Raw genomic sequence first — 57671 nt, forward strand, 5'->3', positions numbered from 1 at the left:
CTAACTAAAACTTGATCTCAATCATCATGCGCTCTATTTTTTCAATATGCATTTGCGAAAAATTCAAATTCTGGATTAACTATCAGTGCTAAAGGGAAATAACTTCACACTTGAAAGGATTTTTACTATGGCTATCCCAGCGTACCTCTGGCTAAAAGATGATGGTGGAACAAGCATCAAAGGTTCGGTAGATGTAAGAGATAGAGAGGGTAGCATTGAAGTAACTGGTTTTTCTCATAACTTAAGACTGCCCACTGATTCAATGACAGGCAAGCCAACAGGCACAAGAAAACATGCACCCATTATCGTTCAAAAGGAGTTCGATTCATCTTCGCCCTATCTGTATAAGGCCGTAGCTACCGGGCAAACATTAAAGTCAGCCGAGTTTAAATGGTATAATATCAACCACGCAGGTGAGGAGGAAGAATATTTCAACATACTGCTTGAAAATGTCAAAATTGTCGGGATCTCGCCCATAATGCATGACACAAAAGACCCCGAAAAAGAAAAACACAATCATCTCGAATGCGTTGAGTTTGCTTACGAAAAAATAACCTGGAAGCATTGTGATGGTAACATCATTTTTTCAGATAGCTGGAATGTGAAATCATAAATCATGAGATATCCTTCCTTAGCTGCGTCTCCAACACCACCTTATGATGTTATGTCATTTACTCCAGCTGGAGTTTCGTTAATAAATAATATGATGATTGCACGTTTTCACAGAGGACCCTCAGCCCTGACATATGTCTGGTTTTATAACCAGGTAAAAGGACATGGACCATGGGATTACAAATTTCAGCATGGGAATCAATATGAGCATTTTGGTAACTTTCATTACGGTGCTGTGGGTCATGCCGCTGGAATAAAGGAAATTGTTCTTCTTCGCGCAGCCGGTTGGGCGCAAAGTCGGGCCGGAACCAGCAGAGAGGAATTTAATGTCTGGTATGGCGCCTCTCCTTTTGGCGATGACCCTGACGATCAATACTGGATAAAAGCAGGGATAGACTATGCAAAACGCGCAGGTTTTTAAAAAGCGTACGCTATTACTGGTTCTGATAATGATGATTCTCGCGTTGGCAGGCTGGCGGCTGTCACAGTTGTCACCGCTTGAACAGTCGATCATCAGGAAAGTTAACGTTAGTAGCCGCGTTAGCCTTTACATCACCCAAGCCAGTGCGGGGGCCACAACTGACTTCTCATTTCGTTATTATCTCTACGACGCATCCAGAAGCGATGAGTCTTTCAAAGAAAGTCTGGCCAACAACCTACAACCTTTCCTGATCACCTCTGATGGTAACGCCTTTAAACGTGTTCAGGACAAGGCGGTCTATTTGACGGTTAAAGGCGAAATTTTCGCATTTCATAGTTCACCTGGCATTCGTATCAACGATGTGATCTATGCCGTTCCGGTGTTCCTCACCGCTTCTCCCTTTTAAGACCGCCGGTTCTCTCAAGGGGGATCCTGCCCTTCATACCTGTCCCTTGAAACACACCAGTCAAAAAAAAGCCCGCCATAAAGACGGGCAACAATACTGGAAGCAATGTGAGCAATGTCGTGCTCTTCTTCGGCAGAGCCACCGTCGAAGTGCAGGTGAATAATAATCATTCTTATTATCATCTGTAAAGCAGTTATTGAGAATTTTTCTCATTACCACACCGTTTGTATGCACATTTCGTTTCGCTATGACGAAAATCAGTCTGTCAGCGGTTGCAGGTTTTGGGACTCTGCCTGCTTTACGATACACTCTGGTTAATGCCTCAAAATCGTTGAGTTCTATGTCAAAACTACTATGTTCGCTGTTGCTTGGCCTCAGCGCGTTAAGTGCCCCTGCGTGGTCTGCGCCTGCCGGTGATATACGTCAGACCGGCTTTGTCTATTGCGTCAGCGGCACGCTGAACACCTTTAATCCACAGATGGCCAGCAGCGGGCTGACTGTCGATACGCTGGCAGCACAGTTGTATGACCGCTTACTGGATGTCGATCCCTACACCTATCGTCTTAAGCCCGATCTCGCGTCGAGCTGGGAAGTACGCGATAACGGCGCGACGTATCGCTTTCATCTGCGCAGCGGCGTCCAGTTTCAGCAGACCAATCAGTTTCGCCCGACCCGGCCGCTGAACGCCGACGATGTGGTATTCAGCTTCGCAAGGATGTTTGACCGTCATCACCCCTGGCATAACGTCAACGGCGGTAACTACCCCTACTTTGATAGTCTGCAATTTGCCGATTCCGTACAGAGCGTGAAGAAGATCGACAACAGAACGGTTGAGTTCAGGCTTAACAGCCCGGATGCCTCGTTCCTGTGGCATATGGCGACCCACTATGCGCCGGTATTGTCGAAAGAGTATGCCGGCCAGCTCACCGCTAAGGGCCGTCAGGAAGAGATGGATCGTCAGCCAGTGGGCACCGGTCCCTATCAGCTCAGTGAATATCGCACCGGTCAGTACATCCGTCTGGCGCGCAATCCTCACTACTGGCGTGGGGTACCGCGTCTGCAACAGGCGGTGATCGATCTTGGCTCCGGCGGAACCGGTCGTCTCTCCAAACTGTTAACCGGTGAATGCGATGTACTTGCCTATCCCGCTGCAAGCCAGCTCAGCATACTGCGCGATGACCCGCGCCTGCGGATGACACTGCGTCCCGGTATGAACATCGCCTATCTGGCTTTTAATACCCGTAAACCGCCGCTCGACCGCCCTGAAGTGCGGCATGCGCTGGCGCTGGCCATCAACAATGAGCGGTTGATGGAGTCGATCTATTACGGCACTGCTGAAACGGCCGCTTCGATATTACCGCGCGCGTCCTGGGCTTATGACAATGATGCGCGTATTACCGGCTACGATCCGGAAAAGTCCCGCGCCGCGCTGGCCGCACTCGGCATCAGCGACCTTCATCTGAGGCTGGTTGTGCCTGCCGCCTCACAGTCGTGGAATCCCAGCCCGCTCAAAACCGCCGAACTGCTACAGGCGGATCTGGCGCAGGTTGGTGTCCGGTTGACCATTGTGCCGGTTGAGGGCCGTTTTCAGGAGGCGCAACTGATGGCGATGAATCACGATCTGACGCTGTCAGGCTGGGCTACCGACAGTAACGATCCGGACAGTTTCTTCCGCCCGCTGCTCAGCTGTGCGGCGATTCGCTCGCAGACCAATTACGCGCACTGGTGCTCTCCGGCTTTCGACGAAACGCTGCAGAATGCTCTGCTATCGCAACAACTCTCTGGCCGCATCGACAGTTATGACAAAGCGCAGCAGATTCTGGCGCAGGAGTTACCGGTGCTGCCGCTGGCCTCCTCTCTGAGACTGCAGGCATTTCGTCATGACATCAAAGGGCTGGTACTGAGTCCGTTTGGCAACGCCTCGTTTGCCGGGGTTTATCGTGAAGCTGATGAGGGTAAGTAAGTGATCATCTACATTTTGCGCCGCCTGCTGCTGCTGCTCATTACCCTGTTCCTGCTGTCGCTGGTCAGCTTCAGTCTGAGCTACTTTACCCCTAACGCCCCGCTGGAGGGCGCTGCGCTCTCTGATGCCTGGTGGTTCTGGTTCAAAGGGATGCTGCAGTTTGATTTCGGCGTCTCCAGCACCAACGGTCAGGAAATTGGGCTGCAGCTGCGTGAGGTTTTCCCGGCCACCATGGAGCTCTGTATCCTGGCATTTCTGTTTGCGCTGCTGGTCGGTATCCCGCTGGGGATTTGCGCCGGTGTGATGCGCAATAAATGGCAGGATAAAACCATCAGTGCGCTGGCACTGGTCGGCTTCTCTGCCCCCATCTTCTGGCTGGCACTGCTGCTGACGCTGTTCTTCTCGCTGACCCTTGGCTGGCTGCCGGTATCGGGACGTCACGACCTGCTCTATCCGGTGCAGAATATCTCCGGCTTTGCGCTGATTGACGCCTGGCTGAGTCCTTCACCGTGGCGGCATGAGATGATTGTCAGCGCTCTGTACCACCTGATTCTGCCGGTGCTGGTGCTGGCGATGGCGCCAACGACAGAAGTGATCCGCCTGCTGCGCAACAGCACCAGCGATGTGATGGATAAAAACTATGTCAAAGCGGCGGCGACACGCGGTCTTTCGCGCTTTACGGTCATTCGCCGCCACGTGTTGCACAACGCGTTACCGCCCGTCATCCCGCGTCTGGGCCTGCAGTTCTCCACCATGCTGACGCTGGCGATGATAACCGAAATGGTCTTTAACTGGCCGGGTCTGGGCCGCTGGCTGATCAACGCGATTCGTCAGCAGGATTATGCTGCGATCTCAGCCGGTGTCATGGTGATTGGCGGACTGGTTATTCTGGTAAATGTGATTTCTGACGTGATTGGTGCGGCAATGAATCCGCTGAAACATAAGGAATGGTATGCCCTCCGATAATATCTACGCCGAAAAACGCCTGCCCAGCGCGTTTCGTCAGAGCTGGCATCATTTCTATGGTAATCCCATTTCGATGGTCGGCCTGTATGGATTTGGTGCACTGCTGCTGCTCTGCCTGTTTGGTGGATTGATGGCACCTTATGGTATCGACCAGCAGTTCCTGGGTTATCAGTTGCTGCCGCCGTCATGGTCGCGCTACGGCGATGTCTCGTTTTTCCTGGGTACCGACGATCTGGGCCGTGACGTACTGAGTCGCCTGCTGAGTGGTGCCGGCCCGACGGTGGGTTCCGCGATTCTCGTGACGCTATTCGCTACGCTGGGCGCGCTGGTGCTGGGCGTGCTGGCGGGCATGACACACGGTATTCGCTCGGCGGTGATGAATCACGTGCTGGACACCCTGCTCTCTCTTCCGTCGCTGTTGCTGGCGATTATCGTGGTGGCGTTTCTCGGGCCGCGTCTTGAGCATGCGCTGCTGGCGGTGTGGCTGGCACTGATGCCACGCCTGGTGCGCGAGATTTACAGTGCCGTGCATGATGAGCTGGAAAAAGAGTATGTGGTTGCCGCACGCCTGGACGGTGCCCGTGGCCGTAATATTCTGCGCTACGCTATATTGCCAAACATTTTACCGTTACTGATTACCGAAATTACCCGCGCGCTGTCGATGGCGATTCTGGATATTGCCGCACTCGGCTTTCTTGACCTTGGCGCGCAACTGCCTTCGCCGGAATGGGGTGCGATGCTGGGCGATTCGCTGGAGCTGATCTACGTTGCGCCCTGGACCGTGATGCTGCCGGGTGTGGCGCTGATGGTCAGCGTATTAATTGTTAACCTGCTCGGTGACGGCATCCGTCGCGCCGTCGAAGCGGGAGTGGAATAAATGCCGTTACTTGATATCCGTAATCTGACCATTGAATTTATGACCGCTGACGGGCCGGTCAAAGCGGTTGACCGCGTCAATCTGACGCTGGGCGAAGGTGAAATACGGGGGCTGGTTGGTGAATCCGGCTCCGGTAAAAGCCTGGTCGCCAAAGCTATCTGCGGCGTAACCAACGATAACTGGCGCGTGACCGCCGATCGCATGGTATTTGATGATGTGGACCTGTTGCGCCTGTCTCCGCGCGAGCGCCGCCGCATTATCGGGCATAACGTCTCGATGATCTTTCAGGAGCCGCAATCCTGTCTTGATCCCTCCGAAAGTATCGGTCGCCAGCTGATGCAGGTGATCCCGCGCTGGACCTATAAAGGGCCGTGGCTGAAACGCTTCTGGTTCTGGCGTAAAACCCGTGCTATCGAACTGCTGCATCGCGTCGGTATTAAGGATCATAAAGACATCATGCGCAGCTTCCCCTATGAGCTGACCGAAGGCGAGTGCCAGAAAGTGATGATCGCCATTGCGCTGGCGAATCAGCCGCGCCTGCTGATTGCCGATGAACCGACCAATGCTATGGAGCCCACGACGCAGGCGCAAATATTCCGCCTGCTGAGCCGTCTGAACCAGAATAACAACACCACTATTTTGTTGATCAGCCACGACCTGCGCACCATGAGTCAGTGGGCGGACCGCATTAATGTGATGTACTGCGGTCAGACGGTGGAAACCGCTCAGAGCGAAGATTTAATGACTACGCCGCACCATCCTTATACGCAGGCGCTGATTAGGGCGATGCCCGACTTTGGCCGCGCGCTGCCGCACAAAAGCCGTCTCAATACGCTGTCAGGTGCCATCCCGTCGCTGGAGAGCCTGCCGATTGGTTGCCGTCTTGGCCCACGCTGCCCTTACGCGCAGCGCAAATGTGTTGAAACGCCGCGCCTCACCGGCAGTAAGACACATCTCTTCGCCTGTCATTTCCCGCTGAATATGGAGGGCCAGTAGCATGGAGACCCTGCTGGAAGTGCGCAACCTGAGTAAAACCTTTCGCTATCGCACCGGCCTGTTCCGGCGTCAGCACGTTGAAGCGGTGAAGTCGGTCAGTTTTACCCTGCGCGAAAAACAGACGCTGGCGATTATCGGTGAAAACGGTTCTGGCAAGTCCACACTGGCGAAGATGCTCAGCGGCATGATCGCGCCAACCGAAGGTGAGATTCTGATTGACGATCATCCGCTGACTTTTGGCGATTATGGCTATCGCAGTCAGCGCATCCGCATGATTTTTCAGGATCCCTCAACCTCACTCAATCCGCGTCAGCGCATCAGTCAGATTCTGGAATTTCCGCTGCGACTCAATACCGAACTGGATGCAGAAGCGCGCGAGAAACGCATTATCGCCACCCTGCGCCAGGTGGGATTGCTGCGTGATCATGCCGGATATTATCCGCACATGCTGGCTCCCGGGCAGAAACAGCGTCTGGGTCTGGCGCGCGCGTTGATCCTGCAACCTAAAGTGATTGTGGCCGATGAAGCGCTGGCCTCACTGGATATGACCATGCGTTCCCAGCTGGTGAATCTGATGCTGGAACTGCAGGAGAAACACGGAATCGCCTACATTTACGTCACTCAGCATCTGGGCATGATGAAGCATATCAGCGATAAGGTGCTGGTGATGCATCAGGGCGAAGTGGTCGAGCGCGGCGGCACGGCTGATGTACTCGCTTCCCCGCTGCACGATCTGACCCGACGCCTGATCAGTAGCCATTTTGGCGAAGCCCTGAGTGCCGAAGCCTGGCGGCGCGAGCGCTGATTTTTGCTGCATATCGCGGAAATTGCGGGCCGATTTACCTGATTTATGAGAGACGTGCTAGAATCCGCACGTCGATTAACGTCGGTCGCTTACTTTTTAACCACGCGGCCGCCAACTACAATGACCATAAGGATTACAGCTATGGGTTTTCTTTCCGGTAAGCGCATTCTGATTACTGGCGTTGCCAGTAAACTTTCCATCGCCTACGGTATTGCACAGGCGATGCACAAACAGGGCGCAGAACTGGCTTTCACCTACCAGAACGACAAGTTAAAAGGTCGTGTGGAAGAGTTTGCTAAAGATTTGGGTTCAGACATCGTGCTGCCATGTGACGTCGCAGAAGATGAGAGCATCAAATCGCTGTTCACTGAACTGGCAAAAACCTGGCCGAAATTTGACGGTTTCGTTCACTCTATCGGCTTCGCGCCTGGCGACCAGCTGGATGGCGACTATGTGAACGCCGTTACCCGCGAAGGCTTTAAAATCGCGCATGACATCAGTGCTTACAGCTTCGTTGCGATGGCGAAAGAGTGCCGCGAGATGCTGAATCCAGGCTCCGGTCTGCTGACCCTCTCTTACCTGGGTGCTGAGCGCGCAATCCCGAACTACAACGTAATGGGTCTGGCGAAAGCGTCGCTGGAAGCTAACGTGCGTTACATGGCAAACGCGATGGGGCCTGAAGGCGTGCGTGTTAACGCCGTTTCTGCCGGTCCAATCCGCACCCTGGCCGCATCAGGCATCAAAGATTTCCGTAAGATGCTGGCACATTGCGAAGCGGTGACCCCAATTCGCCGTACCGTTACCATCGAAGATGTCGGCAACTCAGCAGCATTCCTCTGCTCTGATCTGGCTGGCGGCATTACCGGTGAAGTGGTACACGTTGATGGCGGCTTCAGCATCGCCGCAATGAACGAACTGGAACTGAAATAAGTTCTGTAAGGGCGAGCCTGGCTCGCCCTTCTCATGACGCCGGTTTTGCCCTTCCCGCCTGATTTCGCTGCCGTTATACCGTAACGCTATTAATTATCACCGATCATTCTTTTGTCCCGGACTGCCCATCAGCGACGATAAGCCTGCCCTTCGGTTTATGCACATTTTCAGATTGTGCCGCCTGCATGCCGAACCTGAATTTGCAAAAGGATTGATCATGGAACAACGCCGCTACCCGGGCCATAACCACTGGTTTTACGAGAGCCAGACCAGTCCACGTAACGCTCAGGCCGCACCGCTGGTGCCAGAGGCCGCCCATATCGACGATCGTTTCCTGCTGGGCTGCTATACCGATAACGCCGTGGTGCAGTCATTGCTGCGCACGAATCAGCCGGCCCTGCTGGCAGCACGCGATCTGGCACAGTTGCTTTTTCCCGATCGCGTTGTCACCTCGCTGACGCACACCTTAACCCTCTACGACCGCCTCAGCACCGCGCTGACCGTGGCGCAGGTCGCGGGTGTGCAGCGGTTGTGTAACCACTATTCTGCCCGCCTGAATCCGCTGCCCGGCCCTGACTCTTCACGCGAGAGTAATAACCGCCTGACCCAGATTACGCAGTATGCGCGCCTGCTGGCGATGCAGCCTGAGCTGATTAACGCCAGTGCGATCACCGCTCTGGATGCCGTAGGCCTGACCGAACCCGATATTGTGACCCTGAATCAGGTGATCGGATTTGTCAGTTACCAGGCACGCGTCGTCGCCGGATTACAGGCGCTGCAGGCCCAGCCGGTACGCTGGCTACCGGGCAGCACAGCACCACCCGACGCCGAGGCCACCGGTTTTGACCAGCCTGCCCACTGGCAGCCCGTGCTGAAGCCGCTGGAGCTGCGGTATGCCAGCGCCGAGCAGCTCGCTGCCGTTACCCGCTGTCAGTCTTTGCCCGGCATGCAGGATGCGGTATGGTTGCTGGCTCACGATCCGTCAGCGCTTTATGGCTGGGCGCAGCTGCGTCAGCATCTCTCGCAGGAAAACACCCTGGCAGAGGCGACCGCCGCCCGTATTCTGGGCAGTCGCTGGGCGTTCCGGCTGCTGGCCGGGAGTGACGTTTTAATCGACGGTGTGGACGAGGTATCTCAAGGTGAAGAGCAGCAGATTATTGCGCTGGCAGCGCAGCTGACCCGCTCACCTGAGCGATTCAGCGCGGCTCACCTGCAACCGCTGATGGAGGCGGGCTGGGAGCCTGAGGCACTGTTCGCGCTGATTCAGCTTGTCGCGATAGGAAACTGGAACAGTCGCCTGTTTTACGCACTGGGCGAAGCGCATTAGCCGCGCTAAATCGGCAACAGACCACGCGCTTCGTCAAAAAAGTGCTGAGCCAGCGGTGTGGCCCGGCCAGGTTCGGCAATGACCAGCGCCGCCTGGCGCGCCATCGGCGGCAGCGTAATGGCGCGCTGCTGCAATCCCTGTAATGAAGCGGGAAGCAGGTGACCGACCGGCGAAACCAGCAGCCCCAGACCAACCTGCGCGCACTGCATCAGCTGCATGATAGAGGCGCTCTCCACGATAACCCGCGGCACCAGCGTCGCTTCGCGGAAAGCCATATCAAGGTAACGACGGAAATAGCGCGTCGGCTCCGCCAGACAGAGCGGCTGCTGTGCCAGTTCGTCCAGCGTAAGCGGAGTTTTTCCTACCAGCGCCGGGAAATGGTCGGGATGGAATATGGCTTCAACACCCCGATCGGCCAGCATCTCGGTCTGGAAATGAAGCTCCCGCAAGGTCGCCATCTCAAAAAAACCGATGCCGACATCCACGGTGTGGCTGTTTAAGGCTTCCAGCAGCTGGTCAGCACTGAGCACCGCAATGCGATAGTCGAGCTGGGGATAGCGCGCCTGCACGGCTTTCAGCAGAAGCGGCAATGCTACGCTGCACTGCGGCACCACGCCAACCCGCAGCGTACCGTTCACCCCATGTTTCAGCGATTCCACTTCCAGCTTCAGCCCCTGATAGACCGAAACAATTTCCCGCGCCCACGCCAGCACCCGATCGCCCTCGGGCGTAAATCCGGCAAAGTTGTTGCTGCGATTAATCAGCGGCAGGCCCAGCTCGCGCTCGAGATTTTTCAGACGCATGGAGAGTGTTGGTTGTGTAACAAAACTGGCTTCCGCGGCCCGTCCGAAATGACGTTCCCGCTCCAGGTTACACAGGTAAATAAGTTGTTTAATGTCGATGTTCTTTTACCATCAGTAACTTACAGATTAATATTTCAGAAGGGCATACTTTTATGCACTAAACGATGGATTAAAATTTAATTACCCACTTGCTGCCATTATTACGTTTATCTTATGCCTAATGCAGCCATGCTTCAAACTGGCAGAGTCCCGCACCGGCAGCCATTGAGTCAATGATCAGTTTGCGTCTGATTGGTTAAACCATACAGGCGAACAGCCATCCTGGAATCCTTCTCAACTCAGGTCTGACCGAGCTTTCTGGTAAACAAGGCTTTAGAAGCGTTCCGGCTCACTATCAGATCAGGACATGGACACGGTTACGACCTTTATTTTTTGCTTCGTAAAGTGCTTTATCGGCCTGTTGCCTGAGTCGTTGAGCCTCATCTGGATGTCCGTCTGAAATCAGGCTACTGTATCCGGCGCTGAGGGTCACGACATGTTCCGGAAGGCCAGAGCTTTCATGAGGTATCCTGGCAGCAAGGACGGCGTTAACTGCGCGTTCTGCCACCTTTTTCGCGTCGTTTTTTCCTGTAAAAGGCAAAATAATGGCAAATTCTTCTCCGCCATAGCGTGCGACCACGGCATCCTGCCGCTGTGTCATTTCTTTCAGAATGGTACTTACACGCTGCAGGCAGCTATCGCCCGCCACATGCCCGTAGGTATCGTTGTAGCGCTTGAAAAAGTCGATATCAATCATGATGAGTGACACAGGTTCGCCTGATTTCTGAGAGCGCTTCAGGATCTGGTCAAGCATGGCGTCAAACTGGCGGCGATTTGCCAGTCCGGTGAGCCCGTCAATCAGAGCCAGAGACTGCAGCGTATGATTGATTGTGGTCAGTTCATCCCGGATTTGTGTTAGTTCCAGCTGATTCTTTACGTTCTTTTTCACCTGCCTGAGAACAACCATCCCCATACCTGAAATCATGACCAGCAGGATCAGATTCAGCAGGACGTCGATAATATTGGCTGCGAACCAGTCTTCATGGATCTTATCGAGGTCATATCCTGCAGTGACAATAAGCGGATACTGCTCAAGACGGGCGTAACCATACACCCGCTCTACCCCATCCAGTGCTGAGCGCCACGTTGCACTGCCGCTAGAGGATGTTTTCAGGACAGTTGTGAACAATGGACTTGAGGACAGACTCTTGTTTATGGCTGTATCCGGAAAAGGCCGGATATATAGCACGGATGTATCAGCCAGAATCAGCCCCAGAACATCGCGTTCACCCAGCGTATAGTAACTGTAGAACTGCCGGAAATAGTCTACTTTGACCGTCGCCAGCGCCACCCCGGCAAAGTTTCCTGTTGCATCGTTAAGACGCAGTGATACCGGAATAACAAGGTCACCGGTTGATCGGCTACGGATAACACGGCCAATCCGTACCCGGCTATCGTCATGGGTGCGGTGCCAGACAAAATAGTCACGATCGGCGTTGCTTCCTTTAGCCGGAGCATAGTTGCCCGAGGTGGCCAGCCATCTGCCCTGAGCATCATAGATAAACAGGCCGTGAAGCTGACGCAGTTTTCCCTGCTGCTCCTTGAGCTGATAGGCGAAGACGGGCGTTGACGCATACTCCAGTCCGTTCAGGCTGAGCTGCCTGACGGCATCAGCCAGCGTAATATCCACCTGAAGAAAGGCATCTTCTGCCTGTTTAGCCAGCGAAACAGAGAGGTTGCGGGCATCATCTTCACGTACTTTCTGATTGTGCTGCCATGAACCCCATAGCGTAAATATATTGATGACCACGACAGCAAACACCGTAATCATAAGGAAAAGGGTCATGGTCCGGCCAAGCGAATTATGCAAACCGGATGATTTGAAACTTTCGGGTGTTTTCTTCAAAGCTATTTTTCCAGTCCATGCTGATACTGAAAAATAATTTATGAATCAAATAATCGCAAGCAAGCCGGTATCGCTTACCTCCTTTTATCTTCGTTACTGAACGCACCGGGTATAGCCTTGCCAGCCAGGTCATAAGGGCGTTTAAGGATCAATGCCGGGGCTGGCAGGCCTTAGCAGGCAGAGCGGGTTATGGCGCTCCTGTGCTCACGCGTGGAGTCAGTCCGGCCCACTATAAAAACTTCTTCAGAGAGACGTCAGCATGAAGAAAGATGCCCCTCAGTCGATATTTCCAGCCAGTACTGAAAAAGGCGTCCGGTCAGCAACACGGTGTTTACCGGACGGCTTCATTACGTATTAGCCGGTTAATCCGGTTACATCGCCATATGCTCGGCAGACTTCAGATGCTGTTCTACTACAGGGGTATGTTCGTCTGCCAGTGTCTTCACATCCGGATCTTTTATATTCACGGCATCACTCTTCAACGTCGAAAGCACCATTTTATGGTCCATTACGCCTGCGTTTTCCATATACATTTTGTCAAATGCGCTACCGCTCTGCTTTTCCAGCTTATCGGCTATGGCCTTGTGTTTAGCATCCGGTTCAGCAGGCAGTGTCACGCCTTTTTGCCGGGCAACCGCCTTAACTTTAGTCAGGGCGCTACTGTGATCATCGACCATTTTCTGAGCAAACGTTTTAACGTCCGCGCTTTGCGTTTTGCTCAGCGCGATTCTGGCTGCGGCAACTTCATTAATATTTGCCTGCGCCATATCTTTCAGCGCTTTTTCATCGCCCGCGCTCAGCTTGCCTTTGGCAACGGTCTGCTCTGCATTCCCGCCCTGCGGGGCGCTCGTTTCAGTCTGAGCCTGTACGCTGACAGCGCTGAACAGAGTGACGACTGCTGAAATAGCCAGCAACTTGAGGGAGTGATTCTTTTTCATTGTATTCTCCTGAATATCACGAAGAGACCGATGGCAAATAACGCTTTTCAGTACCGACGTGAAATAACACATGTAATGGCCCATAAAGTGGACCACCGATTTTAAGAAAGCTGTCAGAATGTTGTTCTGCCACGGTATGGCTGCAAATTACCCAGGCAGACAACAAAAAAGCAGGCAGAAGGTTTCGGACAGATCACCTTTAAATTAAACCTGACACCATTCTTTATTTTAAACACGATCCTCCTGCGCCTTACCTCTTCGACTGACCGAGCCGCCTTTACGCCCGGCCTCAACCGCCCTCTCAGGGTTATTTTTGAAATTTCCACTGCTGGCCTTGCCTCCTTTACTTCCCGCTTCCGCTGCACGCTGTGGATTTTCTGCAAAATTACCTGCTCCGCCCCGATGATTCGTCATATTATTTTCCTCATATATCATTTTTAAATAGGGTTTACTCATTAAGCGTGGTTGTCTTTGCAGATAATCACAAACATAAACAGATAATTGCAGCAGAACAAAAACAATAAAAAAGCCTTCCGTTCCGCTTATAAAAGAATTTTTATCTATCATAAGCAACAGCTTCGGAATAAAGATTGTACAAAAAATAAATTATTGTACAGATTAATTTAAGTTTTTTTTGAGATAATTCTTATAAGCCACGCTTTCCTCATCGGCATTTTAATCAGTCATTATCAATTTATGGGCTGGCATAAGGGTGTACCGCCTGCCGTGCCTGTTATATTGATGACTTTCACCGCAGCAACGGTTTTTAAAAATCCCGACTGAACCTGCAAAAGAAAGTGTGCGATCTGTCGCTTACTTTAAAGAGTGCCTGATTCTGTGGAATGATGAACCTGCTTCAGACGGGCTGAGCTCTCTGAAACTTCAGCACCGGACCTGTTTCCGGTTTCACTGGTACAGCAGCAACTCAGTTACACATTGTCCAGAGAGCTGGTTTTATATTGCGCGGTTTTTATACAACTTAAGCGCAGAATGAATGTGTTTACAGTCAATTTGGGCCAGACCAACTCAAAGGAGAATGCAAACCAGCCTGCAGACTCTGAACGTAAACCCTCTGTAACTCTACAGCGCCATGAAAAAAACTGATGGTTCAGGATTCTGCAGAAAGTGTGGGCTTGCATAAAAACCAGAGCGGGATAATTAGGGCAAAGACAAACAATAAAATAGTGGCATGACCGAGCGGGTCATTAACTCAATGATTTATTGATTTTTATATGAGCGTTCAAAGATAAGAAGGAACGCTGACGGGCAGGCGATGTTTTCTCAGTTCACTTTCCAGGTTAATCATTATGTCATGCCGATGTTAATTATCCATCAGCACATTTAAGGGTGTTGGTGTTACTGCCCTGATGACAGCGCCAACCAGAAAATATTGCTTATTATTCAGCTATAGCTCAGATTATTTAACCACAGGGTCCCTCTGTGTTCGCGTATAAGCCGCAGAGATAATTGTCTGCTTAACCAAGTATGCCCTTTGATTTTACTGGCCTGGTAAAAATGGCATTCAGCGCCAGACAGAGTAACCCGGCCCCCACCGGCAATAAAAAATCATAGTTGAGCAATCTGTAAAGTCCTATACCGGCAATCCCTCCAGCCAGAAACGAGAGCAATGTCAGGCAATGCAGCCTCAACCGGCTCAGCCAGGTCGGCGCATCTTTTGGTGAAGCTTTGCGCCGCAGCACCTCAAACAGCATCGCCAGCTCGATTCCGATATCGGTCGCCGTACCGGAGACATGAGTGGTGCGAACGCGGGCATTGGAGATCCGCGTTACCACCGCATTCTGCAGCCCCATCAAAAAACTCAGACTCAGGATCAACACGACACCGGGCGACAGCGGCGGAAAGTGTTTCTCGATTACGCCCAGCGTAATCAGTGCGATGCCCTCAATCAGGATAACGAAGGCATAGATAGTACGGATATTTCTGCGGTGCCCGGCATTAATCATCAGCGTTGAAAACATTGAGCCCGCAATAAACAGCAGGACGACAGACAGAAAAAACAGGCCTGGCCCCAGATTCGCTTTTGCCAGATGATCGGACAGCAGCGAGATATTTCCGGTCATGTTAGCTGAAAAGAAACCGACAATCTCAAAGGCGGCGGTATTCAGCGCGCCTGCGGCAGCGGCAAGCGTGCAGGCCAGTCGGGTATCGGCGCTGATGCTGCGGGCACTTTCTGTGCTGATTAGCATGAAAACCCCGTATTCAGTGGAAAACCGTATAATCCGCTCATTCTGCCGCCGTCACAAGGCGCTGAATCAAACATGCTCTTCTCTGCCTGACGCTATTCATCACAGCATTCCGCGCTGCATAGACGCCGCGCGGAAGAAACCGATTAGCTGTTTGCCAGACGGAAGGTGGAAACCGACTGCGTCAGGTACTGCACCTGCTCCTCCAGCGAGGCTGACGCCGCCGCAGATTCCTGAACCAGCGCCGAGTTCTGCTGGGTGACGCTGTCCATCTCGGTGACCGCCTGTTCAATCTGACCGATGCCGCGACTCTGTTCATCAGACGCGGTAGAGATGTGCTCCATCAGCAGATTCACGCGGCTGACCGAAGAGATAATCGCGCTCATCGCTTCGCCCGTCCGGCTGACCTGATCGGAACCAGCGTGGATGATGGAGACAGATTCTGCAATCAGCCCCTCAATCTCTTTGGCTGCGGTAGCACTGCGCTGGGCCAGATTACGCACTTCCCCTGCGACTACCGCAAAGCCACGACCCTGCTCACCTGCACGGGCGGCTTCGACGGCCGCATTCAGCGCCAGAATGTTAGTCTGGAAAGCGATACTGTCGATAACGGTCGTGATCTCTTCAATCTTCTTCGAGCTGGCGTTAATCAGCGCCATCGATGTCACCACTTCCTGCGAGACTTTTTCGCCGCTTTCCGCATTTTTCACCGCTTCACTGGTCAGACGGCAGGCTTCAAAGACGTTTTCAGTGTTCTGTTTCACCGTTGCGCCCAGCTGCTCCATGCTGGCTGCGGTTTCCGTCAGCGCGGCGGCCTGCTGTTCGGTGCGCGAGGCGAGATCGATGTTACCCGCCGCAATTTCCTGCGAGGCGGTGGAGACTGAGCGGGTTGAATCTCGTACCTGCAGAATAATGGCGGTCAGCGCGCTGCGCATCTGCTCCAGCGAACCCATCAGCATCTGAATCTCACTGCGTGAACCCGGTTTCACTGGCACGGTGGCATCCAGAACGCCTGCCGCAATCAGCTTACAGTGTTCCTGCGCATCATTGATTGGCGAAAGCACATAGCGCTTCATGAAGATGTAAATGGCGATGATGATGCCGAAAAACAGCACGCCAAAGAGACCCAGCAGGGTAATACCCGAAGTGAAGTGACTCTGTGCGTCGTTGTTGAGCTTTTTGGCGTAGGTTTCGTGCTGGGCCAGTACACGGTCCAGAATAATTTCATACTGGCGGTCAAGACGAACCACGGTCGGGATCTGATTTTTAAAACGCACCTGATCGTGCGCCTCTGCTGCCTCAATTAACGGCTGCAACCCCTGCTGACGATAAGCCTGATAAGCCTGGCTATAGGCATCTGCCTCCGCCTCTTCGCCCGGCAGACGCGGCGCGTTCATGTAGGCCTGAAAGGCGGCATCCGCTTTTCCGGCCACGGTCCGCACGCTGTCCAGCGTGGCGGGATTGCTGGCGTCACTGCCCTCAATCTCCTTCATGTACTCCATCAGACGAACACGCAGCGTACGGCTGTGATTGATCGGGTCAATGACCGAAAGCACCACGCGGATCTCTTTGTTGACCGCGTTCAAAGATTGATTGCTCTGAATCAGCAGCCAGGTACTGATTGCCACGCTGGTAAGAAACAACGCCAGCAGGAAGGTGAAGATAATCAGGGAGGACTTTTTTAACGACATCGCGAAGTTCCGAAAATAAGGAGGATAAGTCGCTATATCGGCATAAAGATGCGGCCCATTAGGGCTGTGCTTTTTTTAGTTACAATAAGCGGAACGGCAGCGTTCAGTATATGTGCAGGGAAATGTGCTAACCGCCCGCGAGCGCCGGACGGTTAGCCTGGTCATCAAGCCTGAAGAGAGAGTCGTTACGCAACACCCAGCGCCATTTTCACTTCGTTAGCGATCTTCTCGACCTGAGGACCGTAAATTACCTGAATGTCATGGGCGCTGACGCGATTCACCCCGTTAGCACCAGTGCTCATAAGCGTCTGATCGACCACCTGATTCATCTCTTTGACCCTTACCCGCAAACGGGTAAAGCAGCAATCGACATCTTCAATATTGGCCTGCCCGCCCAGCCCGCTGATAATCACCTGCGTCCGCTCATCCGCCGTGACCTGTTGGGGTTTCTCCTCTTCAGACTCACGGCCCGGCGTCTCGACATGCATTCGCGTGATCACCAGACGGAATGCGTAGTAGTAGATCGGTGCGTAGATGACGCCCAGCGCCAGCGTCCACCACCAGTGGGTTTTCGCGCCGCCCAGCATGCCGAACACCACCAGATCGATAACACCACCCTGCACATTGCCGATCATCAGATGCAGCATCGACATCAGCATAAACGACAGGCCGGTCAGGAAAGCATGCAGCAGATAGAGCACCGGCGAGACAAAGATAAAGCAGAACTCCAGCGGCTCGGTAATCCCGGTGGTAAATGAGGTCAGTGCGCCCGCCATCACCAGCGCTTTAACACGCTGTTTATGTTCGGGCCGTGCGGTGTGGTAGATTGCCAGCGCCGCAGCGGGAAGACCAAACATCATCACCGGAATCTTGCCCTGTGCCAGAAACTGCGTGGCGGTGCGCAGCGTCTCATCGGGTATTGATCCCGGATGGGTCAGCGACGCATTGAAGATGTTCAGCGCACCGACCACCGTCTGACCATCAACTACCGCCAACCCGCCAATCGGTGTAAAGCGCACGGTTTCGTTAAGGATATGGTGCAGGCCGGTGGGGATCAGGATGCGCTCAAAGGCCCCCAGAAGAAATGCGCCGTACTGGCCGCTTTTTCCAATCATCTGGCCAATCCAGGCGATACCCTGCCCGATGGTGGGCCAGACCAGCGCCAGCAATACCCCAATCAGCGGCAGACAGACCACGGTCACGATCGGCACAAAACGCCGTCCGCCAAAAAAACTGATCGCGGTTGGCAGCTGCTGGGTATAGAAGCGATTATGCAGCGCCACCGTGATCAGACCGGCAATCACCCCGCCCAGCACGCTCATGTTGTAGGTAAAGACGCCCAGCATGTTGATATATTCCGCTGAGGTCATCATGGCCGTGGTCTGATCCAGACCCGCCTGCTGCAGCGCGGCCGGTGTAGTAGTGGCCGCCGTAATCCCTTTCGCCGCCAGCGTAGCGCTGATGCCGACATTCATCACGATGTAGCCAATCACCGCGGCAAAGGCGGCAGTGGGTTTTTCCGCTTTCGCCAGCCCGATGGCACTCGCCACAGCAAAGAAGACCGGCAGGTTGGCAAACAGCGCCCCGGCGACCTTGCGGATAAATCCAATGATTAACTGCGGCACCTGCATCTGCGCAAAGGCCTCGCCGGTCACCGCCGGGTTCTGCATCGCTGCCGCCAGCCCGAGGAAAATACCGGCGGCAGCGATGACCGAGATTGGCATCATCAACGCTTTGCCAAATGCATGGATCTGGCTGGTCAGCTGTTTCATGGAGTTGCGCCCTCTCTGAGTGTGAACAGCAAGTATTAGCCTGTTGTGGGGAGAACTCCCGTTATCAGCCGGTTAAAGGCGGGTAAAATCTGACCACCATCACAATTCTGGCCGATGCACGATAAACGCCAGCTATCGCACCATTAAGTCAATCAATTAGACAAGGTATGAGGATATCTGCAGACTTTGTTTCACCATCAGGCTATAACCTGATAACAAACACCAAACAATAATTCCTACTATAAAAAGCCTGCACTCAATATGAAATTTAAACGCCAAATCAAACCCTACCGCGCGGCTGCGGGCGGCTGGGGTTCACTGGAAGCCACCACGCGTTTCGTTCTTGACAGCAAAGCGGCCCTGAAAAATATGCGCAACCTGATGCGCATGAACAAAGCACGCGGTTTTGACTGTCCGGGCTGCGCCTGGGGTGATGACAATAAAAGTACCTTCAGCTTCTGCGAAAACGGGGCGAAAGCGGTGACCTGGGAAGCAACACGCCGCATGGTCGACAGCGACTTTTTCGCTAAGCACAGCGTGACAACCCTCTATACCCAGAGTGACTATTTCCTGGAATATCAGGGGCGTCTGACCCATCCACTGCGCTACAACGCGGAAACCGACCACTACGAGCCAATCAGCTGGGATGATGCCTTTGCGCTGATCGCGCAGCACATCAAGGCGATGGACCACCCGGACCAGATGGAGCTTTACACCTCGGGTCGCGCCAGCAATGAAGCCTCCTGGCTTTATCAGCTGTTTGGCCGCCTGATGGGCACCAATAACTTCCCTGACTGTTCCAATATGTGCCACGAGGCCAGCGGCACCGGGCTGAAGCGCAGCATTGGCGTCGGTAAAGGGACCATTCGCCTTGATGATTTCGACCACGCTGATGCCATTTTTGTCTTCGGGCAGAACCCTGGCACCAACCATCCGCGTATGCTGCACAGCCTGCGGCACGCTGCCGATCACGGCGCGAAAATCGTCACGTTTAATACCCTGCGCGAGCGCGGTCTGGAACGTTTTGCCGATCCGCAGAAACCGCTGGAAGTGGTGACCTCGAAAGCGGGCAACATCAGCTCCTCTTATTACCAGCCGAACCTGGGCGGTGATATGGCGGCGGTGCGCGGCATGGTGAAATCTCTGCTGGAAACCCATCGCGCGCGTCTGGCAGCCGGTGAAAGTGGCCTGTTTGATCAGACGTTTATCAATGCCAAAACCCACGGCATTGAGGCCTATCTCGACGCGGTGGATAACACCAGCTGGATGCAGATTGTGGCGCAGTCTGGCCTGACTCAGGCGCAGATCCGTGAAGCCGCGGCGATCTACCAGAGCGCTGATCGTGTGATCTGTACCTGGGCGATGGGCATTACCCAGCATAAGCATTCGGTTGATACGGTGCGCGAAATCACCAACCTGCAGCTGCTGTTTGGTCAGCTGGGTAAAAAAGGTGCAGGCCTCTGCCCGGTTCGCGGTCACAGTAATGTGCAGGGCAACCGTACCATGGGTATCGATGAGAAACCGGCTAAAGCCTTCCTGGATGCGCTGGGTAATCATTTTGGTTTCGAGCCACCGCGTGCGCCAGGCCATAACACCGTTGAAGCGCTGAACGCGATGCTGCGTGATGAAGTCAAAGTGCTGATCGCGCTGGGTGGTAACCTGGCTGCGGCTGCGCCCGATTCACCACGCACCGAAGAGGCGCTGTCACGCTGTGGTCTGACCGTGCATATCAGCACCAAACTGAACCGTAGTCATCTGGTGCCGGGTCATGAAGGGCTGATTCTGCCCACGCTGGGTCGCACCGAGCGCGATCTGCAGGCAACCGGTAATCAGTTTATTACCGTAGAAGACTCTTTCAGCATGGTCCACGCCTCTGAAGGTATCGGTATTCCGCTGGCGGAAACACAGCGTTCAGAGACTTCGATTGTTGCGGGTATCGCCCAGGCAGTGCTGGGTGATGCGAAAGTGAAATGGCGCGAGCTGGCGGGTGATTACAACCTGATCCGTGAGCACATTGCCGCGACGATTCCGGGTTTTGCCGACTTCAACGCCAAATGCGATATCCCGGGTGGGTTCTATCTGGGCAATGCAGCAGCGGAATTGCGCTTTAATACGCCAAGCCAGAAAGCGGAGTTCAACGCCTCGGCGCTGCCGACCTCGCTGTTCCCGACGCTGGATCAGGACGTGCCGTTCACGCTGCAGACGCTGCGTTCCCATGACCAGTACAACACCACTATTTACGGCCTTGATGATCGTTACCGTGGCGTGTTTGGCCAGCGTGAAGTGGTGTTCATCAACCCGGACGATATGGCAGACCTGGGCTTCACCGAAGGCCAGAATGTTGATATCGAGACGCTGTGGAATGATGGCATCACCCGTCGCGTCAGCGGCTTCAAACTGGTTCCCTACAATATTCCGCGCGGTAACCTGGCGGCATATTACCCGGAAACCAACCCGCTGGTGCCGCTGAACAGCTTTGGCGATGACAGCGGCACACCGACCTCTAAATCGGTGCCGGTAAAGCTGGAACTCTCTGAGTCACTGGCCGATCAGCGCATCGCCTGATAGCGCCTTCGCCACTCCCTGAAAAGCCGGTTCGTCCGGCTTTTTGCCTTGCCGCGCGGCGTCGATTCGCGTAAAACTGTCAGCCGCAATCAGCCAACGAAACGTAAAAATTATGTTCCAGGATAACCCGCTGCTCGCGCAGCTGAAAGAGAAGCTCCATTCGCAAACGCCTCGTGCTGAAGGCGTCGTTAAAGGCACCGAAAAAGGCTTCGGCTTTCTGGAAGTCGATGCGCAAAAAAGTTACTTCATTCCGCCACCGCAGATGAAGAAAGTAATGCATGGCGATCGTATCACCGCCGTGATCCACAGCGATAAAGATCGCGAAAGCGCTGAGCCGGAAACCCTGATTGAACCGTTCCTGAGCCGCTTTGTTGGCCGGGTCCAGAAGAAAGACGATCGCCTGTCGATTGTGCCGGATCATCCCCTGCTGAAAGATGCAATCCAGTGTCGCCCTGCACGCGATGTCAGCCATGCATTTGAAAATGGCGACTGGGCCGTGGCGGAAATGCGTCGCCATCCACTCAAGGGCGATCGCGGTTTTTATGCCGAACTTACCGATTTTATTGTCAAAGCTGATGATCACCTGGCACCGTGGTGGGTGACACTGTCGCGTCATAACCTTGAACGTGAAGCGCCTGACGTCAGCTTTGGCGAGATGCTGGATGAAAATCTGACGCGTGAAGATCTGACCGCGCTGGATTTCGTCACCATTGACAGCGCCAGTACCCAGGATATGGATGATGCGCTCTATGTGGAAGCGCAGGATGATGGCACGCTGCGTCTGACCATCGCTATCGCCGATCCGACTGCCTATGTGGCGGAAGGCAGTCAACTCGATAAGCTGGCGGCAGAGCGTGCGTTCACCAACTATCTGCCAGGCTTCAACATCCCGATGCTGCCGCGCGAACTCTCGGATGATGTCTGCTCGCTGCGTCCGAATGTGCGTCGTCCGGCGCTGGCCTGCCGCGTCACGGTGGCCGCCGATGGCACCTTAAGTGATGATGTGGCGTTTTTTGCGGCCTGGATTGAGTCCAAAGCCAAGCTGGCCTACGACGACGTCTCGGACTGGCTGGAAAACAGCGGCACCTGGCAGCCGGAGAGTGATGCGATTGCAGAACAGATTCGTCTGCTGCACCGTCTCTGCCTGGCGCGCAGCGAATGGCGTCAGACCCACGCGCTGGTGTTTAAAGATCGCCCGGACTACCGCTTCCTGCTGGGTGAAAAAGGCGAAGTGCTGGAGATCGTGGCTGAACCTCGCCGCATCGCTAACCGCATCGTTGAAGAGTCCATGATTCTGGCGAACGTCTGCGCGGCGAAAGTGCTGCGTGACCGTCTTGGTTTCGGCATTTATAACGTCCATGCCGGTTTCGATGCGACCAATGCTGAGCAGGCCGCCGCCGTGCTGGCCAATCACGGTATTACCGTGGATGCACAGGCGATCACCACGCTGGACGGTTTCCGCATGCTGCGTCGTGAGCTTGATGCCCAGCCAACCCAGTTCCTCGACAGCCGCATCCGTCGTTTCCAGACCTTCGCGGAGATCAGCACCGAGCCTGGCCCCCACTTTGGCCTGGGTCTGGAGGCATATGCTACCTGGACCTCACCGATTCGTAAGTTCGGCGACATGATCAACCATCGTCTGCTGAAGGCGATTATTCGCGGTGAGCAGATTGCCCGCCCGGATGATGCCGTAACGGTGACGATGAGTGAACGCCGCCGCCTGAACCGGATGGCGGAACGTGATGTTGGCGACTGGCTCTACGCCCGTTATCTGGCCCCGTTTGCGGGCACTGACCGTCGCTTCAGCGCTGAGATTATCGATGTGTCGCGTGGCGGTATGCGCGTTCGCCTGGTCGAGTTTGGTGCCGTCGCCTTTATCCCGGCCCCGTTCATTCATGCAGTGCGTGATGAGCTGCTCTTAAGCCAGGAAAATGGCAGCGTACAGATCAAAGGTGAACTGGTTTACCGCGTGACTGACGTGATTGATGTGACCATCGCCGAAGTCCGTATGGAAACCCGCAGCGTTGTGGCTCGTCCTGCCGTCTGAACACAGCGTGATTAAGCTTTAAATCTGGCGGGATAACTTCGGTTATCCCGCCTGTTCCTGCCTATTCTCGTTACGAAAACGTTAAATTTGTACCCCGCTTCACACTTCTCCACTGATTAACTTTCACTTACATTCCATTACATTAAGTTTAACTCGTTGTTTTCGATCGCTTTCCTCTCGGTCCCTACAAGGAGTTAGTCATGAAAAACGTCAAAACCAGCGTCATCTGGTTAGTGGTGGCGTTAATCGGCGCGGGCGCTTTCGCCATGCTGGCCCTCAGCCGCGGCGAACACGTCAACGCAGTCTGGCTGGTGATAGCCGCTGTCGCCTGTTACAGCATCGCGTATCGCTTCTACAGCCTGTTTATCGCCCGCAATATCTTCGAACTGGACGATCGCCGAATGACCCCCGCCGAGCGGCTGAGCGACGGACTCGATTATGTCCCGACCAATAAATGGGTGCTGTTTGGTCATCACTTCGCGGCTATTGCCGGTGCCGGTCCGCTGGTTGGCCCGATTCTGGCAGCGCAGATGGGCTTTCTGCCGGGGACCATCTGGATTCTGGTTGGTGTCATGCTGGCGGGCGCGGTACAGGATTTCCTGATCCTGTTTATCTCAACCCGCCGTGATGGCCGCTCGCTGGGCGAGATGGCGCGACAGGAGCTGGGGGCGTTTGCCGGTGTGGTGACAATGCTTGGCGCGCTGGGCGTGATGATCATTATCCTGTCGGCGCTGGCGCTGGTTGTCGTAAAGGCGCTGGCAAACAGTCCATGGGGCCTGTTTACCATTGCAGCCACCATTCCCATTGCGCTGTTTATGGGCGTTTACATGCGCTTTATCCGCCCCGGTAAAATCGCCGAAGTGTCACTGATTGGCTTTGTGCTGATGATGGCGGCAATTATTTATGGCGGCGACGTGGCACAGCATCCTTACTGGGGCCCCTTCTTTACCCTGAAAGGCACCTCGCTGACCTGGGTACTGGTGATTTACGGCTTTATTGCTTCGGTACTGCCGGTCTGGCTGCTGCTGGCACCCCGCGACTACCTTTCGACCTTTCTTAAAATCGGCGTGATTGTCGGGCTGGCGGTGGGCATTGTCTTTGCGATGCCTGAGATGAAAATGCCCGCGGTGACCAAATTTATCGACGGCACCGGCCCGGTCTTCTCCGGCGCGATGTTCCCGTTCCTGTTTATCACCATTGCCTGCGGCGCGATCTCCGGCTTCCATGCACTGGTCTCCAGCGGCACCACGCCGAAGCTGGTAGAGCGGGAAAGTCATATCCGCTTTATTGGCTATGGTGCAATGCTAATGGAGTCCTTTGTGGCGATCATGGCGCTGATTTGTGCCTCGGTGCTGGATCCTGGCGTCTACTTTGCCATGAACTCACCCGCTGCATTGATTGGCACCACCGTTGAAAGCGCTTCGCAGGTGATCAATGGCTGGGGCTTTGTCGTGACGCCCGAAATGCTGAGCGGTATTGCCCGTGATGTGGGAGAAGGCTCGATTCTCTCCCGCGCAGGCGGTGCGCCCACTTTCGCGGTCGGCATGGCCCACATCATTACTGAGATCTTTAACAGCCGGGCGATGATGGCGTTCTGGTATCACTTCGCCATTCTGTTCGAAGCGCTGTTCATCCTGACCGCGGTGGATGCGGGTACCCGCGCCTGCCGTTTTATGGTGCAGGATCTGGTGGGAACTGTGGTGCCTTCTCTGGCGAACAACCGATCCTGGCTGGGGAACATGGCGGGCACCACCGTCGCGGTCGCGGGCTGGGGCTTCTTTGTCTACCAGGGCGTGGTCGATCCACTGGGCGGCATTAACACCCTGTGGCCACTGTTCGGTATCGGCAACCAGATGCTGGCGTCGATGGCGCTGATTCTTGGCACCGTGGTGCTGTTCAAAATGAAAAAGCAGCGCTACGCCTGGGTGACGATTCTGCCTACCGTCTGGCTGTTTATCACTTCAATGACGGCGGGCTGGCAGAAAATTTTCCACGAAAAGCCCTCCATTGGCTTCCTGGCCCAGGCGAATAAGTTCCGCAAAGGGCTGGATGAAGGCGTGATCATTGCACCGGCAAAAAGCGTGGCGGATATGCAGACCATCGTGTTCAGCAATCAGATTAATGCGGCGCTGTGCGCTTTCTTTATGCTGGTGGCAGTCACGATGCTGGTCGCCGCGTTCTTTGTGATTCGTCGCGCGCTGAACAGTGCGGTGCCGACCACCAGCGAGACGTCTGTGACACTGCGTAACAAGGCGGTGCGTCATGTCTGATGCTATTCATCAGGGCCATCGTCCACAGGGTGAGTGGCAGATTATCCGTTGCCATCTGACCGCTTCGCCGATGCCGCAGGCATTCAGCTGGCGGAGATTGTGGCGCGGCCTGCAACAGTGCTTCCGCTTAATGGTCGGGGTCCAGGATTATCAAAAATATCTGCAGCATATGCGTCTTCATCATCCTGAGCAGCCGCCGATGAATGAGCGCGATTTCCACCGCTACTGCCTGGATGCCCGCTTTCCCAGCCAGGCGGGAAAACTGGGTAAATGTCCCTGCTGACCGCACGCTACAGCCCCGCTTTGCCGGGGCTTTTTTGTGCCATTCTTATCTGGATGGGAAAATATATTTGGTTTGCATCTTGTGCTGGCGTCAGATGATGAATACTGTTGCTAAAATAATGAGATAACGCCTGCAGAGCACTTCCCGGAGGAAGTTTCCATGACCGATGAACACGGGCAAACGTTGTTGTACACTCTTTTTGGTACAACCAGCCCTCATTGGCGTCTGACCGCGGACAGCGATGCATTGCATTTTGCCGAAGATGAGTCATCACAAACCAATATCGCCCTGCCGCTAACTCCCGGCCAGGCCGCAATGATCCGCGCGATGCCGGTCATCACCTCAAGCATTAATCTGACTATGACCCTTCAGGGCATTGACGTGCCAATGCATTTTGTCGGACGCAAAGTGAACCAGGCTTCATGGGCTGGCACCGCCTCTGCCTGGGGTGATACGTCTGCGGTTGCCCGGGATTTAACCCTGGGACTGTCATTCGCTGAACAGGTGGTTTCTGAAGCTAATTCGGTGATTGTGATCCTCGATCAGCGGGGCAATATCCAGCGTTTTAACCGCCTTAGTGAAGAATATACCGGCCTGAATGAGCACGAGGTTATTGGCCGTAACGTCTTTCAGCTTTTTATGACCAAACAGGAAGCCTCACAGTCACGACGCAACATTGCGGGCTTCTTCCGTGACGGTAACTCTTATGAGGTTGAGCGCTGGGTCAAAACCAAAAAAGGTCAGCGACTGTTTCTGTTTCGTAATAAGTTTGTTCACAGCGGCAGTGGCAAAAATGAAATTTTCCTCATCTGTTCTGGCACAGACATCACCGAGGAGCGACGCGCTCAGGAACGTCTGCGGGTGCTGGCAAACACCGATACAGTGACCGGTTTACCCAATCGCAACGCCATTCATCAACAGATTAGCCTGGCGCTGGAGCGATCCGAGGGTGATGAGACCGGCGTGGTTTATCTCGACCTCGATAATTTTAAAAAGGTGAACGACGCCTACGGTCATATGTTCGGCGATCAGTTACTGCAGGCCGTATCACTGGCCATCCTCAGCTGTCTGGGTAAAGATCAGACTCTGGGCCGTCTGGGTGGCGACGAATTTGTGGTGCTGGCTGAGCACACCAGCCAGGCGGCACTGGAAGCGATGTCTTCCCGTATTCTTGAGCGGCTGCGTCAGCCGTTCCGTATCGGGCTGATAGAAGTTTACAGCGGCTGTTCTATTGGCATCGCTTTCGCGCCGCTGCATGGCGACGATCGCGAGAGCCTGATTCGCAACGCAGACACCGCGATGTATCACGCCAAAGAGAACGGGCGCGGCAAGTTCTGCGTGTTTGCGGCTGAGATGAACCAACGGGTCTTTGAGTATCTGTGGCTGGATACTAACCTGCGCAAGGCGCTGGAACTGGATCATCTGCTGGTACACTACCAGCCAAAAATCGACAGCGATGGCCAGGTCCGCAGTGCTGAAGCCCTGGTGCGCTGGAACTCGCCAGAACGTGGTCTGGTCTCGCCTGCTGACTTTATTCCCTATGCTGAAGAGTCAGGGCTGATTGTGCCGCTGGGACGCTGGGTCATGCTCAACGTGCTGAAGCAGATTATCGCCTGGCGTGAGCAGGGCATGTTTCTGCGCGTCGCCGTCAACGTTTCTGCCCGTCAGTTGATTGATCAGAGCATCTACACTGACCTGAAACAGGCGCTGCATGAGGCTAATATCACCGACTGCCCCATCGATATTGAGCTGACCGAAAGCTGCCTGATTGAGAATGAAACGGAAGCGCTGAAGCTGATGAAGCAGTTTCAGGAACTGGGCGCACAGGTGCACCTGGATGACTTTGGCACCGGTTACTCCTCGCTTTCTCAGCTGGCACGCGTGCCAATCAATGCCATCAAACTCGACCAGAGCTTTATCCGCGATATTAACAAGCAGCCGGTTTCACAATCGCTGGTGCGTGCTATCGTCGCCGTCGCCAAGGCGCTCGATTTGCAGGTGATCGCTGAGGGTATTGAGACCCCGGATGAAGAGAAGTTTGTTCTCAAAAGTGGTGTCGATGGGCGTCAGGGTTACTATTACGCAAAACCAATGCCCGCGGAACAATTTGGGCATTGGCTGGCTAAGCATCCTGCCCGCGTTTAACGCTGGTTAAGATTAACCCGCTTTACGCAGTGATGCGCTGTGGCGGTTTTGTAACTGTACCAGGCGTTCCATGTAAGCAATGTCTTTGGGTTCGAGAGTGAAGGCATAATCAACCCAATCCTCAGTGATGTCCATCAGCTCAGCGCGTGACAGTTGCAGCACGCGCTGACGTGCTTTCAGCATCGCCCGTACGCCATTGAGTTTAGGCCGTAACGTATCGATAAAGGTGCGTGTGGCGCGGTAGCTGTCGCCAGGCTGGAAGACTTTATCCACCAGTCCGCGGGTCTCATACCACTCCGCACTATGGGACTCCCCTTCGCAGATTAACTCCTCTGCCAGCTTCATGCCGGAACGACGCGCCACCAGCGAATAGCCGCCCATGCCAGGAAACAGGTTAAAAGCGATTTCAGGGAAGCCCATCCGCGCGTTGTTCTGCGCCAGAATGAAGTGATGCGCCAGCGCCGCCTCAAATCCGCCACCCAGCGCACTGCCTTCAATCATCGCCAGCGTCACCGCGCCGGTATCGAAACCACGTGCTGCCGAATGGATACAATCCACACAGGCACGGGCATAGGCTCGTAGCGCCTCACGACGGTTATTGCGAATGCACTCGACGAAGAAGCGCAAATCGCCACCGGCGTTAAACATCTGCGGCACCAGTGAGCCGGTGACCCAGAAATCGATTGGCAGACCGGAGCGCTGAGCGGCATAGCTCAGGTTCATGATCTCCTCAATCAGTTCGTGGTTGAAGCTCGGACGGGGCTGAGCACGCAGCATCATCCACATGGTACGACGCCCTTCTTCGTAATAGGCGACTAACTGCGTGGTGTTGCCGACTTCGGTAAATAATCTGCACGTTGCTTGGTTAATAACTGTCATTGTCTCATCCTCTGTTTATATTTTGATGCGTTAAATACGCCACATCAGCGTAATGCAGAGTGAGGCCAGACCAAATGAGAGATTGATTTACAACACAAAATCCAGAGTGATCCCCGACTGGCGCGTCGGGGATTGATTAGGCGGGTTACTTAATAGCGGCACGCTGTCCGACGGCAACATGAAGACGCTTAAGACGTTTTGAATAGATGGCGGTGATGATGGGCACCAGCACAGAGGTCACAATCACGGAAGTGGCCACCAGCGCTGTGGCCGCCGGGGCAACCGCTTTAAACTGCGGCAGCATTTCGGCAATCAGCACCGGTGTTGCCACCGCCGCGCCTGCCGTACTGGATGCGGCCACGCCCGCCGTGCCATCTCCCCCACCAATCAGCCGATCGGCCAGAATAAGCGGGATACCGGTAATGATGATGACGGCTACGCCCAGCATGATGCCCAGAAGGCCGGTTTCCGCAATCACGCCCAGGTTAATGGTGTTACCCAGTGCAAAAGCGAAGAAGGGAATCAGCGTATGTACCGCTTTGCCGAAGAAGTCGCGCAACTCCGGATCAAGATTCCCTAATGCAAATCCCACCACAAACGGCAGGATCGCGCCGACAAACACGTGCGGCTCAAATGATGCGATACCGGCAGTGCCCAGTATCACCATGGTCATTAATGGCCCGGACTCCAGTGACATCAGCACAAAGGCGCCCGCTTCCTCTTTGGAACCGTACTGTTGCATGATGGAGGCATAAAGACCGCCATTGGTCATATCCATCGCGGCAACCAGCGCCAGCGTCGATAAGCCGGCAAACATCCCCACTTCTACGCCATTTTCCGGCATCACCCGCGAGGCGATTGCGGCCACTACCCATGCCACGGCAATTTTGGTGAGCACCAGCGTGCCGGATTTACGTAGTACCGTTCCGGTGGCGCTGAGCTTTATCGACGCCCCCATGCAGAAGAACCAGACGGCCAGAATGGGCACGGTGCCGGTCATCAGACCGTTGGTGAAAGAACCGAAATATTTCCCGGCCCCCGGCGAGAACGTATGGCAGAGTGCGCCGATAAACAGCGGAATGAGCATCATGCCGCCCGGAATTTTATCTATTGCCCGTTTGATGTGCATATACATGTCACCTTTGCTATGCCAGAGGGTGCCCGGAGGCGATGCAGGCAAAGTAGTGACTTGAAGTAATCAAAACAGTGATCAATCCGATAAAATGAAACGCTGTTTTATTTATATTGATAAGTTGTTTTTATAATTATGATGGGGATCGCCATACCAGTCTCAAAAGAGACTAAAAAAACGGGACGCTATTGCGTCCCGCCTGTTATTTTTGCCCGTACCAGGCATTCTCGCCATGCTTTCGCAGATAGTGCAGGTCAAGCAGCGTCTGGTTAATCGGCGGCAGGTCTGGTGTCAGCTGCTGGCTGAACAGGCCCATATAGGCCACCTCCTCCAGCACTACCGCGCTATGCACGGCCGCATGGGCGTCTTTGCCCCAGGCAAACGGGCCGTGTGAGTTGACCAGCACCCCAGGAATTGCCGAAGGTGACAATCCGCGCTGTGCAAAGGTTTCGATAATCACTTCACCCGTATTCCACTCGTACTCGTGCTGAATCTCTTCATTGCGCATTGCGCGGGTACAGGGGATCTCGCCATAGAAATCGTCAGCGTGAGTGGTTCCCCAGGCTGGGATCGGTCGTCCAGCCTGCGCCCAGATGGTCGCATGCCGCGAATGGGTATGGACAATGCCACCAACTTCCGGCCAGGCGAGATAGAGCGCGCGGTGCGTTGCCGTGTCTGATGAAGGGCGTTTATCCCCTTCCACTACCTCGCCTCTCGCCAGATCGACGACCACCATGTCGTCGCGCTTCATCACATCATAGCTTACGCCAGACGGTTTAATCACCAGCAAACCCTGTTCGCGATCAACCGCGCTGACATTGCCCCAGGTGAAGGTCACCAGGTTATATTTGGGTAAATCCAGATTCGCTTCCAGAACCTGCTGTTTAAGGTGTTCCAGCATGCCTTTTCTCCTGCTGACAATTGTCCCTGAATTTTGCGGAGTCAGACGCCAAAGGGTTATGGAGCAAATGGCTATAAACGCAGAAGGAATGGCTGTGAATCCAAAAATGTGTCGTGATTTAAGAATTTTCTATCTTCGGAATTTATCCAGAATGCTTAGAATCTTCTCAGGCAATGCGTGGACCTGTCGGGTCCGGCATTGTGCCTCACCCGCTACAAACAGTTTGTCCATGGTGTTCACATTTCGATGCCGTCACGGATGCGGCAATGATGCGACACAAGCGGGCTGAGGAAATATCGGAGCTATACTAAGAGTGTTGCCTCTGTGAGCACATCAAAGGAGAAGTGTATGACAACAACAATAAAACGAATCACTGCCGTTGTACTGGCGACCACGTTAGCTGTTGCACTGAGCGGCTGTTCTAACTGGTCTAAACGTGACCGCAACACCGCGATTGGCGCGGGCGCGGGCGCAATTGGTGGTTCAGTATTGACCAATGGTAGTGCACTCGGCACAGTCGGCGGTGCCGCTGTCGGTGGTATTATCGGTCATCAGGTCCACTAAGGACCTTATTAAAAGAATATTCGGCTACGCTAAGCATCTGCATGACAATCGGGCTACTCTGGTAGCCCGATTTTTTTTCAGCCGCCCGCCAGTTTGACCTTCATTCCTTTGGCTTCCAGCAGCGTTTTCAGCAAATCGCGTTTGTCGCCCTGAATCTCGATAACGCCCTCTTTTACCGAACCGCCACAGCCACACTTCTTTTTCAGTTCTGCCGCCAGCAGCGTCAGAGCCGCATCATCCAGGTCGACGCCGGTAATCAGGCAGACGCCTTTGCCCTTGCGTCCGCTGGTCTGACGCTGGATCCGCACAACACCATCCCCTTTTGGCCGCTCTGCTTTTGGCTCCGGCTGCATGATGCGCCCGCTGTCTGTTGAATAAACCAGTGGATTGTCATTTGCCATTATTGCGTCTCCAGACTGTCCAGGATCGCCTGCAGGGCAGCGGCGGGGTCGGCGGATTGCGTAATCGGACGCCCGATAACCATGTAATCTACCCCCGCCTGCTTCGCCTGCTGCGGTGTCATAATACGACGCTGATCGCCGGCATCGCTGCCTGCCGGACGAATTCCCGGCGTGACCAGCGCAAACTCCTTGCCCAACACCTGTTTGAAGCGAACCGCTTCATGTGCGGAACAGACCACACCATCCAGTCCGCACGACTGGGTCAGCTTCGCCAGTCGCTCTGCCTGTTCGGCAGGGGAAAGCGTAATGCCCAGCTCTCTGAGATCGTCTGCATCCATGCTGGTCAGCACGGTCACCGCAATCAACAGCGGCGCATCTTTACCGAAAGGAAGCAGCGCCTCACGCGCCGCGTTCATCATCCGCGCCCCGCCGCTGGCATGAACGTTGACCATCCAGACGCCAAGATCGGCAGCGGCAGCCACGGCATGCGCGGTGGTATTTGGAATATCGTGAAATTTAAGATCGAGGAACAGCTCAAAGCCGCGCTGCTGAAGAGTGTTAACCAGCGAGGGACCAAACAGCGTAAACATCTCTTTGCCCACTTTCAGGCGGCAACTGCGGGGATCGATCTGGTCGACGAAACGCAATGCGCTGTCGAGGTCATGATAATCCAGCGCTACCAGAATCGGCGAAGCGGTCACGTTGTGGGGTGAAGGCATGGCATTTCCTCTGCAGTAAGCACCCGCAGGCGCGATTGACAAACGGCAAGCATTCTACCTGCGGTGTCTGGCCATCACAATCGCCATTGCCCCTCTGCCTGGCAATAAGTGCACCTTTGCCAAATCCGGTTGATTGTCGTTCATATAGTATGTTGTAACTATTATGGGTGTTATTCATTTGACCATAACGGCCGCTTTACTGGCCGTCGAGACCGCGAATCGGCTTCACTGAAGACCAGGTCCGGCAGGATGGACAGTGCCAGTAAAGTGCATGCGCGGTAAAGCCACATTTCTGACAGCGATAGCGTGGCTTGGTGCGAATCTGCTCTCCCACCATGTCGCGCAGCACCATCAGACTCTCTTTGGCCCGGCCATCTTCTGCTTCACGCAGGTTTAAATCCATGAGGCGATGGAAAACACGCATCGTCGGATGGCGCTCAAGCTGACGACTGATGTAATGTTGTGCCGCTTCAGCGCCCTGCTGCTGCTCAAGGATGTCAGAAAGATAAAGTTCCGCTGCCGCGCCAGTGTTCTGTTCCACACAGCGCTGCAGAAAGTCTGCCCAGGCGTCAGGCTGATTGAGCTGCAGGAAACAGGTCTCCAGCATGCCCAGCGTTTCACTCACCAGCTCTTTATCCTGATCCAGCACGCGCTGCAGATGACCCACCGCTTTAGCGAAATCCTCTTTCTCCATCAGAATACGGCCCATCATAATAGAGATGCGTGCGCTGTTGCGATCGGCTGCCTCCCCTTTCTTCAGCAGGCTCATCGCTCGCTCCAGGTCGTCGCTGCTCATCGCCTGCAGTGCGAGTTCACAGTAAAAGTGAGCGATTTCGCCTTTCTGCTTCTCATTGCCGAGCTTAACCAGGCGCTCTGCGACTTCGATTGCCTGTTGCCAGTCACTGGTGGCCTGGTGAATCAGCAACAGCTGCTGCAGCGCGCCGATGCGAAAATCCGTTTCATCAGTAAGCTGCTTAAACATATCTTCTGCGCGGTCATATAAGCCCGCCGCCATATAGTCGCGACCCAACTGCTGAACGGCAAGCAGACGCTGCTCGTAGCTCAGGGAAGCACTTTCCATTAATGCCTGATGAATACGGATAGCGCGGTCAACTTCTCCGCGTGATCGGAAGAGGTTACCCAGCGTCAGATGTGCCTCAACCGTCCCGCTGTCCTCTTTTAGCATATCGAGGAACAGGTCAACGGCTTTGTCCTGCTGATTTGAGAGCAGGAAATTGACGCCCGCGACATATTCACGTGACAGCCGGTTGGCTTCCTGTTGCTTATCCTGATGCGCGCTGCGGCGGCCCATATACCAGCCATAGGCAGCCGCAACCGGCAGTAACAGAAACAGCAATTCATGCATTGAGGATTATTCCCGGCCAGCCGGAGAAGATGGCGTGGTCGCCAGGGCAGTGCTCTGCTCAATCTGCGTCTGCATACGCTTAATTTTCCGGTTGGCATTGGCCAGTGAAACACGGGTCCGTAACCAGAACAGCCCGCAGATGACCCAGCCAAGGACAAAACCTGCGCCAAACAGTGATGCCAGTAAGGTCGAGATGCTGAACTCACCCTGCGCCAGCAGATAGTTAAAAGTAATGACCTGATCGTTATGCGCGCCTAAGGTGACGGAAATGATAAAAATGACCAGTACCACTAAAAAAATCAGCAAATATTTCACAGTGCATCCTGTTGTGAGGTTATCAGGTAGAATTATGCCAAAACGGCGGCAAAAATGCTGCTCCCAGCAGCATCGGGCGAGTCGCTTTTGCGCAGGCCCGATTAATAATATGGGGTCTTAAGGGTGAATTACAATCAGGGCTCCCGCTGTGCCACCTCTTTTTGCTCTTCCGGTGGCAGCGTCAGCGGGCCACAGAAACGCTGTGCCAGCCATGTCGCCACGGTGACCAGCAACCAGGAGAGCACGGTAGCCATCGCCAGATCGCGTGGCCAGTGCATGCCCAGCAGCAGACGGCTTGCCATCACGCCCATCGCCCATAGAAAAATGACCACCACGGTTTTATAGTGTCGACGCGGCCAGAGCAGACCCAGTGCCAGCAGTGCCCAGCTGGCGGCAAACATGGTATGCCCTGACGGAAAAGCAAAGCCGGTTTCAAACGCCCAGTGTCGTTTCAGCCAGCCCGGAATCTGCGTCTCATCGGCAATCAATGACGTTACCATCTCACCACGCTGTTTTCGCTTCAGCTCGTAAAAAGTCTTCTCATCCAGCCCGTGATGCTGCTCCAGCCAGATCACATAGGGACGCGGCTCCTGAATCTGCTCTTTGATAAAGGATTTGGTGTATTGCCCCGCCAGAATGGTGGCGTTCATGATCAGCAGCAGCAATATGGCGGGCTTCAGGCGAAAGCGCAGGCACCAGAGCATCCAGGCACTCAGCAGCACGCTGGTGACAATACCCCACGGACTGGTGACGGTTTCCGTCATCCAGAAGAGACCTTTCAGCAGCGCATTGCTTTCACCTGGCTGCCAGCGCCAGCCAGTAAGCCAGACGGCAACCGGCATGATGAGCAGTAGCAGCATTCCAAAGGTGGTACGACGCGAAATCTTAAACATCTTCTTCCCTTATCCTGGCGTCAAATGACAACATTTGCATAACTTTAGCTTAAAAAAGAATAACATAACCGTTGCCGATTGGATAATTGTGCTTTATCACTGCAATTGGTCTCAGAGATTACCAGCCCGCTTCCGGGTTGTGGCACAATATTGCACGTTTGTCGGGCCACACTGGCCTGTGCGCTATCATGATGATAGTGCATCCTCTGAAGGTTCTGGAGAGTCACATGCAGCTTAAACGGGTGGCAGAAGCCAAACTGCCCACGCCATGGGGAGATTTCCTGATGGTTGGTTTTGAAGAATTGGCAACCGGACATGACCATGTTGCACTGGTCTTTGGCGATATTAATGACAACGAGCCGGTACTGGCGCGCGTTCACTCCGAATGCCTGACCGGCGATGCACTCTTCAGCCTGCGTTGCGACTGTGGTTTTCAGCTGGAAGCCGCGCTCAATGCCATCGCAGAAGAAGGGCGCGGCGTGCTGCTCTATCACCGTCAGGAAGGCCGTAACATTGGTCTGCTGAATAAGATCCGCGCCTATGCGTTGCAGGATAAAGGTTATGACACCGTAGAAGCGAACCATCAGCTTGGCTTTGCCGCCGATGAGCGCGACTTCACCCTGTGCGCAGATATGTTCAAACTGCTGGGCGTGAATGAAGTGCGCCTGCTGACCAACAATCCGCGCAAAGTGGAGATCCTCAGCGAAGCAGGAATCAACATCGTTGAACGTGTGCCGCTGGTCGTGGGACGTAATCCGAAGAATGCGCACTATCTGGATACAAAAGCGGAAAAGATGGGGCATCTGCTGCCGAAGTCATAGATAAGCTGAGCCTCACTGGCATCTGACCATTGAAGAAGCCTAATCTGAGAGAATCCTCAATCAATGGATTAGCTCAACGCGCAGGGTGCTCGGTCAGAAGAGGAAAGCGTCCCGCCGCCCGGAAAAAAACGCCGGGAGCGTTTTTGAACAACGCAACGCGTTGGCCCGTTTACGGGCGCATCTCATGGATGAGGTGCGTAATCGCGCAGGCCGAGCATGTCATGGACTGGCCTTAGCGTCTTTCCGATCTGACCGTGTTCCCTGTGCAGCCACGATATTAAAGCTTCTCATTAATGACTTTGTAAGCCACATAAAAAAGCCGGGTTTTCCCCGGCTTTTTTGTCAGTCCAGCATATTGCGGATAACATAGTGCAGGATGCCGTCATTGCGGTAATAGGTCAGCTCATTACCGGTATCGATGCGACAACGGGTGTCCAGCTCTTCTTTACTGCCGTCAGCACGGGTCAGCGTGACTTTCACGCTACAGCCTGGCGTGAGTGCCTGAAGATTTTCCACATCAATGCGCTCTTCACCGGTCAGCCCCAGGCTTTTACGCGTCACACCCTGCGGAAACTCCAGAGGCAGAATGCCCATCCCTATCAGGTTGGAGCGGTGAATACGCTCAAACGATTCGGCAATGACGACCCTAACTCCCTGCAAACGTGGCCCTTTAGCGGCCCAGTCGCGGCTGGAGCCGGACCCATACTCTTTACCCGCAATGACCGCCAGCGGCACGCCTTCCGCCTGGTATTTCATTGCAGCATCGTAGATAGCCAATTGTTCGCCACTCGGATAGTGTCGTGTGTAGCCGCCTTCTACGCCTGGCACCATCTCATTGCGGATACGGATATTGGCAAAGGTGCCGCGCATCATCACCTCATGGTTACCACGACGCGACCCATAGGAGTTAAAGTCGTTGCGCTCAACGCCGTGTGACAGCAGATAGCGTCCGGCGGGACTTTCCGCTTTAATGCTGCCCGCTGGCGAGATATGGTCCGTGGTGACAGAGTCGCCCAGCAGGGCGAGCACCCGCGCACCGCGAATATCCTGCACCGGCTTAGGCTCTTTCTCCATATCATCAAAGAACGGCGACAGACGGATGTATGTCGAGCCTTCATCCCAGTCGTACGTTGCCGCTTCACTGACCCTGATCGCCTGCCACTCTGGCGTGCCATCAAAGACTTCTGCGTATTCTTTGTGGAACATATCACTGGTGACCTGCTGCACGGCTGTAGCGATCTCTTCGGGCGACGGCCAGATATCTTTCAGGTAGACCGGCTGGCCCTGCTGATCCTTGCCCAGCGGCTCCGTCTGCAGGTTGATCTTCATATTACCCGCCAGCGCGTAAGCCACTACCAGCGGCGGTGAAGCCAGCCAGTTGGTTTTAATCAGCGGATGAATGCGGCCTTCAAAGTTGCGGTTGCCGGATAAAACGGCACCGACTGTGAGATCGCCTGCTTTGATCGCAGACTCAATCTCATCTTTCAGCGGGCCGGAGTTACCGATACAGGTGGTGCAGCCGTAGCCTACCAGGTTAAAGCCCAATTCGTCGAGATATGAGGTCAGCTGCGCGACGGCCAGATAATCGGAAACCACTTTAGAACCGGGTGCCAGAGAAGCTTTGACCCACGGCTGACGTTTCAGCCCACGCTCTACCGCTTTCTTCGCCAGTAAACCGGCCGCCATCAGCACACTAGGGTTAGAGGTGTTGGTACAGGAGGTAATCGCACTGATTACCACCGCGCCATCGGTCAGTGTGTGAGTCAGGCCGGTGTCGCTATCGGTATACTCAACATTTTTATGCGGTTTTTGCGCCTGGTTCACTTCCAGCTCGTTGCTGGCATCAAACGCAGCGGGCACATCGCCCAGCGACACCCTGTCCTGCGGACGTTTTGGTCCGGCCAGGCTTGACTCCACCTCGTTCATATCCAGTGCCAGGGTACTGGTGAAACGGGGCTCGTCGCCGGGATTGCGCCACAGACCCTGCGCTTTGGCATACGCTTCCACTAAGGCCACCTGATCGGCATCACGTCCGGTCAGCGTCATATAGCTCAGCGTGACGTCATCAACCGGGAAGAATCCGCAGGTCGCGCCATACTCCGGTGCCATGTTGGCAATGGTCGCACGGTCTGCCAGCGGCAGGTCGGCCAGGCCATCACCGTAAAACTCAACGAATTTGCCGACAACGCCATGCTTACGCAGCATCTGAGTGACGGTCAGAACGAGGTCGGTTGCGGTAATGCCTGCGCGCAGTTTGCCGGTAAGTTTGAAACCTACGACATCCGGGATCAGCATCGAGACAGGCTGACCCAGCATAGCTGCTTCAGCTTCGATGCCCCCTACTCCCCATCCCAGCACGCCAAGCGCGTTAATCATGGTGGTGTGTGAATCGGTACCGACCAGCGTGTCGGGCCAGGCATACTCTTCGCCATTGAGGGTTTCATGCCAGATCGCCTTGCCGAGATATTCCAGGTTCACCTGATGGCAAATGCCAGTCCCCGGCGGCACGACGCGGAATTTATCAAACGCTTTCTGACCCCAGCGAAGGAAAACGTAGCGCTCATGGTTGCGTTCCATCTCCAGCCTGACGTTCTCTTCAAAAGCGTCATCATCACCAAAGTGGTCCACGGTGACCGAGTGGTCGATAACCAGATCGACGGGCGACAGTGGATTCACTTTGGCGACATCGCCGCCCAGACGATTCACCGCTTCACGCATGGCCGCCAGGTCGACTACGGCCGGCACGCCGGTAAAATCCTGCATTAATACGCGGGCTGGCCGGTAGGCGATTTCGCGGTCGGCGTGAGCATCTTTCTGCCAGTCAACCAGCGCCTGGATGTCCTCTGTGGTGACAGAGTCGCCATCCTGCCAGCGCAGTAAGTTTTCCAGCAGAACTTTGAGAGATTTGGGCAGGCTATCGATGTTGCCGAGATGTTGAGCCGCACGGGGAAGACTGAAGATGTGATATTTGTTGGTGTCGACCTGCAGTATTTCCTGACTCAGCTCGCGTAGGGTAGACGACATAGCTCCTCCTTTTTCATTCATGGTCTTAAACCTTAGTGAGACAAAGGTTTATGTTAAAGATAGACCACAAATTCGTTAACGTTTTGATTACAACACAAATTGCTACAATCGCCGAAAACGAAAATGCCCCGTGAAAACACGAGGCATCAGAAAGAGGTGATTTAATTCAAATTACAGCGTTATCCACACCGCCGCAGACCAGAACGCAAAGGAGAAAGCATACGCGCTAAGCCAGGACATTTTAATAATATTCATTTGGTTCACTCCTTCGCCGGAATCGGGCGTAAAAGTTTTTGCGGTCGCCTGTCAATCGGCGACACCCTTTGGTCTTACAGGATGTGGAAAGGGGCATTTAAAAGCCCACCGGAAACACCGGTTATAAAAGAGCAGTGACGAATAGATGGTCTTACAACGTTATTTGTTTTTAGGGTCCAGAAACGACTCAATAAAAAGTCGCTGATTATCACTCAAGTCCCATGACTCGGGGATAGACACTTTTTCGTCCTTTGCAAGGGCTTCTTTTCCTTTGCAGGATACTGGCTTGTGCTGACCCGTGGTCAAAGAACGCTTATGACTGAGTGTATGTGCCCACATGGCTTTAGCCCCAGATACGCCAAATCATTAACGCTACAACCACCCAGAACAGCGCAGAGGCAGCGAATACGGTTAACCAGGCATTGCGACGGGTATTGCCAGTACGCTCAACCTTGGTGCTTTTTGCCGGGAAACCCGGTTGTACAGTCAGTCGTGTATTCATAGTTTTTGATAATCACTCTCAACAAAATGATTGATAACATCGATTAAGATTTAGGAGGAATCCTAAACGCGTTAAGGCCAAAAATCCAGTTATTTTTATTGAGTAAAACGATTAACGGTATTAATCAATAGGCTTCGGTAACGTAAGAAATCATTAACTCCTGAACGAATATTTAATTAAACAGACAACTAATAAATTTGAGTTAATTTAAAAACAGATCCACTTAAAACTAAAGGCGAATCTAAAGAACCTTATGTTTACTGGCTTCACACTTCAGCTCTTAACTGGAGTATGGGAATAATCCTGGCGAGTCGCAAAGTGACATAGTTAAAAGTGTGTTGTATTTCGCATTTAAGAAAGCCCAACCGGAAAACATGTGATCAATGTTTCATTTACAAAAAAATCATAAAAACTTTTGATTCTCATTTGGCGCTAAAGCCTGGCAACAAAAAAGGCTGCACCAGGCAGCCTTATGTTGTCGTGGAGAGCATCAACGCTATTTAAATGGCAGCTTAATGTCCTTAAACATCGCCTCAATGTCTTCGTTTGAGCGCAGCGCCACAGCGGTATCTACCACGTCGCGGGTCAGGTGTGGCGCAAAACGCTGGATAAAATCATACATATAGCTGCGCAGGAAGGTGCTGCGGCGGAAACCAATCTTGGTGGTGCTGTTGGTAAAAATATCGGCGGCCTCAATACGAATCAGGTCAGGATCGGCCACCGGATCAACTGCCATACTGGCAATTACCCCCACACCCAGGCCTAAACGGACATAGGTTTTAATGACGTCGGCATCGGTAGCAGTGAAGACGATGCGGGGTGTTAATCCTGCCCGATTAAAGGCCGTATCAAGTTCTGAGCGCCCGGTAAAGCCAAAGGTGTAGGTCACCAGCGGATGTTCAGCCAGTTCTTCGATGCTCACCTGCCCTTTTCCAGCTAGCGGATGATCAGCCGTGACGACAATCGCGCGGTTCCAGTGGTAGCACGGCAGCATGATGAGATCGTCATAAAGATGCAGCGCTTCGGTGGCAATCGCAAAGTCCGCATTGCCCTTGGAAACCGCTTCGGCGATCTGGGTTGGAGAACCCTGATGCATATGTAAAGAGACGCGCGGATAGCGCTCGATAAATCCCTTGATCACGCCAGGCAGCGCGTAACGTGCCTGGGTATGCGTGGTGGCGACATAAAGCGAGCCTTTATCCGGCCAGGTATGCTCGCCGGCCACGGATTTGATCGCATCCACTTTGGAAAGGACTTCACGCGCTATACGGATAATCTCTTCGCCTGCAGGCGTCACCTGAGTGAGATGTTTACCGCTGCGGGCAAAAATTTGCACGCCCAGCTCATCTTCCAGCATACGCACCTGTTTGCTGATGCCGGGTTGAGAGGTGTAGAGACCTTCCGCTGTCGAAGAGACATTGAGATTATGGTTCACCACTTCGACGATATAGCGCAACTGCTGTAATTTCATATCTGTTCCATCCCGGTAAGTTACAGAGTCGCATCCCCGCTTGACGTATAGTCGCAAGGGTCAAGAAATGCTATGCATCAGGAAAGGTCGGAAATGCTATAACAACTATATCAGTTTAAGTGACAGAGTAGAACGGATTGATATAAGGCTCAGAAAAAGGCCAGCGAGCGCTGGCCTGAATGTGGTGCATTGTCACTATCAGTGGACAAATCGGGTAAGCACAGTAAGAAGAAGGCCAGCAAAGGCTGGCCTTTGAATTACTTTTTCGCTTCCTGCCACTTGCCATCTATATAGAAGGCGGACCAGCCGGTTGCCTTACCCTCTTTTTCAGAGGACACATACTGCTGTTTGGTTTTGCGGCTGAAGCGTACCAGTGTTTTATTGCCTTCCGGATCGGCTACTGGCGCGTCAGCCAGATATTTGAGCTTCTCAGGCAGACGATCTTTGAAGCGCTGAAGCTCCTCCACCAGCGGTGCACGCGTTTCGCGTGATTTCGGGAAGGTGTTGGCCGCAAGGAAAACGCCCGCTGCGCCGTCACGCAACACGAAGTAAGCATCGGACTTCTCACACGCCAGCTCTGGCAGTGGAACCGGATCTTCTTTCGGCGGTGCAACTTCACCACTGCGCAGAATCTTGCGGGTGTTTTTGCACTCTTCGTTGGTACACGCCATGTACTTACCAAAGCGTCCCATTTTCAGGTGCATCTCCGAACCACACTTCTCGCACTCCACTATCGGGCCGTCATAGCCTTTGATGCGGAATTCGCCCTTCTCGATTTCGTAACCGTCACACTCCGGGTTATTACCACAAACGTGCAGTTTTCGTTCGTTGTCGATCAGATAGCTGTCCATCGCGGTGCCACACTTCTGGCAGCGTCGACGGGCACGCAGGGCGTTAGTTTCAGCATCGTCGCCTTCCAGAATATTGAGGACTTCATTTTCCGGAATCAGGTTGATGGTCTGCTTGCAGCGCTCTTTAGGCGGCAGCGCATAGCCGGAACAGCCCAGAAAAACACCGGTACTGGCGGTACGGATTCCCATCTGACGACTACAGGTCGGACACTCAATTGAGGTCAGCACCATCTGGTTCGGTTGCATGCCACCTTCTTCAGGATCTTTCTCAGCCAGTTCAAGCTGCTGAGTAAAGTCAGCGAAGAAGTGATCGAGAACCGCTTTCCATTGCGCCTCGTTATTGGCCACCTGGTCGAGGTTGCTCTCCATGCGGGCGGTGAAATCATAATTCATCAGTTCGCGGAAGTTCTCTTCCAGACGATCGGTGACGATTTCACCCATTTTTTCCGCATAGAAGCGGCGGTTTTCTACCCGCACGTAGCCACGATCCTGAATGGTCGAGGTAATGGCCGCATAAGTGGATGGACGACCAATGCCGCGCTTCTCAAGTTCACGCACCAGTGACGCTTCGCTGAAGCGCGCCGGGGGCTTGGTGAAGTGCTGACCCGGAAGAAGCTGTTGCAGATCCAGAACATCACCCACGCTGACGGCAGGCAATGTACGATCTTCATCATTCTTACGCAGCGCTGGCATGACTTTGGTCCAGCCATCGAAACGCAGAATACGGCCTTTTGCTTTGAGTTTAAATTCACCCGCCGCCGCTGTAATGGTGCTGGAGTCATATTTTGCTGGTGTCATCTGACAGGCAACAAACTGACGCCAGATCAGCTGATAGAGTTTCTGCGCATCCGCTTCCATATCCTTCAGCTTTTCCGCCACCACTTCCACATCAGATGGACGAATCGCTTCGTGCGCTTCCTGGGAGTTCTCTTTGCTGGCGTAAGTAATGGCGTTTTCAGGCAGATACTTTTTGCCAAAATTACTTTCGATATAGCCACGCGCCATGGCGACTGCATCCTGACTCAGGTTGGTCGAGTCGGTACGCATATAAGTGATGTGACCGGCTTCGTACAGGCGCTGAGCCATCATCATCGTTTTCTTCACGCCAAAGCCCAGACGCGTACTGGCAGCCTGCTGCAGTGTGGAGGTAATGTAAGGTGCGCCCGGCTTGCTGCTGGTCGGCTTATCTTCGCGGTCAATGATCTCATAGCGCGCTTTTTCCAGCAGCGCTACCGCGGCATAGGTCTCGTCGCGATTGACAGGACGGAAGACTTTATCACCTTTGTGCGTCACGTCCATCGACAGCTCATCGCCTTTTGGCGTAGTCAGTGCGGCATTAACTTCCCAGTACTCTTCGGGAACAAAGGCTTTGATTTCACGTTCACGTTCCACCACCAGGCGAACCGCAACAGATTGCACACGTCCGGCCGAGAGACCACGGGCGATTTTTTTCCACAGCAGTGGCGAGACCATATAGCCCACCACGCGGTCCATGAAACGACGCGCCTGCTGAGCATTTACCCGATCGATATTCAGTTCGCCCGGCTTTTCAAATGCCTGACGAATCGCATTTTTGGTGATTTCATTAAAGACCACGCGGCTGAAACGCGAGTCATCTCCACCGATCACTTCCCGCAGGTGCCAGGCGATGGCTTCCCCTTCGCGGTCAAGGTCGGTTGCGAGATAGATGTGGTCAGCATTGGCGGCTAACGCCTTCAGTTCAGCAACCACTTTCTCTTTGCCGGGCAGAATCTGATAATCCGCTTCCCAGCCGTGATAAGGGTCTACACCCATGCGGCTGACGAGTGCAGCTTTCTCATCTTTTTTTACTTTTTTAACTTTCTTGTCAGTTGAAGCGTCGTTGACTTTCTTATCTGTCGAAGCGTCAGCACTCTTCTTCGCGGTTGAACCACTGGTCGGCAGATCCCGGATATGACCCACGCTGGATTTAACCACGTAGTCACTACCCAGGTATTTATTGATTGTTTTAGCCTTTGCCGGGGACTCAACAATAACGAGTGCTTTACCCATATTTACCTTTACCTAATGAAAACATCCTGCTTAACGGGAGAGGATTGGATGCCCAAAAACCCAGTGGGTTCAATATTGCTGCGCCTGTTTAACATTTCAAGGCGGAGGGGTCAATCTCAGATCAGATGATGTAGCATGATGCAACTGCATGATAAAGCGTACTTTTTCCATCTGAACTCTTCGCACATCCTGGTGCAAAATCCCTGAAATCGGAATCGCCCACACTCTACCTGATAAAATCTGTTACGCAACTTAATTAGCACTCAGCCCGAACTTACGCCAGGTTTTCATCGTTTAGATCGATTTGTCATAGCGCGTGACAGGCCAGTAATATAGAAAGGATTTGGATGCTGTCAAAAAGGAGCGAATATATGCAGAGATCAACTCAGGCTATTTCCCGCCAGGCATTGCTGGAAAAGGCCAATGCCCTGATTAAAGAACATGATGATTATTTAGCAGGCATGCAGGCGGATGAGGTGATTCAGCAGGCGGATGTACTGGTCTTTCGCGGCCCCTTCTTTCTTGATGCGGATGGACTGCCGACCACGAAAACCACGGCAGTGTTTAACGTCTTCAAATACCTTGCTGTGGAGCTGTCGCCGCGCTATCACCTGGAATAGAAAACCCGGCACAGGCCGGGTTTCGCATCAGAGCAGTGGCTTTTCGCCGCGCTGCCAGAGTTTCAGCAGCAACCGCTCAGCCACCGAGCCGGCGCTCTGGGTAAAACGGTCAATCATTTTACGACGGCGGGCGTAATGCACGCCAAGTACGCTGAATTGATCCATCTGACGGATGATCAGGTCATCGCTGGTGCCGATTTCGTCAATCAGGCCGAGATCCAGCGCCTGTCGACCATACCAGTGCTCACCGGTTGCTACCCGATCGATGTCGAGCGACGGGCGCATCTGGTGAACAAACTGCTTGAACAGCAGGTGCGTTTCATCAAGATCTTCCTGAAACTTCTCGCGCCCTTCGTCGGTATTCTCACCAAACAGCGTCAGCGTGCGCTTGTACTGTCCGGCGGTATGCAACTCAACGTCAATATCGTTACGCTTCAGCAGGCGGTTGAAGTTAGGGATTTGCGCAACCACGCCGATGGAGCCAATGATCGAGAACGGTGCGGCCACAATGCGATCGGCCACGCAGGCCATCATGTAGCCCCCGCTGGCTGCCACTTTATCTACGGCTGCCGTGATGCGCAGACCCGCATCGCGCAGACGCTGCAGCTGCGATGCTGCCAGGCCATAGCCATGCACCACGCCGCCCGGGCTTTCCAGGCGCAGCAGCACTTCGTCGCCAGGCTGCCTGACCGCCAGCACAGCTGAAATTTCTTCACGCAGTGAGCTCACCTCACCGGCATCCATGCTGCCTTTAAAATCGAGTACGTAGAGCGTGGGCTTAATGCTGTCTGTCTGTCCCTGCTTTGCCGCCTGTTTTTCCGCTTTGGCTTTCAGCTTTTCACTTTTTTTATGATTTTTCAGCCAGACTTTTTGCGCCTGCGGCTTCATTTTTGCCAGCTGCAAATCCTCTTTCATCTGCTGATAGTCATCACTCAGATGGGTCAGACGAAGCTGACCATTATGTGCCCGTTTGCGTAACGCGGCATTCATGATAATCATGACAATCGCAGCGACGGCAACCACCAGTGTCACCGCTTTCGCTAAAAACAGTCCATACGTTGAAATAAAATCCATCAGGTCGCCTTCACAAAAGAATAAAAAACAATTCGCCAGTTTAGCCGTTTTACCCTGCTCCGTCGCCTGAAATGCCAGCAGCCGGCACAGAATGGGTGGTCTGGCGATTGCGCCCATTCGTAAATTCAGGCATAAAGCGGAATCATGCTGTTTTCGCTGGAGGACCCCGCTGTGTATTATCAACCAAAAAGCGACCTGCTCAATCACCGTATTATCCTGGTCACAGGTGCTTCAGATGGCATTGGCCGGGAAGCGGCGCTGACGTATGCCCGTTATGGCGCTGAAGTCATCCTGATGGGCCGTAACCCTCAGAAGCTTCAGCAGGTCAAAGAGGCAATCGATCAACTTAATAAATGTGCTGCTCATACCGTCGTGTTTGATCTGGCTGAAGCGACACCGGAACGTTGCCATCAGATAGCAGAACAGCTGTCACAGCAGTTTCCTCGCCTTGATGGCGTGCTGCACAATGCCGGTATCCTTGGTGAAATCGTTCCGCTGGCGGAACTCGACCCTCAGATCTGGCAACAGGTAATGAACATCAACCTGAACGCCACCTTCTTCCTGACCCAGGCGCTGTTGCCGCTGTTGTTAAAATCAGATGCCGGTTCACTGGTGTTTACCACCTCCAGCGTTGGCCGTACCGGTCGCGCGGGCTGGGGCGCTTACGCCGTCTCTAAATTTGCTACCGAAGGAATGATGCAGGTACTCGCCGATGAGTATAAAACGCAGGCATTGCGGGTGAACTGCATTAATCCGGGCGGGACGCGGACCAAAATGCGCGCCAGCGCCTTCCCGCAGGAAGATGCTAACAAGCTGAAAACACCTGCCGATCTGATGCCGCTCTACCTTTATCTGATGGGTGATGACAGCCGGCGCAAAACCGGTATCAGCTTTGATGCGCAGCCGGGCAGAAAACCCGGAGCCGCAGAGTAATGGCTGACGATCGTCATCAGCAGCGTCAGCAGCGGCTAAAGGAGCAGGTTGATGCGCGGATTGCGGCAGCCACCGAGGTGCGTGGCATCCTGATGGTGTTTACCGGCAATGGCAAAGGTAAAACCACCGCAGCTTTTGGCACCGCCCTGCGCGCCACCGGACACGGTAAGCGCGCAGCGGCTGTCCAGTTCATTAAAGGGGACTGGCCGAATGGTGAGCGTATCCTGCTGGAACAGCATGGTGTAGAGTTCCAGGTGATGGCAACGGGTTTCACATGGGATACGCAGAACCGCGAAACGGACACCGCCGCCTGTCTGGCCGTGTGGCAGCATGCAAAACGGATGCTGGCCGATACGCAGCTCGACCTGGTCGTGCTGGACGAAATAACCTATATGGTCAGCATGGATTATCTGCCGCTGGACGACCTGATTATCGCTCTGCAACAGCGCCCTGCGCATCAGAGCGTAATCATTACCGGACGTGGCTGTCATCGTCGCCTGACCGAAATGGCAGATACAGTGACGGAGATGCGGCCGGTGAAGCACGCTTTTGATGCCGGTATTCAGGCTCAGCAGGGAATTGACTGGTAATATAAAAAGAAAACGCAGCCCTGGGGCTGCGTTTTTAGCGATCGGGCAACGATATTAACCAGCGTTACGTTTGCTGCCCGGATTGCGGCGTGGCGCACGTGGCGTGCTGCTCACTTTACTGTGGCGTTTCACCGCACGACGGATCTGGTTTGCTTTGGTGCGCCGACGATCTTTCTCAACGACCAGTTTGGTCACCGTCTCATCATCCATCTCCACCAGGTTGCGCAGATAGTTCACCGCCGGCAGATCCAGCTCCGTCCAGCCGCCGCGCGGCAGGCCTTTCGGTAAGGTAATGTCGCCATAGCGAACGCGCATCAGACGGCTGACCTGTACACCAACCGCCTCCCATAAACGACGCACCTCACGGTTACGTCCTTCCGTCAGAGTGACGTTGTACCACTGGTTAATGCCTTCTCCGCCACCAAACTTCAGGGTTTTAAACGCAGCCGGACCATCTTCCAGCTGAACGCCCTTGCTCAGCTGACGAATTTTATCGTCGTCTACCTGACCAAACACGCGCACCGCATACTCACGTTCCACTTCACGGCTCGGATGCATCAGGCGGTTCGCCAGTTCACCGTCGGTGGTGAAGAGCATCAGACCACAGGTATTCACATCCAGACGGCCAACGGCAATCCAGCGTGAACCGCGCAGGCGAGGCAGGCGGTCAAACACCGTCGGGCGGCCTTCAGGATCGCTGCGGGTACAGAGTTCGCCTTCAGGTTTGTAGTAAGCCAGCACGCGGCAGACTTCGGTTGCTGATTCAGCAATCGATACCAGATGGCCATCAATACGGATTTTCAGGGATTTACTGCTTTCGACGCGGTCGCCCAGGGTGGCGATCTTGCCGTCAACGCTGACACGGCCGGCAGCAATCATTGATTCGATTTCACGACGCGAGCCATGACCGGCACGCGCTAAGACTTTCTGTAACTTTTCGCTCATTGAGCTTCCTCTTTGTCGCCTTCCCAGGCGTCATGACTAGGTGATAATCCCTTCTAAATCAACAGGTTAACTTAGTAAGTTTGCCCCATTATACAGGCATTTAACGCTGATGTAACGCGCTTTATGAATGGTCGAATAGTAATAAAGAAAGGTTAACCTCTGATAGTTTGAGATCTGATAATTCTTAATACTGAATAAAATAATACCCGTCCGAATGATAAGAAAATATGTTTAATAAAGCGTATGCTTCGAAAACTTTATAGCTGAAGACAATTAAATTTTCTAACCACTCTCTTTTCATCAACGCGATGTTCTGAGGGTAAAAATCTTAACGCAATCTTACACTTCCATCATTTTGATCTGCCTTTTTATCCTCCATGAATAATATTAAAGTCAGCATAAAATGCTGGTTAATTGAATTTATCCATTCCGTATGCACTGCAAAAATAAAAATATAAGATTATTCTTAATGAAAATTCGTTTAAAACCTTATTTTCCATGACATTTGATTGTCATTAGCTTTAATAAATTGTACGACATTATTAAGCTGATACACTTTATCCCAGCAGCATAATAAAAAAGCAAAGCACGCGATAAAGCGTTCTTGCGACATTTAAGCCTTGCTTAATTCATTCGTTAATAAAAATAGTGTTTTTACATTAATCCAATAAACCGGCGCATCCGGAGTTGTTGCGTTAATACGGTTCAGTGATGAACCTTGCTTGCATGTCAAAAATCTTCACCAGGGATTTCCCGACATGCCTGAATAAAGAAAACCATCATGAAAAACCTGTTTCTGTGCCCGGTGCTAGCTGCACTGGTCCTGAGCGGGTGCTCTGTGGGCCATACTGAGTACAGTCGTACAGCGATGCATCACGTAGATATGAGCGTGACGGGCATTCCGACGATCCTCGGTCTGGGTACACTGGGCACCAGCATTCCTCTGACGCCTGAATACAGCCTTACAGCTGCGCACGTGGCGAAAACCGCCGTGCAGCGTGTGAAGTCTTATCATCCTTATTGCGACCTTGCGATTATTTATCACAAGAATGATGCCAGCACGCTGACTAAGTTCCGCAGCAGCGACATCGGCGATCCGGTTAAAATGTATGGCTACAGCTTTATTTCAGCGATGCCGGTTGAATCGTCCGGGGTTAATTTAGCCCGCACGGCTATTCGGAATAAATGGAATAAAAGTCCCTGCTTAGCGATGGCCTCGAACGCGGGCGTCGTTCAGGGAATGTCTGGCGGTGGCGTTTATAATCGGGATGATACGCTGGGCGGCGTTATTGTTGGCTATTCTGACTCGATTAAGAACGGGCGTAATAACAAAGTGATCCTGAAAGATGTATCACTTTATATTCCTTACGGTCAGTTTAAGAACTGGTTAGAGTCGAATCTGGCCCAGACACCGACGCACGGTGTCTGAAGCCCGACGTAATTACAGGAACGGGCGGGTATCGCCCACGCCTTCACGCACAATTTCCGGCGAATCGGTGGTCAGATCGACCACCGTGGTCGGCTGCTGACCCAGCGTACCGCCGTCGATGATCAGATCGACCAGCTTACCAATGCTGTGCTGGATCTCTTCCGGGTCTGACTCGGTAAAATCGTTGCCTGGCAGAATCAATGAGGTCGACATCATCGGCTGATTCAGCGCTTCCAGCAGCGCCAGCGCCACCGGATTGGAGGGCACACGCAGACCAATGGTCTTACGCTTTTCATTCATCAGGCGGCGCGGCACTTCTTTGGTCGCCTTGAGAATAAAGGTGTAGTTGCCTGGCGTGTTGTTTTTCAGCAGGCGAAAAGCCGAGTTACCGACCTGCGAATAGACCGACAGCTCTGAAAGATCCCGGCACATCAGAGTGAAGTTGTGGTGCCCGTCGAGCTGACGGATACGGCAGATGCGCTCCATCGCGCCCTTCTCCTCCAGCCGACAGCCCAGTGCATAGCCGGAGTCGGTAGGATAGACAATGACGCTGCCTTTGTTCAGGTACTCGACCGCCTGGTTAATCAGCCGTGGCTGGGGATTGTCCGGATGAATGTGAAACAATTGACTCATAGAAACCTCGTGTCACCTTTCCGTGATTGTCAGGCCGGGCGCGAGAGCCGGGAAGCGTTCCCAGACCGGCTCAACCGCTGCGGGCAGCCAGAGTTTACGGCCCAGTTCAATCCACGGGCAGGGTTGATGAAAATCAGAACCTTGTGATGCGGCCAGTTCATTATCTCTGGCATATTGTGCCAGCGTTGTACGCTCATTGGGTGCTTGCTGGCACTGCGCAACTTCCATCGCGTCGCCGCCCGCCTCGCGGAAATGGGCGACCAGCCGTTTGAGCCACTTCGCCGATAACCCATATCGGCCAGGATGCGCCAGCACAGCACACCCACCAGAATGATGAATTGCATCAATGGCTTGTTTAATTGTACACCATTGTGGCGGCACGTAGCCGGTTTTGCCACGCGCCAGATAATTTTTGAATACCTGTACCATGTTGTCGGCTTTGCCCTGCTCAATCAGGAAGCGGGCAAAGTGACCACGGGTAATGATACCGCCATCAGCCAGACGCATCGCACCTGCCAGCGCATCCGGAATCCGTGCTTTCGCGAGTCGCTCACCAATCTCTTGCGCCCGCGTCCGGCGGCAGTCATGTTGTCCGGCCAGAAACGTCACCATGGCCGGATGGTGAATATCAATGTCCAGGCCGACGATGTGAATCTCATGGTTCTCCCACAGCGTGGAGATCTCTGCCCCAGCCAGCACTTTTATCGGTAAATCGTGGTCGCGTGCCGTCTGCTGCGCTTCTTCCACCCCTGCAACGCTGTCGTGATCGGTGATCGCCAGTACGCCCACGCGCATCTCAACGGCTCGCTGCACCAGCTCTGCTGGCGTCAGTAAGCCATCGGAGGCGCGCGTGTGGCTGTGTAAATCATAAACCGGGAAACGGGCGATATCGCTCAAGAGAACTCCTGCTAAAACTAAACCGGCCAGCATGATAACGATTTTCATGGTCAGTGAAAAAGTGTATTGACATTTACGCCATGAACCCGTTAACTAGTACACAAGTTCACACGTAACGGGTATTTAATCATGGCTGTTGTAATCACGCATTTAAACGGTTGGCGCGATGTTCCCGATAACGGGCGACAGGATCGTGCACACGTTGCGTAACCGCTGTGCTAATACCTGAGCCCGCCACCGAGCGGGCTTTTTTTTGAGCGAAATTCAGAGAAATCATCATGCCAAATGCGAAACCTACAGTGAAGTTGATTACCGGCACCGCGCCTTACCGCGAAGATCCGGCCGCAGTGTTTCACCAGCTGTGCGGCGCACGTCCGGCAACCCTGCTGCTCGAATCTGCGGATATTGACAGCAAGCGCAATTTAAAAAGTCTGCTGATTGTCGACAGTGCGCTGCGTATCAGCGCCATGGGTAACACGGTTACCGTTCAGGCGCTGTCAGAAAATGGCCGTGCCGTGCTGCCGCTGCTGGATGAGGCCCTGCCTGCTTCCGTCAGCAATCAGGTCCGTCCCGATGGACGTGAGCTGACTTTTCCGCAGAGCACCGATCCGCATCAGGATGAAGATTCACGTCTCAAAGCACTCTCGGTGTTTGATGCACTGCGACTGATTCCCCAACTGGTTAATGCCTCTGCCGACGAGCGTGAAGCCGTGCTGCTGGGTGGCCTGTTTGCCTATGACCTGGTGGCTGGTTTTGAAACCCTGCCGGAACTGGATAATCAGCAACGCTGTCCTGACTACTGTTTTTACCTGGCAGAGACATTACTGGTGATCGATCATCAGACCCGCAGCGCGCGTCTGCAGGCCAGCCTGTTCTGCCCGTCTACCAGCGAGTTCCAGCGTCTGCAGCGCCGTATTGAGCAACTGCACGGTCAGATGCTGCAGCCAGCACCTGCACTGCCGGTACAAAAGGTTGAACAGATGACGCTGACCACCAGCCAGAGCGATGAAGAGTATTGTGACGTGGTTCGCACCATGCAACAGGCGATTCGCATCGGTGAAATTTTTCAGGTCGTACCCTCACGCCGCTTCTCGCTGCCGTGCCCGTCACCGCTGGCCGCCTATGACACGCTGAAAAACAGCAATCCCAGCCCCTATATGTTCTTTATGCAGGATCAGGACTTCTCGCTGTTTGGCGCGTCGCCAGAGAGTTCACTGAAGTATGACGCCACCTCGCGTCAGATTGAGATCTACCCGATTGCCGGTACCCGCCCGCGCGGCCGCCATGCTGATGGTTCCCTGGACCGCGACCTTGACAGCCGCATTGAGCTTGAGATGCGCACCGACCATAAAGAGCTGGCTGAACATCTGATGCTGGTCGATCTGGCGCGTAACGATCTGGCGCGCATCTGCGTGCCAGGCAGCCGTTATGTGGCTGACCTGACCAAAGTTGATCGCTATTCGTTCGTGATGCATCTGGTTTCCCGCGTCGTCGGCACGCTGCGCGCCGATCTCGACGTGCTGCATGCCTATCGCGCCTGTATGAACATGGGCACGCTGAGCGGTGCGCCAAAAGTTCGCGCTATGCAGCTGATTGCCGGTGCTGAACGCACCCGTCGCGGCAGCTACGGTGGCGCGGTGGGCTACTTCACCGCGCAGGGTGATCTCGACACCTGCATCGTTATTCGTTCGGCCTATGTCGAAGATGGCGTCGCTACCGTTCAGGCGGGCGCTGGTGTGGTGCTGGATTCCAATCCGCAGGCTGAAGCGGATGAAAGCCGTAATAAAGCCCGTGCCGTTCTGCGCGCTATCGCGACTGCCCATCACTGCAAGGAGATCTTCTGATGGCCGATATTCTGCTGCTCGATAACATCGACTCTTTTACCTACAACCTCGTTGATCAGCTGCGGGCCTTTGGTCACAACGTGGTGATCTACCGCAATAACCTGCCCGCTGAACTGTTAATTGCTCAGCTGGAACGTATGGAAGATCCGGTGCTGATGCTGTCACCGGGTCCCGGCGCACCAAAAGATGCCGGTTGTATGCCGGAGCTGCTGCGGGTGCTGCGCGGACGTCTGCCGATTATCGGCATCTGCCTGGGTCATCAGGCCATTGTGGAAGCCTATGGTGGCCATGTGGGTCAGGCGGGCGAGATCCTGCACGGCAAAGCCTCTTCTATCGTCCATGACGGCGAGGCGATGTTTGCCGGCCTGAGTAATCCCCTGCCGGTGGCGCGCTATCACTCGCTGGTGGGCAGCAACACGCCGGATGAGCTGACGGTTAACGCCAGCTTTAACGGGATGGTGATGGCGGTTCGTCATGAAACCGATCGCGTCTGCGGGTTTCAGTTCCATCCGGAATCGATTTTGACTTCTCAGGGCGCGCGCCTGCTTGAGCAGACGCTGGCCTGGGCGCTGGCGAAGTAACAGGGAGAATAACGATGCAACAGACACTGGAAAAACTTTACCAGGCGCAGACGCTGAATCAGGCTGAGAGTCATCAGCTGTTCAGCGCCATCATTACCGGACAGCTGGAGCCCACGCAGCTCGCCGCTGCACTTGTCGCTATGAAAGTGCGCGGTGAAACCCCGGAAGAGATCGCCGGGGCCGCGACGGCGCTGCTGGAAGATGCGAAACCCTTTCCCCGCCCGGATTACGCTTTTGCCGACATCGTTGGCACCGGCGGCGATGGCAGTAACAGCATTAATATCTCGACGGCCAGCGCCTTCGTTGCTGCCACCTGTGGTCTGAAAGTGGCGAAGCACGGCAACCGCAGCGTCTCCAGTAAATCGGGCTCGTCTGACCTGCTGGCCGCTTTTGGTATCAATCTTGATATGCCCACTGACCGGGCGCGTCAGGCGCTGGACGATCTTAACGTCTGCTTCCTGTTTGCGCCGCAGTATCACACTGGCTTTCGCCATGCGATGCCAGTGCGCCAGCAGCTGAAGACCCGCACGCTGTTCAACGTGTTAGGCCCATTAATTAATCCGGCGCGCCCGCCACTGGCAGTGATTGGCGTCTACAGCCCGGAACTGGTGCTGCCGATTGCGCAGACCCTGAAAGTGCTGGGTTATCAGCGTGCAGCGGTGGTTCACGGTGGCGGTATGGATGAAGTCGCACTGCACGACGTGACGCACGTGGCTGAGCTGCGTGAAGGCGAAATCACCCGCTATCAGCTCTCGCCCGAAGACTTTGGTTTTGGCTTCCATCCCAAAGAGGCGCTGGCGGGCGGCACGCCGGAAGAAAATCGTGACATTCTGACGGCTTTACTCCAGGGTAATGGCCAGCAGGCCCATGAGGAAGCGGTCGCCGTTAACGTGGCGATGCTGCTTAAGGTATTCGGTCAGGAAGATCTGCGTGAAAACGCTCAGCAGGCGCTTAACGCCATTCGCAGCGGGCAGGCTTATGAACGCGTCGTCGCACTGGCAGCAAGAGGATAATCATGAAAGGCACCGTGTTAGAAAAAATTGTTCAGGACAAAGCGATTTGGGTTGAAGCTCGTCAGCAGCAGCAGCCTCTCTCCACCTTTCAGAACAGCATTGAACCTGCCAGCCGTCATTTCTACGACGCGCTGCAGGGCGCAAGAACCGCGTTTATCCTGGAGTGTAAAAAGGCGTCCCCCTCAAAAGGCGTAATTCGTGAAGATTTCGATCCAGCCGCCATTGCCGGGATCTACCGCCACTATGCTTCTGCGGTGTCTGTGCTGACCGATGAGAAATATTTTCAGGGCGACTTCGCCTTTTTGCCCATTGTCAGCGCCGCCATCACTCAGCCAGTGCTGTGCAAAGATTTTATCATCGACCCCTATCAGATCTACCTGGCACGTTACTACCAGGCGGATGCCATTTTGCTAATGCTGTCGGTGCTGGATGATGAGCAGTATCGTCAGCTGGCCGCCGTGGCGCATAGCCTGAAGATGGGCATTCTGACTGAAGTGAGTAATGAAGAGGAACTGGAGCGAGCTATCGCGCTTCAGGCAAAGGTGGTGGGGATTAACAATCGCGATCTGCGCGATCTCTCTATCGATCTCAACCGCACCCGTCAGCTGGCACCACGCCTGTCACACGGCGTCACCGTGATCAGCGAATCGGGCATAAACAGCTACGCTGATATTCGTGAGCTGAGCCACTTTGCCAACGGCTTCCTGATTGGCTCTGCCCTGATGGAAGAAGCTGACCTGACCAGTGCGGTGCGTCGGGTTACGCTGGGCAGCAATAAAGTGTGTGGCCTGACCCGTGCCGAAGACGCCCGTGCCGCGTATGAAGCCGGTGCAATCTATGGCGGTCTGATCTTCGCGGAAGGGTCACCACGTCAGATTGATACCGCCACCGCACAACATGTGGTCGCCGCCGCACCGCTGCGTTACGTCGGGGTGTTCCGCAACAACTCCGTCAGTGACGTTGTCACGCAGGCCAGCGCGCTCTCCTTATCAGCAGTGCAGCTTCATGGCAATGAAACGCCGGAATTTGTGGCAGAACTGCGCGCCGCCCTGCCTGCCACCGTGCAGATCTGGAAGGCATTGCGCATCGATGGCCAACTCCCGGCACGCGACTGGCCACACGTTGACCGTTATGTGTTTGATAATGGTGATGGCGGAACCGGAGAGCGTTTCGACTGGTCGCTGTTGCAGGGTCAGACCCTCGACAATGTGCTGCTGGCCGGTGGCCTCGGTGCGGACAACTGTGTTGAAGCCGCGCAGCTCGGCTGTGCCGGACTTGACTTCAACTCTGGCGTGGAAAGCGCGCCCGGTATCAAAGATGCCCGTAAAATTGCCGCCGTGTTCCAGACACTGCGCGCGTACTGATTTGCCTGGCCTGCCCGACGGCGGGCCTGAGAAAGGAAGAGAAAAGATGACGTTACTGAATCCCTACTTTGGCGAATTTGGCGGAATGTATGTTCCGCAGATCCTGATGCCTGCCCTGCGCCAGCTCGAAGAGGCGTTTGTCGATGCGCAGAAAGATCCTGCCTTCCAGGAAGAGTTTACCGAACTGCTGAAGAACTATGCGGGGCGTCCGACCGCGCTGACGCTGTGCAAAAACCTGACCAAAGGCACAAAAACGCGCCTCTACCTTAAGCGTGAAGATCTGCTGCACGGCGGTGCGCACAAAACTAACCAGGTGCTGGGTCAGGCACTGCTGGCTAAGCGCATGGGTAAAAATGAAATTATCGCCGAGACCGGTGCCGGTCAGCATGGTGTGGCCTCTGCGCTGGCCTGTGCGCTGCTGGGCATGAAATGCCGTATCTATATGGGTGCGAAAGATGTGGAGCGTCAGTCGCCTAACGTCTTCCGTATGCGACTGATGGGTGCAGAAGTGATTCCGGTTCACAGCGGCTCCGCCACGCTGAAAGATGCCTGTAACGAAGCGCTGCGTGACTGGTCCGGCAGCTATGAAACCTCACACTACATGCTCGGCACCGCGGCGGGCCCGCACCCCTTCCCGACGATCGTGCGTGAGTTCCAGCGCATGATTGGTGAAGAGACCAAAAAGCAGATTCTGGAAAGAGAAGGCCGTCTGCCCGATGCGATCCTCGCCTGCGTAGGCGGCGGTTCAAATGCCATCGGGATGTTTGCTGACTTTATCGATGAGACCAGCGTGAAGCTGATTGGCGTTGAGCCTGCAGGTCACGGCATTGAAACCGGCGAGCATGGCGCACCGCTCAAACATGGTCGCGTCGGCATCTACTTCGGTATGAAATCGCCGATGATGCAGACCCACGATGGCCAGATTGAGGAATCTTACTCCATCTCTGCCGGCCTCGACTTCCCATCGGTCGGTCCGCAGCATGCGCATCTGAACAGCATTGGTCGCGCAGAATATGTCTCCATTACCGATAACGAAGCGATGGATGCCTTTAAACAGCTCTGCCGGGCGGAAGGGATTATTCCGGCCCTCGAGTCCTCTCACGCGCTGGCGCACGCCCTGAAGATGATTCACGCTGAGCCGGAAAAAGAGCAGTTGATCGTAGTCAACCTCTCTGGCCGCGGCGACAAAGATATTTTCACCGTTCATGACATTCTGACAGCGCAGGGAGAAATCTGATGGAACGTTACAATCAACTGTTTACCCGGCTGTCAGCGAATAACGAAGGTGCTTTCGTTCCTTTCGTTACGCTGGGCGATCCCTCTCCGGAGCTTTCACTGCGCGTGATTGACGCGCTGGTGGACGGTGGCGCGGATGCACTGGAGCTGGGAATTCCCTTCTCCGATCCCCTGGCGGATGGCCCGACCATCCAGAACGCGACGCTGCGCGCCTTTGCGGCGGGTACCAACACCAGCCAGTGTTTTGAAATGCTGGCGACTATCCGCCGTAAATACCCGGATTTGCCGATTGGCTTACTGATGTACGCGAACCTGGTCTTCACTAACGGCGTGGATGAGTTCTATGCCCGTTGCGCAGAAGCCGGTGTGGATTCGGTGCTGGTCGCGGATGTGCCGGTTGAAGAGTCTGCGCCCTTCCGTC

Annotated in this window: 50 protein-coding genes, 1 pseudogene and 1 other annotated feature (1 of these 52 running past the window's edge); of the genes and pseudogenes, 26 read left to right on the top strand and 25 right to left on the bottom strand. The window is 54.1% G+C overall.

Annotated elements, in window-relative coordinates; translation table 11 throughout:
• Positions 1-127 precede the first annotated feature (127 nt).
• From F3I20_RS05605 to F3I20_RS05615, 3 genes are read left to right on the top strand one after another with little or no spacing between them, the layout of a single operon-like run.
• Entirely contained in the window at positions 128-613 is a 486-nt protein-coding gene (locus F3I20_RS05605; RefSeq protein ID WP_150037095.1) for an Hcp family type VI secretion system effector, read from the top strand.
• 3 nt (positions 614-616) lie between these two features.
• Positions 617-1033: a polymorphic toxin type 44 domain-containing protein gene (locus F3I20_RS05610; protein ID WP_150037094.1), complete on the top strand. Its 417-nt coding sequence runs from the start codon at positions 617-619 to the stop codon at positions 1031-1033.
• Positions 1011-1439 carry a hypothetical protein gene (locus tag F3I20_RS05615; protein ID WP_150037093.1) on the top strand — a complete coding sequence of 143 codons (429 nt, stop codon included), beginning with the start codon at positions 1011-1013 and terminating at the stop codon, positions 1437-1439. The genes F3I20_RS05610 and F3I20_RS05615 overlap by 23 nt, the downstream gene beginning before the upstream one ends.
• A gap of 14 nt (positions 1440-1453) precedes the next feature.
• Here the strand turns inward: F3I20_RS05615 and F3I20_RS23865 are convergent, their stop codons facing one another.
• A complete protein-coding gene (locus F3I20_RS23865) occupies positions 1454-1609 on the bottom strand; it encodes a hypothetical protein (protein ID WP_190286152.1) in 156 nt (51 codons plus the stop codon).
• Positions 1610-1779: 170 nt separating this feature from the next.
• On the opposite strand from F3I20_RS23865, the gene sapA reads away from it, so the two are divergent.
• The 7 genes from sapA (at position 1780) to F3I20_RS05650 (ending at position 9303) form a co-directional block, all read left to right on the top strand.
• Complete coding sequence (sapA, locus tag F3I20_RS05620) at positions 1780-3402, top strand: ABC transporter substrate-binding protein SapA (RefSeq protein ID WP_150037092.1); 1623 nt, start codon at positions 1780-1782, stop codon at positions 3400-3402.
• Entirely contained in the window at positions 3403-4368 is a 966-nt protein-coding gene (gene sapB / locus F3I20_RS05625; RefSeq protein ID WP_150010269.1) for a putrescine export ABC transporter permease SapB, read from the top strand.
• Positions 4355-5245 carry a putrescine export ABC transporter permease SapC gene (sapC, locus tag F3I20_RS05630; RefSeq protein ID WP_150010271.1) on the top strand — a complete coding sequence of 297 codons (891 nt, stop codon included), beginning with the start codon at positions 4355-4357 and terminating at the stop codon, positions 5243-5245. The genes sapB and sapC overlap by 14 nt, the downstream gene beginning before the upstream one ends.
• Positions 5246-6241, top strand: a complete 996-nt coding sequence (gene sapD / locus F3I20_RS05635) for a putrescine export ABC transporter ATP-binding protein SapD (protein WP_150010273.1) — start codon at positions 5246-5248, stop codon at positions 6239-6241.
• Position 6242: 1 nt separating this feature from the next.
• Positions 6243-7046, top strand: a complete 804-nt coding sequence (sapF, locus tag F3I20_RS05640; RefSeq protein WP_013357993.1) for a putrescine export ABC transporter ATP-binding protein SapF — start codon at positions 6243-6245, stop codon at positions 7044-7046.
• Between the two features lie 141 nt (positions 7047-7187).
• Positions 7188-7976, top strand: a complete 789-nt coding sequence (gene fabI / locus F3I20_RS05645) for an enoyl-ACP reductase FabI (protein WP_009090006.1) — start codon at positions 7188-7190, stop codon at positions 7974-7976.
• A 217-nt stretch (positions 7977-8193) separates the two neighbouring features.
• Entirely contained in the window at positions 8194-9303 is a 1110-nt protein-coding gene (locus tag F3I20_RS05650; protein WP_150037091.1) for a CMD domain-containing protein, read from the top strand.
• Between the two features lie 5 nt (positions 9304-9308).
• On the opposite strand, the gene F3I20_RS05655 is transcribed toward F3I20_RS05650, so the two are convergent.
• From F3I20_RS05655 to F3I20_RS05685, 7 genes are all read right to left on the bottom strand, one after another.
• Positions 9309-10205 (bottom strand): LysR family transcriptional regulator, encoded by an 897-nt coding sequence (locus tag F3I20_RS05655; RefSeq protein ID WP_150037090.1) that lies wholly within the window; start codon positions 10203-10205, stop codon positions 9309-9311.
• A 295-nt stretch (positions 10206-10500) separates the two neighbouring features.
• Positions 10501-11991 (bottom strand): sensor domain-containing diguanylate cyclase, encoded by a 1491-nt coding sequence (locus F3I20_RS05660; protein WP_150010279.1) that lies wholly within the window; start codon positions 11989-11991, stop codon positions 10501-10503.
• A 431-nt stretch (positions 11992-12422) separates the two neighbouring features.
• Positions 12423-12989, bottom strand: coding sequence for a DUF4142 domain-containing protein (locus F3I20_RS05665; RefSeq protein WP_150010282.1), 567 nt, complete (start codon positions 12987-12989; stop codon positions 12423-12425).
• A gap of 228 nt (positions 12990-13217) precedes the next feature.
• A complete protein-coding gene (locus F3I20_RS05670; RefSeq protein WP_150010336.1) occupies positions 13218-13403 on the bottom strand; it encodes a con-10 family general stress protein in 186 nt (61 codons plus the stop codon).
• Between the two features lie 1061 nt (positions 13404-14464).
• Positions 14465-15196, bottom strand: a complete 732-nt coding sequence (locus tag F3I20_RS05675) for a YoaK family protein (protein WP_150037089.1) — start codon at positions 15194-15196, stop codon at positions 14465-14467.
• Between the two features lie 143 nt (positions 15197-15339).
• A complete protein-coding gene (locus F3I20_RS05680) occupies positions 15340-16884 on the bottom strand; it encodes a methyl-accepting chemotaxis protein (RefSeq protein ID WP_150010286.1) in 1545 nt (514 codons plus the stop codon).
• Between the two features lie 185 nt (positions 16885-17069).
• On the bottom strand, positions 17070-18656 hold the full coding sequence (locus F3I20_RS05685) for a PTS transporter subunit EIIC (RefSeq protein WP_150010288.1): 1587 nt from the start codon (positions 18654-18656) through the stop codon (positions 17070-17072).
• A gap of 261 nt (positions 18657-18917) precedes the next feature.
• On the opposite strand from F3I20_RS05685, the gene F3I20_RS05690 reads away from it, so the two are divergent.
• The 5 genes from F3I20_RS05690 to pdeR all read left to right on the top strand — a co-directional run bounded on the left by F3I20_RS05690 (position 18918) and on the right by pdeR (position 27966).
• Positions 18918-21221 (top strand): FdhF/YdeP family oxidoreductase, encoded by a 2304-nt coding sequence (locus F3I20_RS05690; protein ID WP_150010290.1) that lies wholly within the window; start codon positions 18918-18920, stop codon positions 21219-21221.
• Between the two features lie 112 nt (positions 21222-21333).
• The gene (locus tag F3I20_RS05695; protein ID WP_150010292.1) at positions 21334-23268 is read left to right on the top strand and encodes an exoribonuclease II; all 1935 of its coding nucleotides are present in this window, start codon (positions 21334-21336) and stop codon (positions 23266-23268) included.
• A 200-nt stretch (positions 23269-23468) separates the two neighbouring features.
• A complete protein-coding gene (locus F3I20_RS05700; protein ID WP_150037088.1) occupies positions 23469-25538 on the top strand; it encodes a carbon starvation CstA family protein in 2070 nt (689 codons plus the stop codon).
• On the top strand, positions 25531-25821 hold the full coding sequence (locus F3I20_RS05705) for a YbdD/YjiX family protein (protein ID WP_150010296.1): 291 nt from the start codon (positions 25531-25533) through the stop codon (positions 25819-25821). Before F3I20_RS05700 ends, F3I20_RS05705 begins: the two co-directional genes overlap by 8 nt.
• Before the next feature lie 159 nt (positions 25822-25980).
• Positions 25981-27966 carry a cyclic di-GMP phosphodiesterase gene (pdeR, locus tag F3I20_RS05710; RefSeq protein ID WP_150010298.1) on the top strand — a complete coding sequence of 662 codons (1986 nt, stop codon included), beginning with the start codon at positions 25981-25983 and terminating at the stop codon, positions 27964-27966.
• 12 nt (positions 27967-27978) lie between these two features.
• Here the strand turns inward: pdeR and F3I20_RS05715 are convergent, their stop codons facing one another.
• The 3 genes from F3I20_RS05715 to araD form a co-directional block, all read right to left on the bottom strand.
• Complete coding sequence (locus F3I20_RS05715; protein ID WP_150010300.1) at positions 27979-28845, bottom strand: crotonase/enoyl-CoA hydratase family protein; 867 nt, start codon at positions 28843-28845, stop codon at positions 27979-27981.
• A 145-nt stretch (positions 28846-28990) separates the two neighbouring features.
• Positions 28991-29974, bottom strand: a complete 984-nt coding sequence (gene kdgT / locus F3I20_RS05720) for a 2-keto-3-deoxygluconate transporter (RefSeq protein ID WP_150037087.1) — start codon at positions 29972-29974, stop codon at positions 28991-28993.
• Between the two features lie 205 nt (positions 29975-30179).
• A complete protein-coding gene (gene araD / locus F3I20_RS05725; RefSeq protein ID WP_150037086.1) occupies positions 30180-30878 on the bottom strand; it encodes an L-ribulose-5-phosphate 4-epimerase in 699 nt (232 codons plus the stop codon).
• Positions 30879-31226: 348 nt separating this feature from the next.
• Between araD and osmB the strand changes: the two genes are divergently transcribed.
• Positions 31227-31442: an osmotically-inducible lipoprotein OsmB gene (gene osmB / locus F3I20_RS05735; protein WP_150037085.1), complete on the top strand. Its 216-nt coding sequence runs from the start codon at positions 31227-31229 to the stop codon at positions 31440-31442.
• 77 nt (positions 31443-31519) lie between these two features.
• On the opposite strand, the gene yciH is transcribed toward osmB, so the two are convergent.
• The 5 genes from yciH to pgpB all read right to left on the bottom strand — a co-directional run bounded on the left by yciH (position 31520) and on the right by pgpB (position 35136).
• Positions 31520-31843: a stress response translation initiation inhibitor YciH gene (yciH, locus tag F3I20_RS05740; protein WP_150010306.1), complete on the bottom strand. Its 324-nt coding sequence runs from the start codon at positions 31841-31843 to the stop codon at positions 31520-31522.
• Entirely contained in the window at positions 31843-32562 is a 720-nt protein-coding gene (pyrF, locus tag F3I20_RS05745) for an orotidine-5'-phosphate decarboxylase (protein ID WP_190285917.1), read from the bottom strand. Before pyrF ends, yciH begins: the two co-directional genes overlap by 1 nt.
• A 196-nt stretch (positions 32563-32758) precedes the next feature.
• Positions 32759-33928, bottom strand: a complete 1170-nt coding sequence (lapB, locus tag F3I20_RS05750; protein WP_150037084.1) for a lipopolysaccharide assembly protein LapB — start codon at positions 33926-33928, stop codon at positions 32759-32761.
• A 6-nt stretch (positions 33929-33934) separates the two neighbouring features.
• Positions 33935-34243: a LapA family protein gene (locus F3I20_RS05755; protein WP_013358009.1), complete on the bottom strand. Its 309-nt coding sequence runs from the start codon at positions 34241-34243 to the stop codon at positions 33935-33937.
• Positions 34244-34377: 134 nt separating this feature from the next.
• Complete coding sequence (pgpB, locus tag F3I20_RS05760) at positions 34378-35136, bottom strand: phosphatidylglycerophosphatase B (RefSeq protein ID WP_150037083.1); 759 nt, start codon at positions 35134-35136, stop codon at positions 34378-34380.
• Positions 35137-35363: 227 nt separating this feature from the next.
• Between pgpB and ribA the strand changes: the two genes are divergently transcribed.
• On the top strand, positions 35364-35957 hold the full coding sequence (ribA, locus tag F3I20_RS05765; RefSeq protein ID WP_033783243.1) for a GTP cyclohydrolase II: 594 nt from the start codon (positions 35364-35366) through the stop codon (positions 35955-35957).
• Positions 35958-36299: 342 nt separating this feature from the next.
• On the opposite strand, the gene acnA is transcribed toward ribA, so the two are convergent.
• From acnA to topA, 5 genes are all read right to left on the bottom strand, one after another.
• On the bottom strand, positions 36300-38981 hold the full coding sequence (acnA, locus tag F3I20_RS05775) for an aconitate hydratase AcnA (protein WP_150010314.1): 2682 nt from the start codon (positions 38979-38981) through the stop codon (positions 36300-36302).
• A 414-nt stretch (positions 38982-39395) separates the two neighbouring features.
• Entirely contained in the window at positions 39396-39575 is a 180-nt protein-coding gene (locus F3I20_RS24635) for a YciX family protein (protein ID WP_135908596.1), read from the bottom strand.
• 4 nt (positions 39576-39579) lie between these two features.
• Positions 39580-39738, bottom strand: coding sequence for a YmiA family putative membrane protein (locus F3I20_RS05785; RefSeq protein WP_003853864.1), 159 nt, complete (start codon positions 39736-39738; stop codon positions 39580-39582).
• A 496-nt stretch (positions 39739-40234) separates the two neighbouring features.
• Positions 40235-41209, bottom strand: a complete 975-nt coding sequence (gene cysB / locus F3I20_RS05790) for an HTH-type transcriptional regulator CysB (RefSeq protein WP_150010316.1) — start codon at positions 41207-41209, stop codon at positions 40235-40237.
• 257 nt (positions 41210-41466) lie between these two features.
• Positions 41467-44091, bottom strand: coding sequence for a type I DNA topoisomerase (topA, locus tag F3I20_RS05795; RefSeq protein ID WP_150037082.1), 2625 nt, complete (start codon positions 44089-44091; stop codon positions 41467-41469).
• 371 nt (positions 44092-44462) lie between these two features.
• On the opposite strand from topA, the gene F3I20_RS05800 reads away from it, so the two are divergent.
• Positions 44463-44711, top strand: a complete 249-nt coding sequence (locus F3I20_RS05800) for a YciN family protein (RefSeq protein ID WP_150015109.1) — start codon at positions 44463-44465, stop codon at positions 44709-44711.
• Between the two features lie 27 nt (positions 44712-44738).
• On the opposite strand, the gene sohB is transcribed toward F3I20_RS05800, so the two are convergent.
• On the bottom strand, positions 44739-45785 hold the full coding sequence (sohB, locus tag F3I20_RS05805; RefSeq protein ID WP_150037081.1) for a protease SohB: 1047 nt from the start codon (positions 45783-45785) through the stop codon (positions 44739-44741).
• A gap of 171 nt (positions 45786-45956) precedes the next feature.
• On the opposite strand from sohB, the gene F3I20_RS05810 reads away from it, so the two are divergent.
• Positions 45957-46718: a YciK family oxidoreductase gene (locus tag F3I20_RS05810; protein WP_150037080.1), complete on the top strand. Its 762-nt coding sequence runs from the start codon at positions 45957-45959 to the stop codon at positions 46716-46718.
• A complete protein-coding gene (gene cobO, locus F3I20_RS05815; protein WP_150015115.1) occupies positions 46718-47308 on the top strand; it encodes a cob(I)yrinic acid a,c-diamide adenosyltransferase in 591 nt (196 codons plus the stop codon). The genes F3I20_RS05810 and cobO overlap by 1 nt, the downstream gene beginning before the upstream one ends.
• Positions 47309-47362: 54 nt before the next feature.
• Here the strand turns inward: cobO and rluB are convergent, their stop codons facing one another.
• Positions 47363-48253: a 23S rRNA pseudouridine(2605) synthase RluB gene (gene rluB, locus F3I20_RS05820; protein WP_150015117.1), complete on the bottom strand. Its 891-nt coding sequence runs from the start codon at positions 48251-48253 to the stop codon at positions 47363-47365.
• A gap of 781 nt (positions 48254-49034) precedes the next feature.
• Between rluB and F3I20_RS05825 the strand changes: the two genes are divergently transcribed.
• The gene (locus F3I20_RS05825) at positions 49035-49682 is read left to right on the top strand and encodes a serine protease (RefSeq protein WP_150037079.1); all 648 of its coding nucleotides are present in this window, start codon (positions 49035-49037) and stop codon (positions 49680-49682) included.
• 12 nt (positions 49683-49694) lie between these two features.
• On the opposite strand, the gene F3I20_RS05830 is transcribed toward F3I20_RS05825, so the two are convergent.
• Positions 49695-50315 carry an L-threonylcarbamoyladenylate synthase gene (locus F3I20_RS05830; protein WP_150015121.1) on the bottom strand — a complete coding sequence of 207 codons (621 nt, stop codon included), beginning with the start codon at positions 50313-50315 and terminating at the stop codon, positions 49695-49697.
• Positions 50316-50327: 12 nt separating this feature from the next.
• Positions 50328-51212 (bottom strand): RNase RNM, encoded by an 885-nt coding sequence (gene rnm, locus F3I20_RS05835; protein ID WP_150015123.1) that lies wholly within the window; start codon positions 51210-51212, stop codon positions 50328-50330.
• Positions 51213-51365: 153 nt separating this feature from the next.
• Positions 51366-51467, top strand: a sequence feature (Trp leader region).
• Positions 51468-51490: 23 nt separating this feature from the next.
• Between rnm and F3I20_RS05840 the strand changes: the two genes are divergently transcribed.
• The 5 genes and pseudogenes from F3I20_RS05840 to trpA all read left to right on the top strand — a co-directional run.
• Positions 51491-53056, top strand: coding sequence for an anthranilate synthase component 1 (locus F3I20_RS05840; protein WP_150037078.1), 1566 nt, complete (start codon positions 51491-51493; stop codon positions 53054-53056).
• Positions 53056-54650, top strand: a pseudogene (gene trpD / locus F3I20_RS24110) (bifunctional anthranilate synthase glutamate amidotransferase component TrpG/anthranilate phosphoribosyltransferase TrpD). Before F3I20_RS05840 ends, trpD begins: the two are co-directional and overlap by 1 nt.
• 2 nt (positions 54651-54652) lie before the next feature.
• Entirely contained in the window at positions 54653-56014 is a 1362-nt protein-coding gene (trpCF, locus tag F3I20_RS05855) for a bifunctional indole-3-glycerol-phosphate synthase TrpC/phosphoribosylanthranilate isomerase TrpF (protein ID WP_150037076.1), read from the top strand.
• A gap of 46 nt (positions 56015-56060) precedes the next feature.
• Positions 56061-57251 carry a tryptophan synthase subunit beta gene (gene trpB, locus F3I20_RS05860; RefSeq protein WP_150037075.1) on the top strand — a complete coding sequence of 397 codons (1191 nt, stop codon included), beginning with the start codon at positions 56061-56063 and terminating at the stop codon, positions 57249-57251.
• Positions 57251-57671, top strand: partial view of a tryptophan synthase subunit alpha gene (gene trpA / locus F3I20_RS05865; protein WP_150037074.1) — the 5' portion only. 383 nt of this gene lie beyond the right edge of the window; 421 of the gene's 804 nt are visible here — the first part of the coding sequence; the start codon lies at positions 57251-57253; its stop codon lies beyond the right edge, outside the window. The genes trpB and trpA overlap by 1 nt, the downstream gene beginning before the upstream one ends.

The organism is Candidatus Pantoea gossypiicola, from assembly GCF_008632075.1.
GTDB classification, from domain to species: domain Bacteria; phylum Pseudomonadota; class Gammaproteobacteria; order Enterobacterales; family Enterobacteriaceae; genus Pantoea; species Pantoea gossypiicola.

Coding starts and splice junctions, on each gene's coding strand:
- F3I20_RS05605 (WP_150037095.1), top strand. CDS start 128: ATGGCTATCCCAGCGTACCTCTGGCTAAAAGATGATGGTGGAACAAGC.
- F3I20_RS05610 (WP_150037094.1), top strand. CDS start 617: ATGAGATATCCTTCCTTAGCTGCGTCTCCAACACCACCTTATGATGTT.
- F3I20_RS05615 (WP_150037093.1), top strand. CDS start 1,011: ATGCAAAACGCGCAGGTTTTTAAAAAGCGTACGCTATTACTGGTTCTG.
- F3I20_RS23865 (WP_190286152.1), bottom strand. CDS start 1,609: ATGATTATTATTCACCTGCACTTCGACGGTGGCTCTGCCGAAGAAGAG.
- sapA (WP_150037092.1), top strand. CDS start 1,780: ATGTCAAAACTACTATGTTCGCTGTTGCTTGGCCTCAGCGCGTTAAGT.
- sapC (WP_150010271.1), top strand. CDS start 4,355: ATGCCCTCCGATAATATCTACGCCGAAAAACGCCTGCCCAGCGCGTTT.
- sapD (WP_150010273.1), top strand. CDS start 5,246: ATGCCGTTACTTGATATCCGTAATCTGACCATTGAATTTATGACCGCT.
- sapF (WP_013357993.1), top strand. CDS start 6,243: ATGGAGACCCTGCTGGAAGTGCGCAACCTGAGTAAAACCTTTCGCTAT.
- fabI (WP_009090006.1), top strand. CDS start 7,188: ATGGGTTTTCTTTCCGGTAAGCGCATTCTGATTACTGGCGTTGCCAGT.
- F3I20_RS05650 (WP_150037091.1), top strand. CDS start 8,194: ATGGAACAACGCCGCTACCCGGGCCATAACCACTGGTTTTACGAGAGC.
- F3I20_RS05660 (WP_150010279.1), bottom strand. CDS start 11,991: ATGACCCTTTTCCTTATGATTACGGTGTTTGCTGTCGTGGTCATCAAT.
- F3I20_RS05665 (WP_150010282.1), bottom strand. CDS start 12,989: ATGAAAAAGAATCACTCCCTCAAGTTGCTGGCTATTTCAGCAGTCGTC.
- F3I20_RS05670 (WP_150010336.1), bottom strand. CDS start 13,403: ATGACGAATCATCGGGGCGGAGCAGGTAATTTTGCAGAAAATCCACAG.
- F3I20_RS05675 (WP_150037089.1), bottom strand. CDS start 15,196: ATGCTAATCAGCACAGAAAGTGCCCGCAGCATCAGCGCCGATACCCGA.
- F3I20_RS05680 (WP_150010286.1), bottom strand. CDS start 16,884: ATGTCGTTAAAAAAGTCCTCCCTGATTATCTTCACCTTCCTGCTGGCG.
- F3I20_RS05685 (WP_150010288.1), bottom strand. CDS start 18,656: ATGAAACAGCTGACCAGCCAGATCCATGCATTTGGCAAAGCGTTGATG.
- F3I20_RS05690 (WP_150010290.1), top strand. CDS start 18,918: ATGAAATTTAAACGCCAAATCAAACCCTACCGCGCGGCTGCGGGCGGC.
- F3I20_RS05695 (WP_150010292.1), top strand. CDS start 21,334: ATGTTCCAGGATAACCCGCTGCTCGCGCAGCTGAAAGAGAAGCTCCAT.
- F3I20_RS05700 (WP_150037088.1), top strand. CDS start 23,469: ATGAAAAACGTCAAAACCAGCGTCATCTGGTTAGTGGTGGCGTTAATC.
- F3I20_RS05705 (WP_150010296.1), top strand. CDS start 25,531: ATGTCTGATGCTATTCATCAGGGCCATCGTCCACAGGGTGAGTGGCAG.
- pdeR (WP_150010298.1), top strand. CDS start 25,981: ATGACCGATGAACACGGGCAAACGTTGTTGTACACTCTTTTTGGTACA.
- F3I20_RS05715 (WP_150010300.1), bottom strand. CDS start 28,845: ATGACAGTTATTAACCAAGCAACGTGCAGATTATTTACCGAAGTCGGC.
- kdgT (WP_150037087.1), bottom strand. CDS start 29,974: ATGCACATCAAACGGGCAATAGATAAAATTCCGGGCGGCATGATGCTC.
- araD (WP_150037086.1), bottom strand. CDS start 30,878: ATGCTGGAACACCTTAAACAGCAGGTTCTGGAAGCGAATCTGGATTTA.
- osmB (WP_150037085.1), top strand. CDS start 31,227: ATGACAACAACAATAAAACGAATCACTGCCGTTGTACTGGCGACCACG.
- yciH (WP_150010306.1), bottom strand. CDS start 31,843: ATGGCAAATGACAATCCACTGGTTTATTCAACAGACAGCGGGCGCATC.
- pyrF (WP_190285917.1), bottom strand. CDS start 32,562: ATGCCTTCACCCCACAACGTGACCGCTTCGCCGATTCTGGTAGCGCTG.
- lapB (WP_150037084.1), bottom strand. CDS start 33,928: ATGCATGAATTGCTGTTTCTGTTACTGCCGGTTGCGGCTGCCTATGGC.
- pgpB (WP_150037083.1), bottom strand. CDS start 35,136: ATGTTTAAGATTTCGCGTCGTACCACCTTTGGAATGCTGCTACTGCTC.
- ribA (WP_033783243.1), top strand. CDS start 35,364: ATGCAGCTTAAACGGGTGGCAGAAGCCAAACTGCCCACGCCATGGGGA.
- acnA (WP_150010314.1), bottom strand. CDS start 38,981: ATGTCGTCTACCCTACGCGAGCTGAGTCAGGAAATACTGCAGGTCGAC.
- F3I20_RS24635 (WP_135908596.1), bottom strand. CDS start 39,575: ATGTGGGCACATACACTCAGTCATAAGCGTTCTTTGACCACGGGTCAG.
- F3I20_RS05785 (WP_003853864.1), bottom strand. CDS start 39,738: ATGAATACACGACTGACTGTACAACCGGGTTTCCCGGCAAAAAGCACC.
- cysB (WP_150010316.1), bottom strand. CDS start 41,209: ATGAAATTACAGCAGTTGCGCTATATCGTCGAAGTGGTGAACCATAAT.
- topA (WP_150037082.1), bottom strand. CDS start 44,091: ATGGGTAAAGCACTCGTTATTGTTGAGTCCCCGGCAAAGGCTAAAACA.
- F3I20_RS05800 (WP_150015109.1), top strand. CDS start 44,463: ATGCAGAGATCAACTCAGGCTATTTCCCGCCAGGCATTGCTGGAAAAG.
- sohB (WP_150037081.1), bottom strand. CDS start 45,785: ATGGATTTTATTTCAACGTATGGACTGTTTTTAGCGAAAGCGGTGACA.
- cobO (WP_150015115.1), top strand. CDS start 46,718: ATGGCTGACGATCGTCATCAGCAGCGTCAGCAGCGGCTAAAGGAGCAG.
- rluB (WP_150015117.1), bottom strand. CDS start 48,253: ATGAGCGAAAAGTTACAGAAAGTCTTAGCGCGTGCCGGTCATGGCTCG.
- F3I20_RS05825 (WP_150037079.1), top strand. CDS start 49,035: ATGAAAAACCTGTTTCTGTGCCCGGTGCTAGCTGCACTGGTCCTGAGC.
- F3I20_RS05830 (WP_150015121.1), bottom strand. CDS start 50,315: ATGAGTCAATTGTTTCACATTCATCCGGACAATCCCCAGCCACGGCTG.
- F3I20_RS05840 (WP_150037078.1), top strand. CDS start 51,491: ATGCCAAATGCGAAACCTACAGTGAAGTTGATTACCGGCACCGCGCCT.
- trpCF (WP_150037076.1), top strand. CDS start 54,653: ATGAAAGGCACCGTGTTAGAAAAAATTGTTCAGGACAAAGCGATTTGG.
- trpB (WP_150037075.1), top strand. CDS start 56,061: ATGACGTTACTGAATCCCTACTTTGGCGAATTTGGCGGAATGTATGTT.